Source organism: Clostridium sp. YIM B02500, from assembly GCF_022324665.1.
In the GTDB taxonomy this organism is placed as follows: Bacteria; Bacillota; Clostridia; order Clostridiales; family Clostridiaceae; genus Clostridium; species Clostridium beijerinckii.
The window spans coordinates 57,672-115,342 of record NZ_JAKGTE010000004.1 but is presented as its reverse complement, the minus strand read 5'-3'; the positions used below and the strand labels follow the sequence as shown (position 1 = coordinate 115,342).

Sequence of the window (57,671 nt, the reverse complement as noted above, 5' to 3'; positions counted from 1 at the left end):
ATTCAACTGGAAAATACGAAACAACTTTCACTCCAAGATCTATAATTGGTCCTACTCCTACAACACAAATTAAAGTTCCTATCTTTATACGCGATCTCTCAACTAAGAGTATAACAGCAAATAGTACAATCAATATAATCATATTTGCTACTCCTGGCGTTACTTGATCTGCTCCACTGATCATCTTAACTACAGAAACATTCTTTAATCCTGTTTTATCTAATGCAAACGCTAAACCTTGCGTAAATACAGTAAATGGATCAGATCCAATATTAGTCTTCAAAAATAATGCTACACCAAACTGAATTATACTCATTCCAACAAAAAATAAAATAATTCTTTTTAATAAGTTCATTGCTTTATTCATATTATTTCTTCCTTTTTTATTATAATTTATTGCTACATATAAACTGAATAAACATAAAATAGATATAATTATGTATCACTTTTTATTATATAATTTTCTATATATAATCTTAAATAATATGCACATGTACAAACATAAAACCATTTTACTATCTACTATCCATTTTGTCAAAAGAAAAATTCATTTTCATTCATTTTCCACCATATTAATTCATTGTATATAAAACAATTTAATTTACATTTGAGTATAAAAAAGGATATTTGTTCTAATGGCTTTTATTTTTAGCCATTCAAAACAAATATCCTCTTATTTTATATAAAATATTAGCTTAAGTATATATCTTATTAGTTACTGAAACCTAATGAAGATCTTATTTTCCTTGTAAATACTCATCTATTGCTTTTGCTGCTTTTTTACCAGCACCCATAGCAAGTATTACTGTTGCTGCTCCTGTAACTGCATCTCCACCAGCATAAACTGCTTCTTTAGTAGTAAGACCTGTTTCTTCTTCAGCTACAATACATCTTCTCTTATTAATTTCCAATCCTTGAGTTGTTGATGAAATTAATGGATTTGGTGATGTTCCAAGTGACATTATTACAGTGTCTACATCCATAACAAATTCTGAACCAGGAACTTCAACTGGACTTCTTCTTCCTGATGCATCTGGTTCTCCAAGTTCCATTCTTACACATTTCATTCCTTTAACCCATCCATTTTCATCTACTAAGATTTCTGTTGGGTTAGTTAATACGTCAAAGATTACTCCCTCTTCCTTAGCATGATGTACTTCTTCTACTCTTGCTGGAAGTTCTGATTCGCCTCTTCTATAAACGATATGGCTTTCAGATCCAAGTCTTAAGGCAGTTCTTGCTGCGTCCATAGCAACATTTCCTCCACCTACTACTGCAACTTTTTTACCAGATCTAACTGGAGTGTCATATCCTTCTACCGCTGCCTTCATTAAGTTTACTCTTGTTAAAAATTCATTTGCTGAACATACTCCATTTGCATTTTCTCCTGGTATTCCCATGAATCTTGGAAGTCCTGCACCTGAACCTATAAATACAGCTTTGAATCCTTCATCTTCAAACAATTGATCTATAGTTATAGTTCTGCCAACTATAACATTAGTTTCTATTTTAACACCAAGTTTCTTAATGTTTTCAACTTCATTTTTAACTACTTTTTCTTTTGGAAGTCTGAATTCTGGAATTCCATATTCTAAAACTCCGCCTGCTTTATGAAGTGCTTCAAAGATAGTTACTTCATATCCTTTTTTAGCTAAATCTCCAGCACAAGTAAGTCCTGCAGGACCACTTCCTATAACTGCAACTTTAATTCCATTTTTAGGTTCTGTTGCACTTAAATCAACATTATGTGATGCTGCCCAGTCTGCTGTAAATCTTTCAAGTTTACCAATAGATACTGAGTCACCCTTTATTCCTAAAACACATCTTCCTTCACATTGCCTTTCTTGTGGACATACTCTTCCACAAACTGCTGGAAGTGAGCTGTATTTTGAAATTTCTTTTGCAGCTTCTTCAAATTTTTCATCTTTAACATAAGAAATGAATCCAGGTATATTGATTGATACTGGACATCCTTCTACGCACTTAGGATTCTTACAGTTTAAGCATCTAGAAGCTTCTTTAGTTGCTTCTTCTTCGTTATATCCAATACAAACTTCTTCAAAGTTTGCTGCCCTAACCTTTGGATCTTGTTCTCTTACTGGTATTCTAACTAATCTCTCATTCATGTCCATTATTTATCACCTCTGCAACCACAGCCACCGTGACTATGAGTATTTCCTTCTTCAACTTCTAACTGTGCTTTTCCTTCTTCTGTTTTATACATAGCTTGTCTTCTCATTGATTCATCGTAATTTACTAAATGTCCATCAAATTCTGGTCCATCAACACAAGCAAACTTAACTTCTCCTCCAACGGTAACTCTACAAGCACCACACATACCTGTACCATCAACCATTATTGGATTTAAGCTTACTGTTGTTGGTATTCCTAATTCCTTAGTTAGCATAGAAGTAAATTTCATCATTATCATTGGTCCAATAATAATTGCATGATCGTAACTTTTACCTTGATTATTAACTAGCTCTTTAAGCATATCTGATCCAGTTCCCTTAAATTCATATGAACCATCATCAGTTGTTACATAAAGATTTCCAGCAGCATTCTTTAATTTATCTTCATATATTAATAAATCTTTGTTTCTGCTTCCTAAAATAACATCTACAGCTATTCCATGTTCATGCATCCATTTTACTTGTGGGTAAACTGGTGCTGCACCAACTCCACCTGCCACAAAGATGAAATTCTTTTTCTTTAATTCTTCTATATCCTCATGTATAAATTCACTTGGTACACCTAATGGTCCAACAAAGTCAGCTACATGATCCCCTTCATTAAAAGCAGCTAACTGTTTTGTTCCTTTTCCTACAGTTTGAAAAACTATAGTTACTGTTCCTTTTTCCTGATCATAATCTGCTATAGTTAAAGGAATTCTTTCACCTTTTTCATCATTTTTTATGATAATAAATTGTCCAGGCTTTGCAGATTTTGCTACTCTTGGAGCTTCTATATCCATTGAAAATATATTATTTGTTAGCTCCTTTTTGTTCACTATTTTATACATGCCATCGCACCCCTTTTAATTATGTTAAGTTTTATCACTTAATATATAGTTTACACCATTATTCTGAATTTTTAAAATAGTTTTTATATATTTTAAAAATTTCCATCAATAAAAAAGTTATGGTTGATGATCAAAATCTTCTACCATAACTTTTTATAATTTTATCAAACTTATATTAGGTACATAAAAACTAACAATTCAAAACATTATTATTTTCATAAGACAATCTATAATGCATATTTCAAAGCCACTACTAATCATTATAATACAAAAGTCGCTATGTACATAAAATCAATTCCTATTCGCATCCTCTTTTTTCTAAAAAATTAAGTTATCTCAATTTTTTCATTGATTCAGGCATATCTTCAACACCAAATCTGGCAAATGATGCTGGAGCTAACGTAACCATTGAATTTGACACTTTTTCTAACAACAAACCTATTAATTTTTTAATCATAAAAACATCTCCCTTTGCTTATTACTTTTAATATAGTGCCTAATTTTTAACTTTCTCTCTTATTAAACATTAGTATAGCTTGAAATAAAATTGTCCATGTTATTAAAGAATAATAAATACTGTAATTATACAAAACCACAGACAATGCTCCTAAAAATATTGAAGTGCTTAAACCTCTAATCCTATTGTTCATTAGTAATTGAGGACGCGAAATTGGCATTTTAGAATTGATTATTGGAGCTTGATTCCATATGCAGAATATACTTAAAGAAATTAAGATACAATTACTTATAAAACCAATATTACATTGTAAACTTAAAATCAAGATCCCAATTTCCAATATGAGTGTAGCTACAAAACATTTAATCTGTGTATTTTCATGATACCCTCCAATGAAAGGCTTAATAACACACATAGTCAAATCAATAATAATTATTTCTTTAAAATATCCAAATGCTGAAAAAATTGTTATCACTAATATTGTTTTTATTAATTCATTTAGAAGAACTTTTAATACATATTCCATCTGCTCAAGTTTATCTTCGTTATATTTCTCATTAGTTGATATACTATTTATAATTTTTTTCGAAATACTATCTACCATATTAATATCACTCTCATATTATTTTCAATTTAAGTATATATTTATATAATAATCCTTTTTATTACAATATTCAATATTTTCACCACTAAAAATCCTTCATCTTATATTTTTTCCAAAAATAGTCCTAATTTAGTTAATATTTAATATATGATATTAGCTCATATATTAAATAAAAAAAGTATGTTATTGTCTTGTATATAAACAATAGCATACTCTAACTTTCGATTATTTAATTGGTGAGATTATTCTAAACTAAGTATAGCCATTAGTTAAGTATACTAAATATTATACAAAATTCTTTATAGGAAATACTATTTTAAATTCAGTAACTACATCGCTACTTTTCACATATATCTTACCATTATGACTCTCTACTAAATCCTTTACAATACTTAACCCGTATCCATGACTTTGATCACTATTTTCCTTTGTAGTAAACCCAACTTTAAATATATCATTCAGATGTTGTTCTGGAATTCTAGGGCCATTATTCTCTATTCTTACTATTACATTTCCTAAATATTCATAAGCCTTTGCAATTATTATACCTTTGCCGTTCATTGCTTTTATTGCATTATTTACTATATTAGATATTATTCTATAAAACTCCATTTCAGTAATACTCACTACAGAGAAATCACAATTTTCTTCTATTATTACATGTATTCCCATATCAATAGCCGGTTTTAATGCAAGGGATAATATAGAATTTCTATTCTCGCTAACTTCTACAGCTGTTGGCGTAGAGTCATTCTTATTTATAATATCTTTTAGAGATTTTTTTAAATCATCGAATCTTTCCATTAGACAAAGTCCATATAAATACGATATCTGTGCTCCGTAGTCATGCTTAATCTTTCTAAGTTCGCTATTTTTTTCTTCTAGAGCTTCATTTAATCTAAATATTTGATCTGATTTCTTCTTTATATTTGCAAAATATTTTATGATAAACGCTAAAAATACGCACAAGATTGTGATTATCATATTTTTTAACATTTTAGATTCATCATTATAGATTATTAAATAAAAGGCCAAAACGAAATCTAGACAGAAGCTTATTGTTATAATCACGATCATATTAATCTTTTCACTAACTGCTAGCTTGTACATTTCTATAAACTTGCCCATGTATTTTATACATAAGTATAAGAATAAAATATAAGGAACATATATAATCAAAATATTAGCTATATCTGCATATTCTATTGGTATCATACCTTCTATAAAACCAAAAAATAAATTATATGATATAATTCCATATACCCCCATAAAAGAATATGTCAATGTATAGGGAATCATTGACTTTAGTTTGTTATCTTTATATGAGAAAATCATTACAACTAAACATGATATATGTATTATAAACACACAGATAGATATGTTTCCAAATATACTTGTAAAGCTACTGTTTATAATAAAAGTAACTATGGTTATTAAAACCACTTTAAGTTTGTTTAATTTATTTTCACTCTTCAAGCAGCATTCTGTTGAATACGCGAAAATTATAGCTTGAATCATAGAGACTATTATATCTGCCAATAAACGCACCAAAAATTCCTCCTTAAATTTACGTGAAAGTGACTTATCTCAATTTTTTCATAGATTCAGGCATTTCTTCAATTCCTGCTGTAGCTGCTGATGCTGGAGCAAATATAATCATTGAAAGTGATAACATCATTAATACCTTACCTAATAAATTTTTAATTTTCATAAAATCCATTCCCCTTTCAATTTTGCTTAAAATTCATCATTAATATTTCAAAACATTAAGCATCTTTTTTATTAAACATTAATATGGTGTTAAATAGGATTGTCCATGTTATAAGCGAATAATAGTTGCTAAAATTGTACAGACATATAGATGTCATACCAAGTATTGTTGCAATACTTAGACCTCTTATTCTGTTTTTATTTATTAATTCTTGGCGCGTAATTGGCATTTTAGGATTTATTATTGGAACCTGATGCCATAGGCAAAATATACTTAAGATAATTAGTATACAGTTACCTACAAATGAGAGAGTGCACTGAGAATTTAACACCAATATTCCAATTGCTAATAGCACTGTGGCTATAAAACACTTAACCTGAGTATCTTCATGGTATCCGCCTATAAAAATCTTAGTCATACTCATGACTGCTAAAATTATAATAATTTTGTCGAAATATCCAAACAATGAAAATATAACTATAACAGAAAATAGCTTTATCGTCTCAAATAAAATACTAACTAGAATATATTCCATTTGTTCTAGCTGGTCTTTACTATAGTTATCATTTGTAGATATACTATTTATAATTTTTTTTGAAATACTCTTTACCATATTTATCTCTCTTTTTATATATTTTTCTATATGTTAAATATATTATAGTCCCTTATTTGCTAATTTTCAACATATATTTATTCATCTCCAAGTCGTTAATAAGCATAATTTGTAAAAATATTTTTCCAACATTAATTAGATGATTATTATAAAAAAAGTGCCTTAATAAGTAACTATTAATAGGATGCTTTTTCTTTAATATATTATAAATATTAATTTAGTCTTAAGTATAATTTTATATACTAATGCAAAAATCGGTATTTTTCTACATTTAAAATTTAAATATGATTAAATATATATTCAAATTAATTTATAATTATATATATATCTATTTTAATTTAATGAATTGTATATATATCTTTTATTCATAGGAATATTTTCACTTCAGTCTCAGCACTGTATTCTTACTACATACTTTTCTATTACCTCTTCTCATTTTGAAATACTATGGTAAATTCTGCATGAACTTATTGTACTGAACATTGAACAATGTTAGTATAATACTGTTCAATAATTGAACTCGTTTATATGAATAAAACATTTCTTATTTTTATTCAATTTAATAAATTTCAGGAGGAGAGAATTATGGAAGATATGTCTTATTGGAAAGAAGTTTGGGAAAGAAAAGGAAATGGAAATACTACATGTTTAGAGGAATTAGACGGATACGAAGATACTACTGCTGATGTAAAAGAAATAGCTAAACAAATTGTTAAAGAATTAGACATTAAGGAAACAGATAGAATATTAGAAGTTGCCTGCGGAGCAGGTGGACTAGCTCAATATATAAAATGTGGTGAATACGTAGGAGTAGATTATTCCTCTTCTCTTGTAAAAAGGCACATAGAATTACTTAACAATTCAGTTCTTCACGGAGAAGCAAATAATCTAATCTTTAAAGATAAAACTTTTGATAAAGTATTTTGCTTTGGAGCATTTCACTATTTTCCTAATCAAGAGTATGCTAAACAAGCAATTTCAGAATTGAAAAGAGTTGCTAAGGAGGCTATATTTATTGGAGACCTACCTATGACTTCACACAGAAAAGAGCACTTACTTTATGATAAAAATGACTTTAAAGACTGGAAAATAACTGATGGATATTATAATCCATGCAGGTTCAATGTATCTCTAAAATTAGTTTAATTAATAAGTAAAGACAGGTATCTCTCAATACCTGTCCATTTACCTTGTTCCTGATGAACCAAATCCATTCTGATTTCTTTCACTTTCAGATAGTTCTTCTATTTCTATTATGTCAACTTTAACTACAGGTTTTATAACCATTTGAGCTATTTTCATTCCTGGTTCCACTTTGAAAACTTCGCTTCCATGATTAATTAGAATAACTCCTATTTCTCCTCTGTACCCTTCATCTATAGTACCAGGAGAATTTAACGTAGTTATACCATTTTTTAATGCAAGACCGCTTCTTGGTCTTATTTGAGCTTCAGTATTTTTAGGGAGTTCAATTTGTATTCCTGTATGTACTAATCCTCTTTCTCCCGGCTTTAAAGTTAATTCTTTAACTGCATATAGGTCTAATCCAGCATCACCTTCATGAGCATAATTAGGTATCACAGCTTTATCATCGATTTTTTTTATTTTTAAAATATAATTATCCATTCTAACACCTACTTAAAGATTATATAATATTATGATTATATAATTTTCCAATACAAAAATCCACTTCTTTTCTTTAAATTAAAGTATTCTATAATTTTTATTACTTAATTAAACATATGCAAAAGGTTATATTTACGAATAAATTAATTTATTTTTTAAATATAACCTTCATTCTTTATTTAATTCTTATATTTGTTTTGTGCCATAAATTTTTTAAATTTATTAACTACTACTATTTTTTGTTTCTTATTAGTATTGTCTATTATTATTTCGTTCCAATTTATATACTTAGGTTTTTCAAAGTATCTTTTATCAATAATCTCAATTATCCTATAACAGCCTTCCTCAACTCCAGAAAAAATAACTTTTCCTTCCTCATCTGTAACTTTCGATTTAACAAGAACAGGAGATAATCCATTTATTTTATATAAATTAATTTTTACACCTTTTAAATATTCGTGTTCTTCACATTCCAAAATTGATGTAACAATAATTTCCCCTCCATTACAATCTTTTTCTTCTACTCTTTGGGGACTTGCAGATTTCTCATTTAATATGAACTCTTTATTATCTCTTTTCTCCTTATTATCATCGGATATTTCAAATTTATAATTGGTATTATTTTCTACAGATACTATATCATTAATATTTTCTTTTTCATAATTTCTAGGAACAGTATCACTCATAAAAAGCTCCTCTTAAAAATTGGTTCTCTTTATATAATATGATAAATAAACTTTTATGTGATTATGAATTGAAAACATTCTAAAATGTATTGTTAGTTTAACCAAGAAAAATGGAACTACCTATTTCTATTAAAAAATTCAGCACATTATAGTCATTACAAATAAATTCTTTCTCATTTACTGAAATTGAAAGGTATATAACTGCTAATAGCTCTCCGTTACAAATTATTGGAGCTATACAGACTGATTTCCAGTCAGGAAGCCCATAACTATTGTGACTGTCCATGCTCTCCCAATCTACTAAATATAAACCTTTTTCTTCTTCAATGACTTGATTTACTAATTTAAAATTAAACCTATCATCTAAATTCCAATTATCCTTATTTCTTCTCTTACTATACGTATTAACTATTTTCTTCTCTTTTACAATAAAAATTGTAGCTACATCGCACTCAATCGTCTGCATAATCTTTAAAATAAGATTATAAATCTTTTCTTCCTTACTACATCTACGTTTGGCAATACCAGCTATTTCTTTGAGCATTAACATAAAATTATAATCTTTAGCCGCATTTCCTGATAATACTCCAGTTAATTCGTCATTTGTATTTCCACTTGCTCCGCACTCATTTTCCCAAACGATGCATCTATTTTTTCCATCACGTTTAGCCTTATATAGAGCCTGGTCAGCTCTCCTTATAATTTCTTCATTGTTAAGAGATTCATAAGAACTCATTGCTATTCCTATACTTACAGTCACTTTTCTTTTATCTCCTAGAATCCTTGCTTCCTCTATATTTTTTCTTATTCTCTCCCCTAAATTTATAGCTGCTTCACAATTAACATTAGGCAAGAGAATTATAAATTCCTCTCCTCCATATCTTCCAATAATATCACCTTTGCTCATACACTTTTTAACTTCATCTGCAACCTTAACTAAGACTTCATCTCCAGTTTGATGTCCATACTTGTCATTTACGCCTTTAAAATCGTCGATATCAAACATCATTACAGCAAATTCACTTTCTCTTGCCTTCGCAGAATCTAATAAAAAAAGTAACGCTTCTTCAAAATATTTTCTATTATAAACACCTGTCAGCTTGTCTAGTGTAGAGCTTATTGTAAGATTATACTTTTCTAATAAAAAGGTTAAGAAAGGTTTAAATTTCTCTATTGTTTTCTTTGATTCATTATTTATATAATTTAATGCGTTGTTAGTAATAAATATTAATCTTGCATTAATTCCTGCACTACTATTTATGTGTTTTTCTCTATTTATTATTTTCATATACATACAAGATCTTATTCCATCTTTCAGTACCTTATCATCTAACTGATAGAATCTAGGGTCATTACTGCAAATTGCGAATGTATCTTCATCTGAATCAACTTTTAGTGAGAGGTATCTATTTATTTCATTTTTGTCGCTAATTCTATATGTGCATATAACATCATTTTCTCCCTGCTCGTTCTCTGTAACAATCATAGCCTTATCTGCTAAAATTAATCTAGCCATATACTTCATCACATTTTTTATATCATCAATAGTATTATTAGAAAACTTCTCAAAGACTTTAAATATATCTCTAAAATCATTGTAATAGCATTTTTCATATAAATATTGAACCAATTTAAATGTATCTTCATTATCTAGTATATTCATTAAATCTAATTCTTTTAATATTTGCTCTAAATCCTCAATTGTTTTTATAAATTGTGTTGATTTAAAACTCATATTTATACCCAAATCTTCATTTAAGCATTTTACAAATAACTTACGTGTTTCCAAAAACCTACTATTATTTGCATATGATAACTTATCATTTTGTGGTAATAAATTTATTGTATCTATATATAAAGCTATAGATTCATAATAATAATTCAATGCCAATACATTACATTCAAGTTCATTATACTTCTCACCAATCGCAGAATATATATCAGCTTTAATTTCCTGATTATCCACAAAAGAGCATACTCTTAGTGCCTTATTTATCAGAAAATTATATTGATTTCTATTTCTAAAATTGAGTTCTAGATATACATAAATTCCTTCAACATTATAATTTTTAGGATATCCATTGAGATCAAAGAATAATTCTTTAGCCAATCCCTTATATCCAAGTGCTAAAATTCTTCTAATAGCACTTATCCTTATTTCAAGACATGTATCTACATCCTGTAATAGCTTAATTTTTTTCTCTAACTTATTGTATACATTTCTTATATCACTCTCATTTTTACATTTATATAAAATAAGCTCAAAGTAATTGCAAACAACTATTTTATACTTAGAACTATTGCTATTAAATATTAGAGCATATATTTTTTTCAAGTGGTCATATGCCAAATCATAATTACAAATCATCAAATTATATAAAGCATATGTATAGTTTGTATTTATAATTCTATCTTCCAATAGCTTTAATCCTTTTTGCATTTGCATTATTAAATTATGATACTTTACTACCAGACTTATCCTTCCTGATTTTATATATAACAAACAAAGTTCATTGCAAATATTAAATGAATAAGAGTCTATCCCCTCTTCTCTTTCTCTTTCTAGTGCTCTTAATAGATATTTCTCTGCTTCTAAATATCTTTTTTCCTGACTATAAATATCTGCTATGCAAATTAGACTCAATATTTCCCTCTTGTATACTTTCTGTTTATTTCCTTCTCTAGCTATTTCCAAATATTGCTCTAAAATCTCCTTGTTATCTCTTCCTTCTTCCTTACAGACAGATGCATCTAATAGTTTAATATATAATTGACCATTAATATTATTGTTATTAATAAATATACTGTTTGCATATAAACATAAATTTTTGGCCTCTTTATAATTCCCCTTCTTTATATATATATTAATAAGGATACTCACTGCCCAACCATATACATCCTCTTTTATCTTATTTTCTTCACATATAATTATTGCTTTTTGTGCATTAAGCATCGTTAATTTATTGTTATATTCTAATCTATATTTTAATGAAAGTGCATAGTAATAATAAACCTCTCCCTTAGGATAGTGTTCTTTATCTAGCAATCTTCGTACACAATTTAAAGAATAATCTATCCCTGTATCTATATCTGTAATACTATTAATTTTTATTATTATCATTTCAAGCAGCGTATATATTTCAATTTCAATTTCGTCATTCTGTATTGCTATTTGATTTGCCTTTTCAAAATGTTCAAAACTTTTTTCATGGTTAGATTTTTTTTCATAAAGCTTTGCAATCTTAATTGCCACTTCACTTCCACTTGAATCACTAGGATATGTTAATACCTTCTTATAATATGATATTGCCTTCGATATATCACCTAACAGATCCTGAGCTTCTGCGTATTTTAATGTATAAAAATATGCTTTTTCGTAACTATTACTTTTTTCTAAATGCAATAATAATTCTTCTATATAATAATCTGTATCAAGTAAAATTTTTTCCATAAAAATAGATGCCTTAGAGTGTAATTTAATTCTTTCTTCTTCACTTAGCTTTAAATACAATATATTTCTTAATAAATTATTTCTAAAACCTATAAGTATACCTTGATCACTTATTTTATCAGTCAAAATGCCTTTTGATTTTAAATTATCATAAATTTCTATATTATCAGAATCCATTATTACATATTCTAAAATTATTTTTTCTGATAAAGGAGTTTTAAATATAGCTAACTCCTTTAAAATATTAATTTCTTCTTCATTTAATGAAAAAATACTTGCCTCTAATCTTCTTTCTAGAGATTTGGGTATAAGTATATCTTGAACCTTAATATTAGTCTTCCATTCTCCATTATTGCTATCAAAATATAAGGTTCCATTACCGTATAATTCATTTATAACTCCACTTATATACTGTGGATTCCCTAGCGTTTCTGAATATATCTTTACCGCTAACTTATTAACATCAGTACCTGTATTAAGCATACTTCTAATCATCTTAGTAGTATTATATTGATTAAAATAATTTATTTTATATTCTTCGTACTTCTCCACTTGTTTTAGTTCATTTATGAACTTTATGAAATTTTCATCAACACTGCTTTCATTCATAGAAAATATTATCATAACATTTTCTAAGTTATTTCTTAAAAAGATTATATATTTAATAAACAGTTTGAAAACTTCATTTTTTTTATCTAAATCATCTATTATCATTATAAATGGCTTAGTCATTGTATACTCACTTATGAACTTCCCCATTCTATTAATCAATTGAAGCTTTTGTTTATTATTTTCACTATTTGTAGAATTTTTTTCAAATAATATAGAAATAAATTTTTTTATATAAATTTCATACTTATCTCTCAGATTCTTATCTACTTTATTTAAAATGTAATTTAGTATTGTATTATATTGCTCTTCGTTGCTTGCATTTTTATTATTAAAATCATCAATATATATAATGTCTTTGAAGTATTTATTTTCAAATCTATATTTAATTTCTTCTAAAAGTCTGGTTTTTCCACTTCCATCTTCACCATTGAAATTTATAAACTTATTTCTCTGCTTGTTTTCCAATATCCTCTGAAAATTTTTTTCCACTATTTTTATTTCTTCTGTCATTCCTATTATATCTAAATCCGTTTTAATCTTATTTAAAGCCTCACTAATAAACACTCTATAGTTCTTCTTCATTTTTTTGTTTATATTTTGTATAAAATATTTAAGTTTAAACGATTTATTTATAGTATTCACTCGATTATATATATTTTTTATATCTTCTAATCCTTTAAATCCTGTTTCAAGTTCTGATTCTGTGAATATTTGTCTGCACAGTTCTGCAACTTGTACAATATTATCTTTATTTGAATTTATATCTTCTCTTGTTTCGATGTTATATTGGTAAGGTAATGAATTTATTAAATTAAACTTTCTTAATTCATTTGCTAACAAATCTTTCATTTTGACTTTCACATTATTGTTAGAGTCGGGAATTAATATTACATCCTTCATACTAATATCATCAAATATATATCCCTGCATGTTTAGCGTATTGATGGCAGCACAAATCTCCATAAATGTATCTAATTTCTTATGAAAGTCACATTTATTAAAATAATCTTGTGTATCCAGTTTAGCCTCTACATACTCCATTAAATACCCATATTGAGGAGTATCAAGTTTTATCCCATTAATACTATAAATTATTTCAATATTTATAATGTTAGTAACGTTCTCAAAATTAAGATTTTTAATAGTCTTAAATTTACTCAATAAATATTCTCTTGTTTTCTCATATGTAAAACCATTTTTCAAAATACATAGAACATATCTTGCGTCTCTCTCTGTGTCTGTAACAATATAATTTGAAAAATTCTCTTCAATAACTATCTCATGCTCTATTAGATATTTATTATTTACATTTCTCAATTCTAATTCATCCCTTTTCTTCACTAACTTGAAGTTTACCAATCTATCTAAAATTATACCATATTTTAGCATAATCCTGAACACTATTATATCTAATTCAATTAATTATCTACTTTTTACATAAATTCATATTTTTATAATTATATCTTCTTAATTATCATTGGAACCAAAAGTATATAAAGGCTTATAATATAAATTTAATTTTAGGACATAATACTTTTTGTAAAAACATTTAGGAAGGTGATAATATGAATCTAAAATCGCTAAAGAAATACATTCCTTTTGTTTTGATTATAATAACTATAATTAATTATCAAAATCTTCTTATGCATACGGTTCTTGCTGATGAAAAAAAAATAATATATCTAACTTTCGATGATGGCCCAGCTGGAAAGGTGACCACTAATGTTTTGGACATATTAAAACAAGAATCTGTTCCTGCAACCTTTTTCTTAATAGGAAGTCAAATCAAAGGACAAGAAGATTTAGTTAAAAGAATGTATAATGAAGGGCATGCCCTTGGTCTTCATAGTATGAGTCATAATCGAAATATCCTTTATCACTCTAATGAAGAATTTCTAAAAGAGATGTTGGATACCCAGCAAATAATTAATTCCATAGTTGGTATTAAGCCAACTATACTAAGATTCCCTTTTGGTTGTAATAATAACTGTTATAAAATTTCGCAGTCTATGGTGGATTTACTTCATCAAAATAACCTAAAAATTTACGATTGGAATACAGATAGTGGTGATGGTGCTCACCCTAATGCTAGTCCAAGTACATTTATTAAAAATTCCAAAAGTGACAAAGAGCGTGTAGTACTATTAATGCATTGTGCATATATGAGTAAAAATTCAGTAACGGCTTTACCTAGTGTAATTAAATATTATAAAGATAATGGCTATGAATTTAAAGCAATCGATGAAAATACTGATGAAGAATATCATTTCATGAAAAAATAATAATGGATAAAATAAAGAAGCTATCTCAAAATTAATCCTTTTGAAATAGCCTCTTTAAATTATACAAAATATCTATTCTACCGCATAGCTTCCATTTACCGATGTAATCTTTTCAACAATTTTAAACATTATAATTCCTGATATTGTATTCACTATTATTGTTGGCACAACTACTGATATGAAAAGTACATTAAACGATAATCCTCCAGGTAATCCTACTATATTCGCTAGTAAAGTTAAAAATACTGTTCCGCTCACTAAAGTTCCTAAAGGTAATAATATTGATACTTGCACTAACTTATTAACTTTATTTCTTAAAGGCATTAATATCAAATACATAACATTACAAGTTATAAATTTATCTATAATATTTGGTAATTGTCCTCCTGGTGTTTTAGTTGTTAGTGCTGCAAACACTCCCATAATAATCCCACATAGTAATGTTGTTTTATAATCTTTATTAAACACTATTATTATAAATAACATTGCCAATGAGAAATCTGCCTGCATACCGAATGGTGGTGTAACCTGGTGTAATATTGCTCCTATTGCTATTAAAATTGCATTTGTTGCCATTTTCTTTGTATTCATAATAAAAATCCCCCTTGTTAATCTTTGCTTATTTTATTTTTAAGTCGAAACCACTTTCTTTCACAACATACTTATCACGCCCCAATATTTAAATATATTTCTTTGTTATGCTTCCAAATATAGAGTCTTTTGGTTAACAACTACTAAAAAAGAATAAAAAAAAACCGTCCTATAATTAATAGGACGGATATTATCCGCGTTGCCACCTAGATTGCATAAAATGCCTCTCATTTCAGATACAAACATATCTTATTCGCTATAACGTGCGACTTACGGCTAAACTACTCTCAAAAGATTTCATCTCGCTCCTCAAAGGCCCATTCATCATTAACTACCGTACTGAAATCTCACCACCTTCAGCTCTCTTTAACATTGTTATATGATTACTATCCCTCTTCGTAGGATTTATTTTATAATCTTATATTATATCCTCAAATAGTGTTTGTCAACACTTTTATAAAATTTCCTTACCGATTATATTCTTAATTGCGTCAAACATTCTTGGTTTACTGAAATAGTATCCTTGAACAACATCACATAATATTGTTCTTAAATATTCAACTTGCGATTTTTCTTCAACACCTTCTGCCACTACTTCTATCCCCAATTGATGTGATAAGTTTATTATATTCTCTACAATACATTTACTCTTAGGATTGTTCATCAAATCAATTACAAAACTCCTATCTATCTTTAGCACATCTATAGGTAATTTTGTCAAATAGTTAAGTGAAGAGTATCCCGTCCCAAAGTCATCTAAAGCAATGCTTACTCCTAATTTTTTTATCTCCTGAAGGATCTTAACGTTTCTATCAAATGATTTCATTAGCATACTTTCTGTTATTTCTACTTCTATATACTTTGGATGAATTTTATATTTCTTTATTAGTTTTTTAAAATCTGATAAAACAACATCCTCTCTGAGCTGCATTTCAGACAAATTAACTGCTATCTTAAAATTATCATTTCCCTCGTTTAAAAGACATTTCGTCTTTTTGAATACTTCTTCCAAAACAAAACTTCCAATTGGAATTATCATTTTTGAACTTTCTGCGATCGGAATAAACTCCGCCGGGCTTACCATTCCAAATTCACGACTTTCCCATCTTGCTAAAGCTTCAAATCCGTTTACCAAAGAATCATCGAGTGATACTTTAGGTTGAAACATAACATATAATTCATTATTATTCAGTGCAGTTCTCAACCCTTTCTGCAAGCTATAAACTCTGTTTAGCTCATCAGAAAGGCTATCATCAAAAAAATCACACTCATTTTTACCATTTTTCTTTGCTTCATACATTGCTGCATCTGCATTTTTGAGTAATGTATTATAATCTATTCCGTGATCTGGAGATAGAGAAACACCAATACTTGCTGTTAAGTATATTTTTCTTCCATTCACTATATTAGGTTTTTCAAAAGACTTTGCTATAGCATTACCCAAAGTTATAATTTCTTGTATATCAATTATATTTGGCTTAAATAGCAGAAAAGTATTGCCGCTATATCTTGATACTAATATATCTTCTGTAACAGATTCGACTATATTATAGCCCACTTCTTTTAACACTAAGTCTCCAAAATCATGCCCGTAGGAGTCGTTTACATATTTAAAATTATCTAAATCTATTATCAGCATCGCGGCTCTAGTATTACTATTAACAACATTTTGTAACATTTTGGCTACCGTGTTCTTGAAAAAATATTTATTAGGTAGCCCTGTAATTCTATCACTATGAATTATTGAATCTATTGTTTTATTGACCATAGATTCTTTCCAATTTTTCGTCAAAGAATCTATATCACCATATTCATTCTCTAAGTCCTTAAAGCAATAACTAGTTCCAGTAAAGTAATACTGTTCATTACTTTTAATTGACTTCCCCACAAGAATAAACTCAACAATGTTACCCCTAGGACTTTCCATCTTGTATTGTAGCTGCATTTGTTCTCTATTTATATAGTGTCTCTTTAAATCTTGAGAGAAAAAGCTTAAAACATTTTGTTTATCTTCTTCACCAACAAAATTTATAAATTGATCTAAAGTTTCATTCTTAGTATCATACTCTTCAAAAAAACTTTTCATTGTATCATCAATTATTAATTTAAGCTCTGATTGATTCCAAATTATATTAACGCCCAAAATTGGTATAGAATCAAATATTTCCTCATGATTTAATTGAAGTTCCTCCCTAATCATATATATACAATCCTTCACATAATTCTATAATTTGTACTATTCCTGTTTGTTAGAATCTTTAGATTTCTTATCATTTGCTAATGATGCTATTAAAGCTGCTGTTGCTGCTATAACAGTAATTAATTTGCCTGTCTTTTTTAAATTCATATAACATCACCTTCCTAACTTTATGAATAATTATTTATTAAGACTCTAATTCTTAAATTGATTTTCTTCTTCCTCGTATTTATATCCGATACTTATTAATATATTTATAATATCGTCTTTAGATAATTCTAAATCATCACAAAGAATATCTAATGAACCATATTGATCTCTTAATTTCATGTTTATTACACTTAACAATATGTTTGGATCACTGATCCCCATAGGATTATTTTCCATCTCTACTCTTCCTTTTCATCTATTGGTATATGGTTAATTATAGCATAACATACATTTCCAAATTAATAAATACTTTTAGTTACTTAAGTCTACTCTTCATCGTAATAATCTAGAAAAGAATGCTTTTCTTCGCCCTTTTGCCAACCTAATATTGAATCCATACTAACATTTTCAGCTGCTTTAAAGATAGACTTTTCAACTCCGCTAAAATTCTTCTTTAATTCTTTAATAAGATCTTTTATTTCATATCTCTTATTACCTATTCTTTCAGCTGCAACCATACAAGCGCAATTCAATGGCCATATACCACTATAATTTATGAATCTTTTTATATACTCTTCCTCTATAAAATACATAGGCCTAATTAATTCTAAACCTTCAAAATTTTTGGCCTTTAGTTTAGGCAACATTGTCTTAAAATTACCACCATATAAAATGTTTAGCATAGTTGTTTCAATTACATCATTATAATGATGCCCTAATGCAAGTTTGTTACATCCAAATTCTTTTGCTTTTGCATAAAGAGAGCCTCTTCTCATTCTTGCGCACAAATAACATGGGTAATCCTTAGCCATTTTATCAACAACATCAAAAATGCCTGATTCATACATGTGAATCGGAATATTTAGATGCTCACAATTTTCTATTAGTAAATTTTTTATATCTGGATGATACCCTGGATCCATAGCTAAAAATACTAATTCAAATTTAACTTGACCATGTCTTTGCAACTCCTGAAATAATTTTGCCATAAGTATACTATCTTTTCCTCCAGAAATTCCAACAGCAATTTTATCTCCTTCTTGAATTAAATTATATTCTTTAATTGCCTTAACAAATTTTGACCAAATATGCTTTCTATAGCTTTTAATTATAGCTTTTTCAATCTCTTCTAGTGGCTTTTTTTCTCCATCTGGTATAATTCTTGGACAGCCTTTTCCTGCAATTGTACTCATTATTTCATTTCTCCTTATTATCTTAATAGTATCCAGATCATAGATACTAATTGTTCTTGAATATATCTTTCTTTAAAGAGTTTATAATGAACACTTAAGATTTACAAGTGTTTTTAGGTTTTAATATTAGCTGATTTTAATTATTCGTATTCGTACTTTGATTTTCATATATCAAAGTAATATTTATTTAGAAAGAGATTTCACTAGTTCTTCAGGGTTTTTGTCTTTCATCAAACTAGACATTATAGCAATTCCACTTGCTCCAGCATCCAATACTTTCTTATAATTATCTTGATTTATTCCGCCTATTCCGATAATTGGAATGTTAATCTTCTTGGAAAGAGCCTCTATTTCCTTAATTCCTCTAGGCGGAAGACCTTTTTTACAATCAGTTTCAAACACATGGCCATAAATAACATAGTCTGCTCCTAATTTAGCCGCTTGTATACCTTCTTCGCAACTATGTATTGAAACGCCGATCATCTTATATATTTTATATTTATCCCCACTAAAGTGAAAATTATCCACCATTTCTTTAGAATTTATTGCTCTTCCTGTGCATAACCTGTTACTAATATTTATAAAATCATTAAATGATAACTGAATTCCATCAACATTGGACTTTTTAGCAATATCTATATTGGAATTTAGTATTATTCTGATATTTGTATTTTTCAGTTCCTCTTTTACTTTCAAAACTAATATCATTAGCTCTTCACTGCTTAAATCTTTTTCTCGTATAATTAAGAAATCTAGATTAGATTCTGATATTTTTTTTATTTGATCAAAAAAGTCCCTACAAAGTTTTCTATTTGTTATTCCAATTACAGACATCTTTAGTTTATACCTCTTCTCCTAATATTAATCTAAGAGCCATATTTGCTTCATGACACGCTGCGATACCAACTCTAGGTGCCATTAGCCCCTCATTTACTTTTGCCTCATTTTTAAAGTCTCCACACATATATAGCTTTGTATTTATTTTTTTGCTGATTATTAGATTGTTAGAATAATATCCTGCCATACCTGAGGCTGAAATAACCTTTGGTTTTTCTGTCTGAAGTAAAACTTCTCTAACTATCATCGCTTTATTTTCCGCCCCATCAAATGCTTCAATTACAATATCCATATCCTCAAATAAATCTTTAATGTTATCCTTATCTACATACGTATCAACAACTTCGATATTTATGAACGGATTGATTTCTAACAATATTTCTTTTAATGCATGGCATTTTTTCATTCCAATATGTCTTATAAAGTATTGTTGTCTGTTTAAATTACTAGGTTCAACCACATCAAAATCTATTATTTTTATATGTCCAACCCCAACTCTTCCCAACGCTAATGCTACTGTTGAACCAAGTCCACCAAGTCCAGCAATAGCTATCTTCGCCTTCTTAACTTTCTCATGAACCTTTGGAGTATGTCTACTTACCATTAGTGCCTCTAACTCTTCTTTTTTAGGCACCTCGCCTCTCTTAATTAAAGTAACTTTATCGCCTTCATTTAGAGAATAATCTTGTTTAATTGGAAAACCATTTAAAATAACTATATCCGCATCACTTTTTATCCTGCTTCTAACTTCAAATGCAGTAATTTCTCCCTCAATATATATTTCTCTTTCATTTACTAAAACTTTCAAACTAATATCCCCAATCTAAATAAATTTTAAAACTTAATATATCTGTTCATTATTTACTCATTATTTTCTTAGCAGTCTTTTTTCATAATTTGTACGACCAATGGGCAGAACCTCTACTTATTCGCCTTCCATCAATAAATTACTAGATAATAAAAAATCGCAGGCGACTGTGGAGCCGGAGATTTTTTTCACGCATCTGCCTTTTCGAACGCATGTGAGAAAAATTTGGCAGGCGAATAAGATTTCTTTTTATTCTTTTTAAAATAGCAAAACTATTAAATCAACCTTTTTTAAGTTATCCACAAATTTTACCAAAATATGAATTCCTAAAGAATAAAAAGACTTACCCTAAGGTAAGTCTTATAAATCTTCTAAAATATTTATTGCTTCCCTACGGTGGTATTAGCCACATCAGGTCAAAAGAGTTAAAGCAAATAAGCTTCTCTCAGCCAATTAAATTGGCACCCCTAGCCTTTTATACTATTCAATTTCTGTTATGGTTATATATTATCATTTTATTTCTTATAATTCAAATTTTTATGGATTAAATCCATAAATTAGATTTGTAAATTTATTCATATTTTGTATGGAAATCAACTTTTTTCTAAGTTCGTAGAATTAAATATAGAATCAGTAATTATTATTACTATATTTAAGTTTATATTTTTAAAATATAATTGAACATTTTTTCTAACGTGGTAAAATAATATGTGTCGGTATTCAATTAGAAGCTGAACGGAAATTCGTATATATTATATATTTTTCCGAATTATATCCATATATCAAGGAATAAGAACGGAGGTACCTTATGGAAAGAGACTATACTAAATCTAAATTTTCAGTTAGACAGATTGCAATGATCGGAATGCTTTCTGCAATTTCAATTTTCTTAGGATTAACCGGGCTTGGGTTCATACCAATTCCACCTGTAAAAGCTACTATAATGCATATCCCAGTTATTATAGGTGCGATAGTTGAAGGACCTATAGTTGGATCCCTAGTTGGATTAGTTTTTGGTTTATTCTCAATGTATCAAAATTTTACCGCTCCTGGTCCAACATCATTTATATTTTGGAATCCTATAATTGCATTAGTTCCTAGAGTCCTAATTGGAATTGTAGCATACTATGTGTATATACTTCTTAGAAAGAGATTTAAAAATCAAAGCATTAGTATTGCAATAGCATCAATCTGTGCTACATTAATTAACACTATAGGTGTTTTGGGTTTAACTTACGTATTTTACTTAGAAAGATACTCTGCTATTTTAAAGATAAATCCACAAACTGCTGGAATTGCAATTGCAACCATTGGTTTAACAAATGGAGTTCCTGAAGCTATAGTGAGTGCTGTAATATCAGTCCCTGTAATTGTAGCTATATTTAGAATTAAGAAAAAAATTTAACTAAACTCTAAACAAGTAAAATAAAATATTTTTTAAAGAATATAAATTATAAAGAGGCACTTGCTAAAAGCTGCCTCTTTTCTTGTTTTAATTATTGGTTACATATAAAACTATTATGAAGAATTAAAATATGGTATATAATACAAATATACCGATTCCTATTTACTACTTAAAAAGTTACTCACATTTTTTTGATTATAATTTTCTAGAGAATAAAAATTCCTATAGATCACATTTATCTACAGGAATTTTACAAAACTTATTTTTTACTAAAGTGGTTTTATTATTATTTCTTCATCTTTATTATCAATCACAACCTTAGATCCATAGCCTAGTTCACCCTTAATTATCATCCTAGCGAGTCTATTCTCTAAAGTGTTCTGTATATATCTTTTTAACGGCCTTGCTCCATAAACCACATCATAACCTTCTCTTGCCATTATTGTTTTTGCTTTATCTGTAACTTCTATTTCGATATTTTTATCTTTTAGCCTTAAACTTACTTCTCTTAAGAATATATCTATAATTTTCTTAATGCCAGACTCTGTCAAAGGTTTAAACATTATAGTATCATCTACTCTATTTAAAAATTCTGGTTTAAATCTTGATTTTAAAACACTCATTACTTTTGATTTTATTTCTTCATCAACGTGATCTTCATTAGTATTTTCTAATAAATATTCACTTCCGATATTTGAAGTCATAATTATTATAGTATTTTTAAAATCTACAGTTTTACCCTTATTATCAGTTAATCTACCATCATCTAATATTTGAAGGAATATATTAAACACATCTTCATGCGCTTTTTCAATTTCATCAAATAAAATTACGCTATATGGTTTTCTTCTTACAGCTTCTGTTAGCTGACCACCTTCATCATAACCTACATATCCTGGAGGCGCTCCAACTAATCTAGACACTGAATGCTTCTCCATATATTCCGACATATCAATTCTAATAATATTTTCTTCTGAATCAAATAAATTTCTAGCTAGTGTTTTTGCAAGCTCCGTTTTACCAACTCCTGTTGGCCCTAAGAATATAAATGATCCTATTGGTCTATTGATATCTTTAAGCCCAGCTCTTGCCCTGAGTATTGCATTAGTTACAGCTTCTATTGCCTCACCCTGGCCTATAACTCTATTACTCATATCATCTTCTAGTCTTAAAAGTTTTTCCCTTTCTCCTTCAAGTAAGTTAGTTACAGGAATTCCAGTCCATTTAGAAAGTACAGCGGATACTTCCTGCTCAGTTACTTCCTCTTTTAATAGAGCTCCCTCATAATTTTCTCTTAGTTCAATTTCTTTTTGCTTAATTTTTTCTTCTATAGCAGGAATCCTACTATATTGAATCTCAGCAACTTTATTATAATCAAAGTTTCTTTGCGCTACTTCTATTTCTCCTCTAGCATCATCTAGCTCACTTTTTAAGGTTTTAATAGCTGTGATTTGCTCTTTTTCTTTGGTATATTTTGCAGTCATCTCATCATTCTTTTCTTTTAATCCTGCAAGCTCTTTCTCTAAGTCATCTAACCTATTTTTTGAACCCTCATCTTTCTCTTTTGATAAGGCTTCTTTTTCTATTTCTAACTTAAATATTTTTCTTCTTATAACATCAAGTTCTGTTGGGAGGGAATCTATTTCAGATCTTATCATAGCTCCAGCTTCATCAATTAAATCAATTGCCTTATCAGGCATATATCTATCTTGAATATATCTGTCAGAAAGCTTTGCAGCAGCTACTATTGCTGAATCATGAATTCTAATCCCGTGATGGATTTCAAACCTTTCTTTTAATCCTCTTAGTATTGCAATTGTATCCTCTACTGTAGGTTCATCTATAATTACTGGTTGGAATCTTCTTTCTAAGGCTTTATCTTTCTCAATATATTTTCTATATTCATCAAAAGTTGTAGCACCTATACAATGTAACTCTCCTCTTGCTAATAATGGTTTAATTAAATTACCAGCATCCATTGCTCCATCAGTCTTACCAGCTCCAACTATTGTATGAATTTCATCTATGAATAATAATATTCTACCCTCACTGCTTTGAACTTCTTTTAATACTGCTTTTAATCTTTCTTCAAATTCACCTCTATACTTAGCTCCGGCAATCAAAGATCCCATATCCAAAGCAAATATAATTTTATCCTTAAGGCCTTCCGGAACATCTCCTCTAACTATTCTTTCAGCTAATCCTTCAATAATTGCTGTTTTACCAACACCAGGTTCACCTATTAATACTGGATTATTCTTGGTTCTCCTTGATAAAATCCTTATTGTCCTTCTTATTTCTTCATCTCTTCCTATAACAGGATCTAACTTATGCTTTTTAGCAAGGTCAACTAAATTAGTTCCATACTTTGCTAATGCGTCATATGTCCCTTCTGGATCTTGCGTTTCAACTCTTTGGCTTCCTCTAACTTCAGAAAGAACTTTTAAGAAATTATCCTTGGTTATATTATATTGCTTTAATATTTTAGAAACTTGATTGTTATCTATTTCTATAATAGCAAGCATTAAATGTTCAACACTAACATATGAATCTTCAAACTGTTTCGAAAATTCTTCAGCTTTAATTAACACTTCCTCTACTTTTCTAGTTATATATACATTGCCAACTCCTTCTCCTAAAACCTTTGGCATTGCATCTAATTCCTTATTTACTGACGCTTTTAAATTCTTTACTGATATACCCATTTTAGTAAGAATATTAGGAACTAACCCGTCCTCCTGCTCTACAAGAGCTGAAAAAAGATGAATTAAATCTATTTGCTGATGATTAAATTTAACAGCTGTAACATTGGCATCATTCAATGCTTGTTGAACTCTCAACGTCATTTTATCAATATTCATACTTATTCCTCCTAAATCTCTATGTTAAATTTCGAAATTATTATTAAAACTAGTTTATCACTATACCTAAATAATTCCTCTTTATCTATATAATAATACATAGGTCAAAGAAAGTCAAAGTTTATTTAGTCTTTTTTTAATTTTTTTATCATCTAAAGATTTATTTTAAATTTTGTTGTTTTATAGTAAAATAGTAATATAAATATTATTAGCCTGTTATTTTACAGCTTAACGATATTAAACTTTTTTAAAAGAGGTGATGTTATGAAAATAAGTTCTATCATTAAACCAAATTTCCATACAATTAATGTAAACGATACTATAGATAAAGCTTTAGATTTTATGGACAAACTTAATATTAATGGAATGCCAGTAGTAGATGATAAAGAAATTGTAGTAGGAATGATAGTAAAAGCTGATATATATAGATTCATGATACATCCAGGACATTATGTTAGCTGTCCAGTTGAGTGGGTTATGTCAAAATCAGTTATCTCTGCGCAATCTGACGAAGATCTACTCACTGTAGCTAAGCGTCTAAGAGAAAATGATATTATAACAATGCCTGTTATTGAAGACGAAAAAATTGTAGGAGTTATTAATATAGATGATTTATTAGATTACTTCATTGACTCTTGTTCAAAAAATTAGTAACAATAATATCTATATGAATTTAATAGCTTAAATATATCATTACTGATCTTAAAGGCTTAATTGTGAATATAAAAAAATAGAAGTGGCGATATTTTGTTAATCCATTATAATCGAATTAACAAAATATCGCCCTTCTATATATATTTACGAGAAATTAGATTTTTTTATCAACAGCTAATGCAAGATTAAAGTATTTTAGCGAATCCGCTGTAAGTCCAAGCTTATAATAAAGCTTACCCATATCTACATATCTATCTCTTCTTTCTTCTCTGGTACCAAATTTAAACAACGAATCTAATGATAGATTCATATATTTTTCGGCTTCCAAATGTTTGTCCATTTTCTGAAGAATTATACCCTTAAAATAATATGACTTCTCAATTAACTTTATATTATCAGTCATAATAGCTAAATTTAATGATTCTTCTGTAATCCTATAAGCTATCTCATACTCTGAATTATCAATTAATATTCTTGTACAATAATTCAAAAACTCCACATATTTTTCTACATTATCTTGTGGAAATATCTTTATTCCATCTTCTATTTCAGAGATTGCTTTTTCCTTTTCTTCTACTTCAAAATAATACTTTCCATAATTTCCATGAGATGCTGCCAGAGAAATAGGATTATATTTTTGATATTGAAATGCTTTCATTTTATATTCATCAACATAATCTTTTTTAAGCTTAATGCATACTGTAGCATATATATGATATATTTTCCCCTTGCTTTCATCTGTTTTAAGGTCATCAACATATCCTATGATTTCTGATAAAATGCTATATGCTTCTTCAGATTTTCTTAAATTCTGATAACACAGAGCCTCATTGTAGCCTATTAAACAGTACTCTGAACTATCAAATCCATCTTCTTTCAATCTAAACATTTCTCTAAGCTTGCTGTAGTAAGAAATAGCCTCAATATATTCACCATTTTGAGATAAATAACGTGCCATATCTTTAAAGTAGATAGCTGTATTTTCTTCCGTATTATTTCTTTGATATAAATCATAATATTGAGAAACTATAAGCTGAATATTTTCAACCTTATTTTCTTCTACATAATACGAGAATAATATGTGTATTAATTCAAAAGCTAAATCATAATATTTATATTTTAGTGCATAGCTTAGGTTATCTTTCAACTTACTTTCAGAATCAGTATCGGAAGATACATTCCTCTTTATTATATTTAGATTATTTGAAATTTGTTCATATACGTCTTCTATTAAATAATCTACATCTATTTCTATCTTCTCAGCTATATAATTCAGTAATTCGGTATCTGCCTTAATCTTTCCATTTTCTATACAGCTCATCTTGGCAATTGAAATCTTATTTCCGCATAATTCTTTCAATGTTATACCTTTAAATACTCTAGCTCTTTTTATCTTTTCGCCAGTAGATAGTATTTCCAAATATCTCACCCACTTACTTATAATTTGTAATTTTCTAACTTTTCTGCTTCATCAAATAACTTTATTCCTTGATTTAAGTAATATGAAGCCTCTTCCTCTTCTTTTTTATCTATGAAATATTTTCCGACTCTCATAGCTAATTCAGCAGCCTTCGACAATTTTCCGCTATTTTTTGCTAGCACATATGTATCAATCAATACACTTTCTGCTTGTTCTGGTTTATCGTCAATATTGAACATAGTATATTTTATTAGTTTACATTCGATTTTTCTATCTATATCATGCTCTTCAATTCTATTTTCTATATCTTTTAGTATTTTGCTACATTGTTCAGTATTCTTTAACTTCAGATAACTTTTACAAATATCTATTAGTATATCATTTATACATCCTACACGATTTTGTGTACTAATACTTTTTGATATATCATAATGCTTAAGAGATTCATCTAAATTTCCTAGTTCATAAAATAACTTTCCTAAATTATGTTCTATATTAACTATGCTCTTGTTATACTGTATCTTTTTATATACTTCTAATGTTTTCTTTGAATACTTTATTGCATTCGGCAAGTCACCTTTTTTATTAAATTCTTCTGCTAAAGAGAATAGATTTCTCGCATAATCTTCATCATTATAGACTTGTTCAAATCTATTTCTTGCTAGACAAGAATATTCTAAGGCTAAATCCAATTCTTCTACATCATAATATGTTCTAGCCATATTGTAGTATATTTCTCCCATTAAAAATTCATCTACAACCTTATTGTCTATATATACCTTTTCAGCCTGTTTTAAGTAACTACTAGAAGAATGATATGCCTTTAATTCTAAAGCAATATTAGCTAAATGTAGGAAAGTTTTTATTATCTGCTCATAATTATTATTTTTTACAAAAATTACATTTGCTGATAAAAAAAACTTCTGAGCCATAGGAAAATCTCTTTTATACATGTAGGATTTTGCTGTTATAAAATATATCATTGCTTTTCTATATTCTAGATTATATTTTTCACAGTAGTATAGAGCATTATCAATATATCTTTGACCTTTTTCGTAATCTCCCTGGAGTATGCATGATTCCCCTACCTGTTCGTAATATAAACTAATCTTTTCAGCTTGGCTTTCTTCTGATTCCATTAAATATTCTACATTTGTGTTCAATGCATCAGCTAAATATTCTAGCAAATCTACTGATGGATTCGAACGGCCAGATTCTACCAAACTTATTTGTCCTGGAGTTATTCTGTCTTTTGCCAAATCCTTCAACGTCATATTCAATTGTTTTCTTCTTCTCTTGATCTTTTCTCCCAATGATAGAATTTCCATCTTTTTAATCCTTCTCTATTCAACAAATTATTTAGTTATTTTAATATAATTTCCTTAATTATAACATAAATTTATAAAAAACTGCATAAAAATATAAATGTGCCCCAAATTTTATATAATTTAATTTTATTATCCATATTTATGTACAAAAGTATAAATACAATAAATAAAAATAAAAAGGCATGAAAGAAATTCATGCCCTTCTATTTTTGTTATACCTAATTTTTACATATTATACTTTCTTTTTGTAATTCTATCTCATCCAATCATAAACTTCATGACCTACTGATTCAGCCATATTCCTCATTCTTCTGCCTGCTCTTCTCATTGTTTTTTGACTCCTTCTATCCATACGTGGCATTAGAGACATTTCGACAGCAACTCCAATTAAAAATCCAGTCATCATTCCCTTAGAAAATCTTTCCATAATAAACACCTCTTTAACATCAATTTATTTTCTATAAATATATTGTGTATTAATCAAAAAGTTATCCAAGTTAATTTATTCCATGATTATATACAGTTTTAAAAATATTCTAAAAAGTAACTATGCATATTACAATCAGCTTTCTATATTCCAGTCCTAATTAAGCACTTTTCTTATTTGCATTTTAAATGCAAATCTATTATTCCAACATATATACTGGTTTAATTATTATCAACGTACTCTTTAAGAAGATAAAAAATTAATTTTTCTTTTTCTTTGCTTAATAGCTTAGAAATTATCTTTTTGCCTTCGATAGCGTTATTTCTATATAAACCAATAATTTGTTCAAATCTAATTTCATTATCATCTTTCTTATCTACATTCAATATATTTTCCATTTGTAGATTTTCATCTTCGCCAATTAAAATTATATTATTTGAATGACTTGGAGCTATGCTTAAGATTTCTTCTTTAACCTTAGTACCAGAAACTCTTATAACATTTTTACTTAACCATTTTTCAACGGTTCTATCAGAAGTTATCCCTAAGCACTCTTTACATTTCTCATCAACAAGCTCGTTAAATAAATCTCCAGTATGACTATCAACTTTTACAAATATAATTTCCATTCCAGAATTTATTAACTCTTGCATCTTTTTATAATATTGCATAGATGATTCTTCTTTTCGTTCCCATGCTCCAGTTGCATGATGAGCTATCCCCTCGTAATCATGAAATAGAACTACTTTTTTTTGTCCATGTTCTAAAGCATATTCAACAGCTCTAACAGCTCCCTTAAGTTCGCCTGCTATTTGTCTTATATTTTTAGAAGAGCTATCTTTTTCAGCTCCGCTTTCTATATATTCTACAACATCATCATTAACACAAACTACCCCATAAGAATATCTTCCGTCAGAAGAATTATAACTTCCATCAACATATGCATGAAGACAGTCTTTTGGATAACTTTCATCACTCTTTTTTAGCATTCTATTTCCTTCGTTTAGATATGATTTTGCCTCTTCTATGTCTTCGAAACTCTTATACTTTGCTCCCTTTACCCCTTTTACATATGCTAAGCATTCATTCCAAGTATTGACTATTACATTTTCAACCTTTTTGTTATTTTTAATATCAAAACCATATTGTATTGCATAAACTTTTTTCGCCATATATTATTCCTTTCTCCGACCGTCTAACTTATTATTATACTTTTCATGGAATATTTATAAACTTATAATCTATATGTTATTAAATTTATAAATAATATTTTCTATAGTGATGATAATTCTTCTACAGCACTATATAATTTTTCAATATTTGCAGCATTTGTAAAGTTAGTTAGATATTCTATTCCTTTTTTTAATACTAAAAGTATATCATTTTTACCTTCCCAATTCTCTACTATTATCGATAATGGTATATCTTTAATAATCTTATTTAAAACAAAAAATATAACTCCAATATCATCAATCACACCTATAAATGGTATACTATTAGGTATTATGTTAACTGGTACAGTTACATATGCTATTCCTGCCGACATTATAAGCTTAGTCTTTATAGATACTCTTTTATCCTTAAGTAATCTATATATTAAAGAAGCTATATCTGGCAATACAAATATATACTCTTTATAATTTCTCACATTTTCAGATAATTTATTTGTAATTTTATTTCTTCCGACAGAATAGCAATCTTTAGTTTTATCTATAAGATCCAATGATGCTACGTCAATCTCTTCTTCTTCACTTGTTTCTTCAATATCACTTTCCTTTATTAATTCTCCTAGTATTGAAACCTCAACATTAGAAATTTCAGCCCATACCTCTGATTTTTTCATGAAGACCTCACTAATATTTAGATTTATGTATGGTACATATTGAAGTATTGTATTTATATCAATTATTACTTTATCCCTATCACTATCTATTCCATACTTTTTAAAAGCTTTTGCTAATTGCTTTATCACAAAACTTCTTAATATTCTAAGAAAACCAACATTTAATACTTTAACTTTAACTATCTTTACAGTAATTTTGTTATGAACACACCCAACTAATTGAACCTTTATATTAAAGTCTATATTTATTCCCTTTTTCAAAGTTCCTTCTAATATTATTCCATCATTAATAGTTACTGTTCTTAAATCCAACCCATCAACCTTAACAAATTCATTGATTATACTTAATATATCATTACCAGTTAATTTAACTTTTACTTCTGATATGTTCATTTTTTATTCCCCTTTAGAGTAAATTCTTACTTTTATATAAATTAAATCAAATTATTTTCCTAAATATACTTAAAAGTATACATTATTCCAGAAAATTATTAAAGATATGTTATATATAGAATCTACAATTTTTCTTAATAGCAAAAGCCCCCATTTAACTTTCTGATAAAAAAAGAAGGCATGCCTTAATGTCATTTTGTTGCCTAAATGACATTTGGCATAGCCTCTCTTCTTGTAATACAGCATATTCATGCTGCAAATACTAGTTATTATTCAATTTCTTTTTTCAATCTATATGTTCAAAATGAACTATTAAAATACTGGAATTACTGAACCATTGTATTCTTTTTCTATAAATTCTTTAACTTCTGGTGATGTCATAGCTTTTACTAAAGCTTTGATTTTTTCTTGATTTTCATTACCTTGTTTTACAACAACTATGTTTGCATAAGGTTTAGCAGCTTCTGAAGCCTTATCTTCAATAATAATTGCATCTTTTGCTGGATTAAATTTAGCTTCTATAGCATAGTTTCCATTGATTACTGCAGCATCAACGTCATCTATTGCTCTTGGAACTGCTGCTGCTTCTAATTCATTAAACTTTAAGTTTTTAGGGTTTTCAGTAATATCCTTTGATGTAACTAGTTCTCCATCTTTAATTTTTATTAAGCCTTTTCCTGCTAATAATTTTAATGCTCTAGCTTCATTTGATGGATCATTAGGAACGGCAATTGTAGCTCCATCTTTAAGTTCATCTAAACTTTTTACCTTCTTAGAATATAATCCCATTGGTTCTAAATGTATTGCACCAACTGAAACTAGGTGATATCCCTTAGATGAATTTTGTTCATTTAAGTATGGAGTATGTTGGAAGAAGTTTGCATCTAATGAACCTTCTTCTACAGCAGTGTTAGGTTGATTGTAATCATTAAATTCTGTTATTTCTACTGTATATCCTTCTTTTTCAAGTAATGGTTTAGCTATATTTACTATTTCTTCATGTGGCTTTGGTGTTACCCCAATCTTTATTACCTTGTCATTTTTAGAATCTTTACTTCCTGAAGTAGCTGTGCCCCCGCAACCTACTAATCCTAGTGTCACTACTCCTGCTAAAACTACTGATAAAATTGATTTCTTTTTCATATTTATTCCCCCTATTTTGATAATTTATTGTAAAAATAATTGCCTATAAGCTGTAGTCCTTGTACTACTATGATTAACACAATACATGTTACTACCATATAATCAGTTTGGAATCTTTGATATCCATAGCTTATAGCTACTTGACCAAGTCCTCCACCCCCAATAGTTCCTGCCATTGCAGAATATCCAACAATGCTTATTATTGTAAGAGTAATTCCTGATGCTATTGAAGGAATTGCTTCTTTAAGCATTACCTTAAAGATAATTTGAGTGTTTGATGCTCCAAAAGATCTTGCCGCCTCTATTATTCCTTTATCGACTTCTCTAAGTGATGATTCTATAATTCTTGCTACAAATGGTGCTGCTGCAATTGTAAGTGGAACAATAGCTGCTTCTGTACCTATAGATTTACCAGCAATAAATCTAGTTAATGGTATTATTGCTACCATTAATATGATAACTGGAAAACTTCTTAATATATTAATTATTAAATCTAAAACTGTATAAACTATTTTATTTGGTTTTAATCCGTCTTTTGCAGTAACTGTTAATATTATTGCAGGTATGAATCCTAAAATAAGTGAACCTATAGTCGATGCAAAAACCATCTCTAGAGTTTCTATTAAAGCTTTTACTATTACCTGATTCATTATTCGATCACCTCCAATAAGATATCCTTATTTTCAAGGTACTTTATAACCTTGTCCTTATCCTCTTCGTTGATGTTTATTACAAGCCCACCTAATACTTCGCTCCTAAATTTTTCAAGTTTTCCCCAAACTATAGAAAAATCTATCTCTAATTCCCTTGCCATCTTTGTAATTAGTGCATTTTCAGAAGAATCACTTGGGAAGAATATCTTGATATTAACACCTTCTTCTGGTAATATTCCTTCATCTTCTTCTCCTAAGAATTTCTTTAATGATTTTCCTGGTTGTAAGAATAAATCTTCTGATCTTCCTTCTGCTTTTATTTTTCCACCATCTAGCAATGCAACTTTTTCACAAACTTCTTTTATTACTTCCATTTGATGAGTTACCATTACTATTGTAATCCCTAATTCTTTGTTTATTTTAGAAAGTAATGCTAAAATGTCTTTTGTAATTTTAGGATCTAATGCAGAAGTTGCTTCATCACAAAGTAGTATTTTAGGGTCTAACGCTAATGCCCTTGCTATTGCTACTCTTTGTTTTTGTCCACCACTAAGCTCTGACGGTTTGCTTAGCTTTTTGTCTGTTAATCCAACTAAATCTAATAATCTTAATACTTTGTCCTTAATTTCACTTTTGTTGTACCCCCACACTTCAAGAGGAAGAGCAACATTATCAAAAACATTTTTTCTTTGCATAAGATTGAAATTTTGAAAAATCATCCCCAAATCTTTTCTAAATTCCCTAAGACTTTTTCCTTCTAATGATGAAACCTCTTTCCCCATTACATTTATTGAACCTCCATCATAAGATTCAAGTCCATTAATGCATCTTAATAGTGTTGACTTTCCTGCTCCGCTGTGTCCTATTATTCCATAAATTTCGCCCTCTTTAATGCTTATTGATACATCTTTTATAACTTGTGTTTCCCCAAAATTCTTTACCACATTTTTGATTTCTATCAAACACATTTCCTCCTTTGACTTTGTTTTGTTAGTTTCCGGATAACTAAGGTGATGTAATAATTAACTTAATTATTAACGTTCACCTCAAAACAAAAGCGCTAGAGAATAAATCTCTAGCGCATAAAACACCATACAAATTTATCCTCTCATCTATCAGCTAAAAGCTGCTGGAATTAGCACCATATAAATATCATTTAGTAAAAAATAATATTTCGGTTGCCGGGTTTCAAAGGGCCAGTCCCTCCACCGCTCTCGATAAGATATTCAGATTATTTAATTTAGCTTTGACCTAATTATATACAACTTTTTTTAATTTGTCAAAATCTATAGAATAACCTTTTGCTCTTTCAAATCCAAGTATTGTAATCGGATTGGTTTTATTATATATACTTTCTGTATATATTGCAAGATTTTTTTATGAAATTAATTAATAAATTTAAGTTTATAGTATAAATATTAAATTATTTTATATTTATATTGTTAAATCTGTTGTATATGCTATATATTTCTATCAAATATTCAAAATCAATATCTAGGCTAATAAAAATATCAGTATAAGAAATAATAAATATTCTTCAATAGAATTTGAAACCATACACATGTAGATAAATCTATCTATGTGCATGGCTTCATTTTTACTAGAATCACTTATATATATATTTATTTATGCCTGAAAATAATTGCTTCAGATCTTACGCTGCTTTTTTCTGTTTATCTACATTCAGTATCTCCCAATTATTTGAGCAATCTGGAGATATCTCTCCATGTTTTTTAATGTAGCTAGTCATTAGACTTCTCACTTGACCATCATCACCAAGTGCTTTTCCTGAATCATAGACAATAATACTTGAATCAGTATTACTTAATCCAGCGGCCTTCATAAAACCTCCACCACCATTAAATCTATAATTGTTTATAGCAACTGTAAATTCATCTGAATCTTTTACTTCGACACCATTAACCTTTAAATTCTTTATTCTATTTCCTGATATTACTCTTCCTGTTTCCTTGTCGATAGTACATGCAGGTTGTGTTAAATCAATATCATATGTTGCACCATATAATTGATCCAAGTTATAATCTGGAATATTTAATATTGGATCTTTTATTACTGCTGCATTATCCCCTGTTGTTTGATCATAATATCTAACTGAATATTCCATCCAGTCTTTCAATTGCTTTCCTGTCATTTTTACTCCATACAAAAAGTTTTCAAATACATATACTGCCATCATATCTTTTATTGTAACATCGCCTTGAGGTATATATGCTCCAGAACTTAATGGTGCCGCAATTGATAATTGAGTCCCAGCACTTTCTTTTTGTACTTTATTAATGAGCTCCATAATTGCAGTAGGCTCTGTTAACTGTCCACTTCCTGTAAATTCTCCAGTTGAAGTTCCTATTTTTGTATCTACATATTTTAATGTTGTATCTTCATAAGGTTTAATTAAATCGACAATCTCCTGATCATCTACTATGCTATTATCAATAACAATGTTTTTTGTTGAAATTCCTATAAGCTTTGCATTTCCATCAAAGTTCATATCAACTTGTGCCAAACCTGTAGCTCCCTTAGTTGACTCAACTATTGGAACAACTTTACCTTCTGGATTCTTCTTAGTTAGATCATTTACTTTCAAATGTGTATGACCTGCTATAATTGCATCTATACCATCAACTTGTGTTGCTATTGCGTTAATTTCATTTTCTGGTATAACATCTGCATCAGTCTCTTGACCACTATGTGCTGAAATTATAACAACATCTGCGCCCTTGGCTTTTACTTCTTTAACCCACTTTTTAGATTCATTTACAAGGTCATTAAATACCAATCCATCGTAATGTTTTTTATCTTCCCAACTTGGTATGCATTTATTTTCTAAACCTATAACCGCTACTTTTACTTCTTTACCATTAACATAAAAACTTTTCATTATATATGGATCTACAAAATTTGTTGAATCGTTCTTATATATATTGGCTCCAAGTACTTCTATTCCTTCTGACTTATAGTCTTTAATCACTCTATTTAATACATCTAATCCATAATTGAATTCATGATTTCCTAGTGTCCACGAATCATACTTCATAGCTCCCATAACCTTTGCCATAGGGTGCTCTAAAGTAGTGTCTAAAATATCATAGTAATATGATAGTGGTGTTCCTTGAATTGTGTCTCCATTATCAATTAGCATCACATTATTATTATTTTCTCTTACACTTTTAACATATGATGAAACTTTAGCTAATCCCTGTGCTTTAGATGGTGCTTTTCCTGTTCCATAATCATAATTTAAAACTGTACCATGAACATCTGTTGTTGCTAATAAAGTTATTGAACTAGACATATTAACCATTCTTGGTATATCAGTATTAGGTATTGTATTTTTATCATTTTTATCTTTATTTTCTTTACACCAATCTATAAATGCATCTCTTACTAAAACATGAGTATCATTTTTAACATCTAATCCACCGTACTTTGTAAATGCAGTAAACGAATCTCCTCCTTGAGCCACAAAATCTGGAACTGCAACAGATAAACTTTCGTTATCACTAATAGGAGTTCCATCTTCTTTTGTGATAGATTTAACTCTTTGACCTGATGGAAGATTTGAATCATAGCCGAATTTAATTCCCGATACCTGTAACCCCTTACTGTTATCCGCAACAGCCTGCTCTAGAACTTCTTTTAATTGAGATTTTGTCATGCTTAATTTATAAATTGTGTTATCAAAAGGCATAAACTGCCACATAGTTCCGACTGTAATATTTCCTTGTGGAATATCTATTCTAAGACCTCCATTATTTTGAAATCCAACATCAGCTTTAATAGAATTTCTTGTAACGTCAGATGCCCAATTTCCTAAAACTGATGATCCATATGGAGAAGCATCTAATTTTCTTGTTAAATCCTTTGCTGTATTATACCCAATAACTTCACTCGTCATTGGCTCTATCTGTTTATTGGCATTATCTACAATTTTATCAACATCACTGTCTGTTTGTGGTGTTCCAGTTTTATATCCTTTGTCATTATCTAGCGCCACATAACTTGTTTCAAGATTTGGCTGATCAAATACGATTTTATTATCACTAGTCACCTTGAATTTAGCATCTATATATCCTTTACCGTTTGATCCCCCAATATATACTGGGATATTGGTATTCTTAGCAATTGCAGCAGTTTTAGTATGGCTATGTCCACCAAATACAGCATCTACATTCTGAACATTATTAGCTAAATCAAATACTGGCCCTGTTGCATTATCACCCTTATCACCTTCATGCACCAATACAATTACTACATCCGCCAATTTATCTTTCTTTATTTGTAGTGCAATAGGATTTATTTCACTTGCAAGGTCTGTAAATTTATAGTCACTCACAAATTTAGGTGATACACTCGTCTCTGTTTCTCTTGTTATTCCTCCTATAACGGCGATTTTTATGCCATCTTTAGTTATAATTTTATATGGATCAAATACACGCTTGCCAGTCTTCTTATCGTAAAGATTGCTGCAAACTATTGAATACGCTGCACCCTTCATTGTTGTATTTGTAGTTGTATCCAATCCCCAATCAAACTCATGATTTCCAAGAGTTGTTATCTCCATTCCAATCTTAGACATAGTCTCCTGAACAGGAACCCCTTTCATGATATTAGATGTTGCAGATCCTTGATACAAATCACCTCCACCTAAAATCAATGTCCTATCTTTATTAGACTCTTTCACTTTTTCTATTCTATCTGCTAAAACCCCTGCAACTTGATTTCCTGATGAATCATTAAGTGTTCCATGAAAATCAGTGATTTCGATAACGTCAAACATTTTTTCATTCTCAGTTGCATAAACTCTTATAGAAAACGAGCTAAATAAAGTAATTATGAAGAATAAGCTAGTAAAAATTGATATAACTTTTCTGAACTTTAGAAGTTTTTTCACAATTATTTCCCCCTTAATACTAATCTCATTTACATATTATTACTTACAAAAAATTATATGACACATATTTTTTTAATAGTATATTTATTGTAAATGTCACCCATTTATTATTCAGATTATTTCTATAATAATTTTATCTAAAAACCCCATATTATCTTGTATTTTAACCAAATAAAAAACTACCAAAAATATTTTTATACTTTCGGTAGCATGCTTAATTAATATTTATTCTTTTCCTTAATTGCTCTATCCATGTCCCTCTTATGAGCTTTTTCTAACATCGAGTCTCTCTTATCATAATTTTTCTTACCTTTACAAACTCCAAGCGCAACTTTAACTTTTCCGTCCTTCAAATACAATGATAGAGGTATTAAGGTATATCCATCTCTAGACACTAAACCATCAAGTCTTCTTATTTCATCTCTATGAAGAAGTAATTTTCTCTCTCTTAATGGATCTACATTAAATATATTTCCTTGTTCATAAGGAGATATGTGCATATTCTTTACAAATATTTCACCATTATATATATCTGCATAACAGTCTTTAAGATTCACTCTTCCATTTCTTATTGATTTAACCTCTGTCCCAACTAAAACCAATCCTGCTTCCATTGCCTCTTCTACAAAATAGTCATGCCTTGCTTTTCTATTTTCTGCTAATGAATTCTCATTTCTTTTTCTTGCCATCATAATCACCCGCTATGGTTATATTTCTACTAAAATTATATTATACCCATTTCTGTAAATCAACTTATTTTGAACATTGCTGATATGAACGCTCAAAATAAGTTTATATGCACAAATTTTTACTCTTTCAGAACATTAAAATCATATCTTATACTTCAACTAACTTTTTTTCTACTTCGCTAATTTTTCCTTCTGATTCAAAATCTTTATCTGTTTCTTCTCTCTTTGGCTCTTGTGTAATCTTAAAAAATATCTCTCTATTTGTTATATCTACATTAACGCATTCTACTTTTACTTTATCTCCAAGTTTATATAACTTTTTAGTTCTTTCACCAATCAAGCTTAAATTTGCTTCATTGAATATATAATAATCATCATCTAGATCTGTTATATGAACTAAACCTTCAATTGTGTTTGGTAACTCAACGAATATTCCAAAAGATGTAACTGAAGATATAATTCCTTCGAATTCTTGACCAATTCTCTCTTGCATATACTCAGCTTTTTTAAGATCATCAACTTCTCTTTCTGCATCTTGAGCCTTTCTTTCCATTTCTGATGATTGTTTAGCTGCATAACCTACTATATTTTTTAATTTATTTATTCTAGTTCCATCTACTTCTCCATGCAAATATTCTTTTATGATTCTATGAATTTGTAAATCAGGATATCTTCTTATTGGTGAAGTGAAGTGGCAGTAGTACTCAGCTGCAAGCCCAAAATGTCCGCTACATTCTGGTGCATATCTTGCCTGCATCATAGATCTTAATAAAAGTGTACTTACAACTGTTTCTTCGTTTTTTCCCTTAACCTTTTCTAGAATCTCTTGAAAACTTTTTGGTCTTATTTCTTCTGTCCATTGAATAGCATATCCCAAATTATAAACAAATTCTTTAAATTTAGCTAATTTTTCTTCATCTGGACTCTCATGTATTCTGTATACAAAAGGTAGATGAGTACCAAACATATGCTCTGCAACTGTCTCATTTGCTGCTAACATAAATTCTTCTATCATCCTATTTGATATTTCACGATCATACGGTTTAATCTCAATTGGTTTTCCTAACTCGTTAAGTGTTATCTTAGCTTCTGCTATTTCAAAATCAATGGCACCTCTTTTGGTTCTCTTATTTCTTAATATACCACATAACTCTTCCATCATTTTAAAGTCATCAACAAGATAGTCATATCTTTTTATAAGTTCCTCATCATTATCTCTTAATATCTTTGTGACATCTTTATATGTCATTCTCTCATTAGTTTTTATTACAGATTCTACAATTTCATGGTCTACAACTTTTCCTTTATGATCTATCTCCATGAAGCAAGTTAATGTTAATCTATCTACTCTAGGGTTTAATGAACATATTCCATTAGATAATTTTCTAGGTAACATCGGAACAACTCTATCTATTAAATAAACTGATGTTGCTCTTTTTAATGCTTCCTTATCTAATGGACTATTTTCTTTTACATAGTGTGTTACATCGGCAATATGAACTCCTAGTTTAAAGTTGCCATTACTTAATTTTTCGATAGATACAGCATCATCTAAATCCTTAGCATCTTCACCATCTATTGTGACCATTCTCAAATCTCTTAAATCTCTTCTGCCTTTATATTCTTCTTCATCAATTTCATCAGAAATACCTTCAGCATACTTTTGAACTTTTTCACTAAATTCTTCTGGAAGTCCAAGTTTTTTAATTATCATTAGAATGTCTATTCCTCTGTCACCTTTTCTTCCTAAAACCTCTGTTACAACTCCTTCAGCTTTTCTATTTTCCTCAGGCCATTTTGTTATCTTAACTGTAACAACATCTCCATCATTGGCACCATTCCTATCCTTCTTTGAGATGAATACATCTTTAGATATCCTTGGATCCTCAGAAACTACAAAACCAAAATTTTTAGAATCTTCATATACTCCTACTATTCTAGTAGTGTTTCTTTCAATAATTTCTACTACTTCTCCTTCTCTTTTCTTGGTCTTTGTATCTTCTCTTGTTACTCTAACAGATATTTTATCACCATTCATAGCTCCATTTATACAATTGCTTGGTATAAATACGTCTTTTTGTCCCTCTTCTTCTGGAATTAAAAATCCAAAACCTTTTGAATGTGATTGAAGCGATCCTATAATAAGACCTTCTTCTTCATGATTCGCATTAGCTATCATATACTTGTCTTTTTTAGTTCTTATAATAAGTCCTTCATTTTCCATAGTTCTTAAAGTCTTTTTAAACGCATTATATTCATTTTTCTTTATATCAAATACAGCAATTAATTCTTCAATGTCCATTGGCCTATATGCAGGTTCTTTCATAAAACTTGCTAATGTTTGTTTTATTCCCATAATTTCTTCCTCCATTATACTATTACTATATTTTATTCCTATATACCTATATACTACCACAATAACCTTGTACAATATAGATTTTATCTTATTTTAATATTAGTATTGACATATATATTCTAATTTATTTATATACTATAGTTTAGTTAATTAAAAAATGGCAATATTTGAATTGTTTATATTATGTTTCAATAATAAATTTAATTTAAAATTCTGTTACTCCAAATGCTAAAATAAGTCTAGTAATAAAAAATTCAATTAAAATATACATATTTAGGCATTACTTAACAAAAATAGATATCCTCTTTTATCAAAAGGATATCTATAAATGACTTCATAATTAAACTATTTAAATTTTAAATATACTTAATAATTCGTATTATTTTCTTAAATTTTTTTACTTACTTTATGTTTAAAGATTTATGCACTAGCGCTAATTGCAGTAGTATAAATCTTCTCTAATAAATTAAGCGCTCCTTTATATCCAATATAAGTTCTTGATAGTACTACTTCATAAGAGGCTGGAAAACCGACTTCAATAATTGCTCCCTTTAATTCTTTAGCTGTATCTCTTTCCCATGTAGTACCAAATATAATAGGCGGCTTATGCCCGAAGTCTGTCTGTCTTAGCAATTGTCCTATTACATATCCATCCTCTGCAAAATCAACATCTGCAGATACATCTTCTGCTAATTTACTATACTCACTCGCAATTGCTCTTCTATACTGCTCTGGAGGATTTTCAGTAATAATTTGTTTAGCCGGAATTAATCCCAACTGATTTACTAAAAATTTATTTAGAGCTAAATTATAAGCGCTATCTCCCACTACTGCATATTTAGCCGGTAAGCCCCACCAATATTCAGCATAGAAATCTGAAAAGTGTTCTAAATAATAGTAGTAATTTTTTTCTTCATCTTTTATAAAATCTTCACTTTTTTGTTTATCTATTCCGGAGAAATCAACTACTTTACGCAAAAATGCACTTGTTTCCTTTGCTCCAATAGGAACAGTAGGGATGTGTAGAAATGGTTGTTCATATTTATTTTCTAGATGCTTAGCAGTGTCTAAGCCAAGCCAAGGAGAAAGCACTAAATTAAACTGTGCTTTAGGTATATCTCTCCATTCGCTTACTCCTTTTGATTCTGGTCCAAATAGAATGTTTGCTTTAAGCCCTGCTCCTTCAAGTACACGTTTTATTTCTGTGAGATCTCCACGCCAAAATGTATTTTGATATGGCAAAAGTGACCATACATTAACTAACCCTTTTTCTTTTTCTCCATCATATTCTCCAACATATTGATCTATAATAGCCTTTGTAACTAATTCGTGGCCTATAAAATTATTTCCTTTAAATCCACCAGTTTCCGCATATACAACAGGAGCTCCTTTTTTCTGAAATTCTCCAACAACTGCTCCTACATCATCTCCAACAATTTCACCTATACATCCAGTAAGAACTACAAATAATTCTGCATCCATTATCTTTAAGGATGATTTAATCAATTCTCTAAGACGGTTTTCTCCACCAAATACAACCTCATTTTCACCTGCATTAGAACTCGGCGATACTGCTCCACCACTATATCCTCCCCCTTGAAAACCATTATAAAATGCGAGACCAGTATACTGCTTATCTGCACAACCAGGACCACAATTTACAATAGGCATTGCTCCAGGAATTGATGATACACTGTAAATAGCTCCTATAGCGCAACCATAACGCACTTGATTTATAGAATTTGTTTGAGTAATATTTACGTCTTTGTTAATCTCCATAACTTCCTCCTTTAAAAAATATCAATTATATTATTTTTTCATTTAATATTTCTGGTTTTTTTGCAAGAATATAAGGATCCTCTTGATCAAGCCACCATTGGGTATAAGGCAGCTTTACATGCTCTTTTAGGTCTTGATGAAATTTCCTATGGGCGAGTACATCCAAAACAGCTTCTCCTAAATTAACCATTCCATCATATCCAATAGCAAGATGTTCATCTCCGAGTGGAGCCGCTGGTATCCCTAATCTGGATGCCAATGGTGCGAGCCCATTATGCCTTATTAATATGAAGTCTGGATTTGTCTTTTTTAAGAGTCCATAAAATTGATATTGTTGTCTATTACTTACACTAAATGAAGGTAAATCATCATAATTATCTATTAAAAATTTAAGAGAATCCTGCTTTGGATCTCCACTATCATAAACTGGATCATGATGAAATACTAAAGAACCATTTACTTCAACTCCTAATTCTCTTAAAACAGTAATTAAACCATGAGCATAAGCTGAACCAGTTGCAACATATCCTTTTACGCCTTTAAGTTTTTCCCTAAGTTCTTTTAACTTAGGTTTTATTCTTTCATGTTCTTTTTTGATAAACTCTTCAGCAAGTTCCTCTTTATGAGTGACTCTTGCTATTTCACGAATCCAAGCATCTGTACCTGCAAAGCCATAAGGTTGAGGTGCCTTTATTTCTGGAACCCCAAATTCTTGTTCTAATGCTGCTGCCATATACGATGACAAGGTATAGCAAAACCCAACTGTTCCTGCTGCTTCTGAAAGTTGTGCAAGATCATCTACCGTTGCTAAATCTACAACATAATTTACTCTTAATCCTAGCTCTCCTAGCATTGGTGTAAATACATCAGATCCCCAAAGATTTATAACATTAATTAAATCTTCCTGCTTTTTAGGATTTTTACGTACAATTTTTCTAAGAATTCCATGTTGAGTAGCATCAAAACCTGTGCTCCAATGTTTTGATCTAAAGCCTTCACAGGCAAGTGGAATTACAGGTATGCCAATTTCATCTTCTGCTTCCGCAGCCACACTCTCCATATCTTCTCCAATGATTCCTGTCGCGCATGACGTACCTAAGAAAATCGCCTTAGGACTATACCTTTCAAAAGCATCTTTAATTGATTGTTTTAACTTTTTAATACCTCCAAATACCATGTCACTTTCATCTAAGTTAGTACAAATAATTCTTATGTTTTCTACTGGTAAATTCCGAAGTGCAAGTCCATTTCGATAAATTGAATTATAAGGTACTTGTCCCACTCCGCAACCAATAGGTGAATGTTGAATAAGCACTGCATCTCTTACGTTTCCAGCTTGACATTCAACCATCTGTTCGCTACAAACTGATCCTTGTGTAAAGGGTCCTTTCATTTCACAAAGTCTGCATTGTTTACCTCTGCCCTCGCATCCTCTGCGTTCATAAGAAGATTGCTCTGATAGTTCTGATGCCTTTCCATCCCATGCAATAATAGTTCCAAGTCTTTGTTCACGACTTTCAACCTCTGGAATATCCAGATTGATCTTTTTATATGCCATATCTTTTATCCCTCCTAAAATTTTATTTTATGGACAATAAAACTGAGTCTCTTGCATACTAAATAATGTATAATCAAGAAACTCAGTCTCTAGTTTTCTAGTCAACTTCGTTAATAAAGTTATCATAGTTAAGTTTTTTCCCATCCAAAATCAAAATCTTGTCCTTATATCTCTTATTTCCATAGCTTATTAATTTATTTATATTACTTAGTCATCAAACAATGTTGTACTTAGATATCTATCTCCCCTATCAGGAAAAACAACAACTATATTTCCACTATCGATTTCCTCAGATAACTTCAATGCTGCTGCAAGTATTGCTCCAGATGATGATCCAACTATTAAACCTTCCTTTTTAGCCAGTAACTTTACATTCTTAAAAGCCTCATCATCATTAACCTTTATAACTTTATCAACTAAAGATATATCCATTGTTTTAGGAACAAAATCATTTCCTATACCCTCTATTTTGTAACTCTTATGCTCTCCACCGACCATTGTTGACCCTTCTGGATCTGCGAGTACTCCTTTAATATCCTTATCCTTTTCTTTTAGATATTTTATGATCCCCGTAAATGTGCCTCCACTTCCTGCACCTGCCACAAAATAATTTATATTACCATCTAATGCTTTATATATTTCAGGGCCTGTTGTTTCATAATGAGCTAAAGGATTATCTTCATTTTCAAATTGACCTAGACTAATGCTATTGGGAATCTCTTTTAATAACTCATTAGCTTTATTTATGGCTCCAAGCATACCTTCTTCATCCGGAGTATTAATGATTTTAGCCCCCAAAGCTTTCATTAGCTTTTGCTTTTCTATTGAAAATTTGGTTGGTACTACAAAGATTATATTATAGCCTCTATTTATTGCCGCTAGAGCTATACCAAGACCAGTATTTCCTGCTGTTGCATCAACTATTGTATACCCCCTCTTTAAGCTTCCATTTCTCTCAGCCCCCTCAATCATTGTTACTCCAATTCTATCTTTTATACTTCCACCAGGATTAAAACATTCAAGTTTAGCAAATATATTAACATTTTTTTTAACATTGATATGTGTGAGTTTTATAAGCGGAGTATTTCCAATAAGTTCTTTTACATCACTTACATAATTCATATCAAACTCTCCTTAAATGCATTGTTTAAGTCCTCAATTAGATCATCAATATTTTCTATCCCTACTGACAACCTAACTAGATTATCGACAATTCCAACCTCCTGCCTTATTTTATATGGAATTGCTGCATGTGTCATGCTAGCTGGGTGACATATTAAAGATTCCACCCCACCTAGACTTTCTCCTAAAGTTATAAATCTTAGTGAACTTAGAAACTTTTTGTAATCTATTTTTTCATTTATAACAAAAGACAATACTCCCCCAAAGCCAGATGCTTGTTTCTTATGAATTTCATATCCTTTCGAATCCTTTATTCCTGGATAATAAATTTTAGTTATATATTCACTTTGAGATAAAAATTGTGCTATTTTCTCTGCATTTTCATTGTGCCTATCTAATCTAACACCTAAAGTTTTTATGCCTTGAAGCAATATAAATGAATCAAATGGTCCAAGTACTCCTCCCGTTGAATTTTGTATAAAGTGTAACTTGTCCCAAAGCTCATCATTATTTACAGCTATTAATCCAGCTACTACATTACTATGACCGCCTAAATACTTAGTAGCACTATGAACAACAATATCCGCTCCAAATTCTAAAGGTCTTTGCAAATATGGTGACATAAACGTATTATCCACAACAGTAAGTGCTCCGTATTCCTTTGCAAGCTTACTAACCTCTTCTATATCAGTAATATCCATGAGCGGATTTGTTGGAGTTTCAATAAAAACGGCCTTTATACTTGCATTGTCCTTTCCATTTTCTAAAATTCTTTTTACATCATTTAGTCTAGAAAAGTCAACTATCTCATATTGAAGATTAAAATTCTTAAATACTTTATCAATTACTCTAAAAGTTCCTCCATAAAGATTACTTGGAATTATCACTTTGTCACCGCTATGAAATAAAGATAAAACAGCCGTAATAGCAGCCATTCCGCTGCTAAATGCAAGTCCACCGCTTCCACTTTCCAACAAGGCAATAGTTTTCTCTAATGCTTCCCTTGTCGGATTTCCAGTCCTTGAATATTCATATCCTTTATTTTTACCTAACTGTTCTTGCTTATATGTGGACGTTTGATAGATTGGAACATTCACCGATCCTGTTGTCTCATCCCCATCAATTGCACCATGAACTAATAATGATTCTATTTTCATTTCTCTCTCCTCCTCAAGGTTTCGCTAGTGCAAAGTTTTCTACACTATTCTTTATTTCTTATATATAAAGGTTGCTACTATTTCTAAATATAAATTACTATATATTACTCATATTATTCTTATTTGTTTACTGTGTTTTAGGATAAATAAAATATTTATATTTTATTTATCCTAACGATTGTCATTATGAATACTTAATAATTTTTTAATACTTGTTTCTATTCATATTAATCAACTAATTTCCTATCCATGAGAGAAAGTTTCAACAACTTCTTTATCATATAATTGACCATGTATATCTTGATTTTTACCTGGAACTCCACAGGCATCAGCTCTGCAATGTTTGCAGTGCCTAAATACATCAAGATACTCACCTGCTTCTCCTCTACATTTATCAAGCATTAGGCATGATGGCGCTTCAAGATGAGAAAGTTCGTTTTGTGGTATTAGTGGAATTATATTTAATATTGATGCTCCTAACCCCTTAGTTACTTTAGCTATCTCCTTGATATGTCTATCATTAATTCCTGGTATTAAGACACTATTTATTTTTACTATAACTCCTAATTCGCTAATCTTTTTAATACCTCTAAGTTGTGCATTTATTAACTTCTTTGCACCTTCTTCCCCTTCTAGTCTTTTACCATCTTCATCAATTACAAAAGAACATATATCTTTTTGAATCTTTGGATCAATGGCATTAACAGTAACAGTTATTGTCTCAACCCCAGCTTCAACAATCTTTTCAGCCTTTTCTTCCAATCTTAATCCATTGGTACTTAAGCAGTTAATAAGATGAGGAAATTCTTTTTTTACTAATTTAAAAGTCTCAAGAGCATGATCAGTTGCAAGCGTATCTCCTGGACCTGCAATCCCTACAACACTAATTTCTGGACATAACATTAATGCTTTCCTAACAGTTTTTACAGCCTCTTCTGGAGTAAGTAGTAATGAACTTACACCTGGACGCACTTCTGATTTATTAAATCCCCTTCTGCAAAACTTACATTGTATGTTACATGAGGGACTCACTGGTAAGTGTATCCTCCCATATTTAAAATGCGCCTCCCCACCTAGGCACGGATGAGTTTTTACAAGGTGGTTAAAATTCCCCATATAGTTCACTTCCTTTATTCTAACTTTGATCAAAATTTATTCACTATCCAAAGTTTATTTTTATAATCTAAGTCCTAATTTAATTGAATTCTTTAAATACTATTTACTTACTTGAATCATACTTATAACTTAGATTATTAATATAAATCTAAAATATTTACTTTTGAATTTAGCACTTTTTTTAGTATATCTTCTATAAAATAAGGTGCCTCAATTCCTTTTATTCCTTTCGACTCAACCTCAGCTAAGGCTCCTTGTCCAATTCTCGCTACAAAGACTGCTTTACAATCAGATATTAATTCAATAGATTTACTTAAAGCATCCTCAGTGTGCTGAAATTCTTGGCACGATGGCTCATTAAATCTTGTCTCTACATACTTATATTCTTTATCATCCACTTCAACAATTAAGAATTGCTTTGTTCTTCCAAAATGTTGATTTACAACTTTTCCATCACTGCTTGCAAATGCTATTTTGTATGACATATCTTCCTCCTCTTTAAAATGCTGGAACTACCGCAGACCCATATTTTTCTTTAATAAAGTTTTTAACATCATCTGTAGTTAGGGCTGAAACAAGTGCCTTGATTTCTTTTCTATCTTTATCTCCTTTTCTAATCGTAATTACATTTGCGTAAGGAGAATCTCCATCTTCCCTAAGAATTGCTGTATTTGGATCAATTTTAGCATCTAAAATTATATTAGTATTTATTACTGCTCCCGCTAAATCTCCAAGAGACCTAGGTAATTGTGCTACATCTGCCTCTACAAATTGAAGATGTTTAGGATTTTCAGCTATATCATTTGGTGTCGCAGAATAATTTTCTAATCCACTTTTTAGTTTAATTAGTCCATTTTTTTCAAGAAGAACTAAAGCTCTATATTCATTGGAAGGGTTGTTAGGTATACCTATCTTATCCCCATCTTGTAAATCATTTATTGATTTAAGTTTATTAGAATATAATCCTATGGGCTCAACGTGTATTTTTCCTGCCACTTCAAAGTCGTATCCTTTTTCTTTTGATACAGACTCTAAGTAAGGAACATGTTGAAAATAATTTGCATCAATTTGCTTTTCATCCAATGCCGGATTTAGCTGGCCTTCATCATCAAGGGTCACTATTTCTAAGTTAATACCTTGTTCCTTCAGTTTTGGCTTAATATGCTCTAATATCTCAGCATGCGGTGTTAATGCTGCACCTACTTTTAAAGTCACTTCGCTCTTTTCAGTTGTTGTTGATGCACTTGTAGCTTTGCTTGTATCTTCTTTGTTAGCTGAGCATCCAGCAAATACTCCTACTAAAAGTAATCCACTTGTAATTATTGATAATAATTTTTTCTTCAATTTAATCCCTCCATATTTATTCAAACTTAAATCTCTTCTTATTAATTGACTTTGCGATGAGATCTCCAATAAGCTGTATAGCTTGTACTATAATAACTAGAATAACCACAGTCCCTATAAGTACATCTGTACGAAATCTTTGGTAGCCAAATCTTATAGCTAAACTTCCAAGTCCGCCAGCACCAATTGCACCTGCTATAGCTGTAAAGCCTATTATTCCTATAATTGCTATAGTTATTCCTCTTACAATTGAAGGAAGAGCTTCTGGAAGCAGAACTTTTTTTATTATATCAATAGGAGTTGCGCCCATTGATTCTGCAGCTTCTATTTTTCCAAATCCAACTTCCTTTAAGCTGTTTTCAATTATTCTCGCAATAAATGGAGCTGAACCTATTGAAATAGATACTATTGCTGCATTTGCACCTAATGTTGTCCCAACAATAAATTTTGATAATGGCAATAATATAATTATTAATATTATTTCAGGCGTGGATCTTATTACATTAATTAAGAAACCAGCGATTTTGTTAACTTTATATAAAGGAAAAATTCCGCCTTTATCCGTAACAACCAATAATACTCCAATTGGCACACCTATCAAAAAGGCTACTATGGATGAAAGCAATACCATATATAAAGTTTCCTCTGTTCCAACTAAAAGCAATTTAACTAAATCATTGCTCATATTCCTTCCCCCCCTGAAAATTTCCTATTATTTTGAAATCCTTCTGTTATTGTTATAAATTTCTTTAAAGTATCACTTTTAGGATTTAAAAATAAGTTTTCTGTATTTCCCTCTTCTACTATATGACCATCTTCTAAAACTACCATATTATTAGTGCAATACCTTAACACATCTAGTTCGTGTGTTATTATCACTATTGTTAAGCTTAACCTTTGGTTTATATTTTTCAAAAGTTCTAAAATTGAAAAGGTGGTTTGTGGATCTAAAGCAGAAGTTGCTTCATCACTTAAAAGTACATCCGGATCATTAGCCAAAGCTCTTGCAATACCAACCCTTTGTTTTTGCCCTCCACTTAGTTGAAGTGGATATGAATCCCTTTTTTCTGACAATTCAACTAATTCCAATATCTCTTCAACTCTTCTCTTTATTGCCTCTTTCTTATATCCTGAAATTTCTAATGGAAATGCAATATTTTCATAAACAGTTTTTGAATCAAATAAATTAAATTGTTGAAATATCATACCTATTTTTTTTCTAGCACTTCTTAATTCTTTTCCATTTAACTTAGTTATCTCATTTTCTCCAATGATTATATTACCAGAATCGGGTTTTTCAAGGCCATTTAAACAACGTATTAATGTCGATTTACCTGCGCCGCTAAAACCAATTACTCCAAATATATCCCCTCGCGCTATTTCTAGGCTTATATCTCTCAATACCTCAACTTTTCCTGTTGGAGTATTAAATGTTTTACTTATATTCTTAACAGTTATCATAAAATTACCTCCCATTACCTCGAATAGTGATGTTTTAAGTCTTCCTATTCCTTATAGTATGTCTAAAGGATTTTAAACTAAATTATATAATCCTCATCTAAATCCACTAATCCATATTCTATTAAAATTTCTTCGAGTCTGTCTTGAGTCATTGGTTTTGGAATTACAAATAAATCATTTTCTTCTATCTTTCTAGCTAATTCTCTGTATTCATCAGCCTGTTTATCTTCTGGGTTAAACTCTATGACAGTCTTTTTTCTTATTTCAGCTCTCTGAACAACATTATTTCTTGGTACAAAATGAATTAATTGTGTTCCAAGTTCCTTTGCAAAAGCTTTTAACAGGTCAAGCTCTCTATCAACATTTCTGCTATTACATATTATTCCTCCAAGTCTAACTCCACCTTTTAGCGCATACTTTTGAATTCCTTTGGAGATGTTATTTGCAGCATATAATGCCATCATTTCACCGCTTGCAACTATATATATCTCTTTTGCTTTACCTTCTCTTATAGGCATTGCAAAACCTCCACATACAACATCCCCAAGAACGTCGTAAAATACATAATCTAAATCTTCAGTGTAGGCTCCTAACCTTTCAAGCATTCCAATAGAGGTTATAATTCCTCTTCCTGCGCATCCAACTCCAGGCTCTGGGCCTCCAGATTCAACGCATTTTATACCTTTAAAGCCTGTCTTCATAATGGCTTCAAGCTCTATATCTTCTCCTTCTTCTCTCAAAGTATCTAAAACAGTTCTTTGAGCTAGTCCCCCCAATAATAATCTTGTTGAATCTGCTTTAGGATCGCAACCAACTACCATTACATTTTTCCCAAGCTCTGCAAGCCCTGCTGTTAAATTTTGAGTAGTTGTTGATTTTCCTATTCCCCCCTTACCGTAAATTGCCACTTGTCTTAAAGTTTTTTCTGCCATTGCTATATTCTCCTTTTTTATAAATTATTAAAACTTATCGGCATATAAAAATATGAATTCTTTTAATTGGTCATTTCTCTATTTTAATATACCTAAAGTATTTTTAAACTTTCCCTATAATTAGCTTAAAGCTTCCTTAAAAGCTTGTCTTAAATCATTAATTAAATCTTCAGAATCCTCAAGGCCAATTGAATTTACCACTATCAACTATCACTCCTGCAATCACGTTTCCATGGCCACTTAGGACTTTTGTTGCTGAGTATATTACTATATCTGCTCCATATTTAATAGGATTAAATAGATATGGTGTTGCATATATCGGTACTGATGCAGCATCATTATGTTCCTTTGGATTGTATCCTCCTCTAACTTTAATAGTATCGAACTTGTAATTACTCATCTTTCTCCCTCCAAATTTATCAATTATTGATGTTAATTTGCATTAATAATTCTTATAAAAACGCTCATATTTAAAACCTCTATAAATCCATATAATCCCTTTTATCTTTTATATTTAGTTGGCTTAAATCCATCTCAAACCCGCTATTTATCTATAAATATTTATATATTTTTATATTTAAATTCTTATCTAGATACATATTTAAATAGTTAAATTTTTTTCTATTTAACTATATACATATTTAAACTCTTACATATTTTCATATTTATCTATAGGTGTTTAGCACTCTATCATATATATCCTCAATTGCTCTAAGCCCCCCATTGTATCCTGCGTAACCACAATTTAATATAAGTCTATATGTTACTGGCACACTAGTGATAAGCAAATCTGCATTTAATTTTGCCGCTAAATCTCTATCCCAGCCGCTTCCAAGTATTAAAGCCCTGCCTTCTTGAAAATCTTTTTCCTTTTCTATTTCCAATTGAACTGCGCCAGCATCTACATTAAATTCAACTTCTGCTGATCTATACTCAGATATGCTTTCAAATTCTTTTATTATAGATTCTTTATATTGCTCTGGGGTATCATCAATAATAAATTGCTTTCCTGGAAGTATTCCAAGTTCATTTAATAGGAATTTAGAAAATCCTAATGAATACGATGCATCTAAAATGCTGTAGAATTTTCTAGGCAAACCATATCTAAACTCAAGCATAAAGTCCGCAGTTTTTTCTATATGAAAATAAAATTTTTCTTCTTCTTTCTTTATAAAATTCTCAACCTTATTCTTATCTAAATCTGCAAATTCACCAACTTGCCTTAAAAATTTCGATGTAGCAATTGCTCCTATTGGTAAGTATGGAAAATGCACGTATGGTGTTTTATATTTATTTTTTAGATGTTCTGCAATATTTAATCCTACCCATGAACTTGCAACTATATTAAACTCTGCATTAGGTATTGTCTTCCATTCTTCAATACCATTAGATTCATTTCCAAAAAGTATATTTACTTCTAAACCAATACCTTCAAGAACTCTTTTTATTTCTTCTAAATTTCCACTCCAATATGGATCTTGATAAGGTACTGTTACAAATACATTTACGAGCCCCTTTTTTACTCCATTGCTATTTTTGAATTTATCTACATATTGATCTATTATTGCATTGACAACTTCACTATGACTTACGTAATTATTGCTTTTAAATCCACCTGTCTCTACATATACAATAGGTTTGTTTCCTTCTTGATATTTTGACGTAACACTTCCTACATCATCTCCAACAATATCTGATGTGCAGCCAGTAAGTACCACATACAAATCAGCATCAATTACTTGAAAGGCTCCATTAATAACATCTTTAAGTTTTCGTTCCCCTCCAAACACTACATCAGCTTCCGAAGCATTAGTACATGGAATCGTGTTACCTCCAGCATAGCCTTCACCTTGTCCTATCAAAGAACTAATTTTATTACTGCATCCTGGTCCAGAATGTAGTATAGGAACTCCTCGTTTTATGGCTATTACTGTTTGCTGTGCTCCTAAAGCACAGGAAAATCTAGGTTGTTCAATAATTTTCGACACTACTATTACCTCCTAAGAAAGTAAATGGATCTTGATCTAGCCACCATTTTGTATAAGGCATAGTACTATGCTTGGCTAAATTACTTACAAATTCTCTATTATCAAGGGTTTCAACTATTCTTGAAGCATAATTTAAAACTCCCTGATATCCAAAACCAAATTGCTCATCCCCAATTAATAAAGTTGGTATTCCAAGCTTTGCCCCCCACATAGTCATTCCACCATGTCTTGCAATCATAAGATCTGGTTTTACTCTGTTTAATATATTAACCAATTCATAGGCTTGTTTATTACAAACATTGTAGTGCTTGATATCACCATAAATATTGACTGTTTGAGCTAAAGCATCCGAAGTTTTATCTTTATTGTCATATAGAGGATCATGATGAAATATTGCTGCCCCTTGAACATTTAACCCAAGCTCTCTAAGCATTGCTATTATTGCATGGCCATGAGCCGCTCCCGCTGTTACATATGCTGTCTTCCCTTTTAGTTTGTATCTATATTCTTCAAGTTTAGGTAGTACCCTTTCATGCTCTTCTTTTATAATTTCTTCAATTTCTTCCTCTTTGCCTAATACTCTACCAATCTCTCTCATCCATATATCTGTTCCTTCTATACCATAGGCTGGTGGAGACTTTATTTCTTTGACTCCATATTCTTGTTCTAAAGCTGCCCCTAAATAAGTGCTAAGGGATGGGCATATATGGATTGTTGCTGCTGCCTCTGAAATATACTCAAGTTCTGCAACCGTTGAAAATGGTACAATATATTGTGCTTCATAACCCAATCTATTTAAAAATTCATCAAAAATATGACTTCCCCAGAAATTAGCTACATTGATTTTATTTGTTTTCTTTCTAGGCGGCTTTACTAACTTTCTTAAAATTGAGTGATAAGCAGCATCAAAGCCTGTTGTCCATATTTTAGATCTAAACCCTTCACAAGAACATGATATAACTGGTATACCTAGCTCTTTTGACAAATTTTCAGTTATCGCATCTACATCCTCACCTATGATCCCAGATGCACAAGAAGTTGTAACAAAGATTGCATTAGGTTTGGTTCTTTTATATGCTTCTCTTACGGTATCCTCTAATTTCTTAGCTGCACCGAAAACAGTATCTTTTTCTTCAATGCAGGTACTAAAATATCTTCCTATTGTAGCCGGAAGCTCTCTTTTCATCTGTTCGACTCTATAAGTAAAATTAAATCCAAAGAAATCACCTGCGCATCCTATAGGTGCATGATTAACAACAACTGCATCTCTTATCATAGATAATTGACAAAAAGCATGACCTGCGTTACATCCCATACATTGAGAAAATTTTCTTGAACTATCTTTCAATTTTCCCGCATGAGCACATGTGACAAGTTCCTTGGCTGATCCATTAAAGCCAGTAATTGAACCTAACCTTGTCTCCCTTATAGTCACTGAACATTCTTTTAAATTAATTGTTCCCATAATTACGACTTTCCTCCTTAAATTATTTAGAATAATATTTTTCTTAAAAAAGAAAAGAGGACATACTTCTATTAATTAGAAGTATGTCCTCTAGCTTTCCAGTCAGACTTACTTAAATATTATTCTTTTCCATATCCTCTTATTCATATAAGATTGCTGTGTTTTTATATAATATATTCCCTAAATTCAAATTTGTCAATCTCTTTTTTGAGTTTATTATGCTTAAAGCTCTCATTAATATTTATACTCATAATATATAATCATACTTCTCTAGATGCTAACTAAAATACTATCTCATTCTTATTTTTTCGTTCTTGTCCACCTGTATTACTACTCCATCCTGTATTATTAACGTTATTGATCCAAATCTTATTTTTTCAACCATCTTTAGTATTTCCTCTAGTTTTTTATTTTCCATAATTTCTTTACTATTAATATCCATATAATCCCCTCCACAATTTGATATATACAAATTATCTATATATAATTATTTACAAATCATATATTTCCCCAGAAATTTGGCATATAAATTTCTCCTAAAAAAATAAACTACCTCTGCAAAAAACAGAGGCAGAAAATTTCCGCGGTTCCACTCTGATTGTTATTCTTAATGCTTAAATGCATTTTTATTCAACAACATCTTTATGTGCTATATCAGGCACACCTGCTAAGCCTACTTTTAACTTCAACTTAGTGCTCCAGGATGCATTCAACTAGGTTCAATTTAGAATTCCTCACAGCCTTTTGAGAATTCCTCTCTAAAAACTTCCACTAACTTACTTGTTCCCTTCATAGCATTAATCTTTTATAATTATATTAATATTTATTCATATTATTCCTATTAAATTACTACGATTTATTTTTATTTAATTATATTCCATATAGTTGCAATTAGTCAATACGTTTTATATACCACTTTATTAACCATTTGACTAAATTTATTATTTTATGATGATAATAAGTTTCTATGATTATATGGACATCCTAAAATTTAAAAATAAAAAAAAGCTACCTAAGTAAAGTAGCTTATAGTTATTATTTTATTAAATTTAATAAAACTGTATTAATTGCAAACAACGCCATAAAAATAACTGTTAATCTCACAAGAATTACTTCTTTAGTTCTCGATTTATTTTTTGCAAAGAATGTATCTTTTGTGCTTCCTTGTATTAAACCACTTAACGCATCAGCTTTACTAGGTTGCATATAAACAGTTATAATAGTAGCTAAGCCTAATATTCCTTCAAAAATTAATAATATATTTTGCATAGGTAACACCTCCTATAATGATCAATAACATACGTTTAATAATATCACATTTATTTACTTATTACAACTTATGTAATAAAAATTACATTAAGATCAAATTATTTAGAATTTAGAAAAAAGTTATAAGAACTATATTCCTATAACTTTTCCTAATAAACTTTATTATGATTTATCCTTAAGCAAAATTACTTCTTACTTAAAAATTATCTTTAATAATAATTTATTTTATATTAAAGAAAGCTTTTCTGCCTCTGTACTCAGCAACATCATTTAACTCTTCTTCAATTCTTAACAATTGATTATACTTAGCAACTCTTTCTGATCTAGCTGGTGCTCCAGTCTTTATTTGACCTGCATTTACAGCTACAACTAAGTCAGCTATAGTTGTATCTTCTGTTTCTCCTGATCTATGAGAAACAACTGCTGTATATCCAGCTCTATTTGCCATTTCTATAGCATTTAATGTCTCTGTTAATGTACCTATTTGATTTAGCTTAATAAGAATTGAATTAGCTACACCAAGATCAATACCTTTTTCAAGTCTTTCTGTATTAGTAACAAATAAATCATCACCAACTAATTGAACTTTCTTTCCTAATCTTTCAGTTATAAGCTTCCAACCTTCCCAATCTTCTTCTGCCATACCATCTTCAATTGAGATAATTGGATATTTATTAACCCAATCTTCAAAGAAATCAACCATCTCTGCTGATGTTAATGTTCTTCCTTCATGTTCTAATACGTATTTACCATCTTTATAATATTCTGATGAAGCAGCATCAATTGCTATAAAGATTTCTTCTCCAGCCTTATATCCAGCTTTTCCTATTGCTTCAATTATTACATCAAGAGCTTCTTGATTTGATTTTAAGTTTGGTGCAAATCCACCTTCATCACCAATACCTGTTGAATAACCTTTATCATTTAAAATTTTCTTTAATGTGTGATAAACTTCAGCACACATTCTTAACGCTTCACTAAATGTAGGTGCTCCTGCTGGCATGATCATAAATTCTTGTAAATCTACAGAGTTATCAGCATGTGATCCACCATTTAATATGTTCATCATAGGGACTGGCAATACTTTTGAATTAACTCCACCGATATATCTATATAAAGGCATATCTAATGAATTTGCAGCTGCATTTGCAACAGCTAATGAAACTCCTAATATAGCATTAGCACCAAGCTTACTCTTATTGTTTGTTCCATCTAATTCAATTAGCATTTTATCAATGTAAGTTTGTTCAAACACATTGCATCCAATTAATTCTTCTGCAATAATTTCATTTACATTTCTAATTGCATTTAAAACACCTTTTCCTAAAAATTTATCTTTATCACCATCTCTTAATTCTACTGCTTCATACATTCCTGTTGAAGCTCCTGATGGAACTGCTGCTCTTCCAATTGTTCCATCTTCTAAATATATTTCTACCTCTACTGTTGGGAAACATCTTGAGTCTAAAATTTGTCTTGCAACTACATCTACAATTTCTAAATAATCTTTCATTTAATATTACCTCCTCATTTTTATAATTGTATTGAGAATTCTT

47 protein-coding genes, 1 pseudogene, 2 riboswitches and 2 other annotated features (1 of these 52 only partly in view) are annotated in these 57,671 nt (G+C 29.7%); of the genes and pseudogenes, 4 read left to right on the top strand and 44 right to left on the bottom strand.

All coding sequences use genetic code 11. From position 1 onward, the window contains the following. The 7 genes from L1S46_RS04530 to L1S46_RS04505 all read right to left on the bottom strand — a co-directional run. A protein-coding gene (locus L1S46_RS04530; protein WP_238899310.1) for a hypothetical protein crosses the window boundary here: on the bottom strand, nt 1–367 show its 5' portion. The gene continues 353 nt to the left of window position 1, outside the view; only the first 367 of its 720 coding nucleotides appear in the window; it begins with the start codon at nt 365–367; its stop codon lies beyond the left edge, outside the window. A 370-nt stretch (nt 368–737) separates the two neighbouring features. Further along, complete coding sequence (gene gltA / locus L1S46_RS04525; protein WP_077869483.1) at nt 738–2,132, bottom strand: NADPH-dependent glutamate synthase; 1,395 nt, start codon at nt 2,130–2,132, stop codon at nt 738–740. Then, complete coding sequence (locus L1S46_RS04520) at nt 2,132–3,022, bottom strand: sulfide/dihydroorotate dehydrogenase-like FAD/NAD-binding protein (RefSeq protein ID WP_236895027.1); 891 nt, start codon at nt 3,020–3,022, stop codon at nt 2,132–2,134. The genes gltA and L1S46_RS04520 overlap by 1 nt, the downstream gene beginning before the upstream one ends. A 503-nt stretch (nt 3,023–3,525) precedes the next feature. Further along, nucleotides 3,526–4,083: an accessory gene regulator B family protein gene (locus L1S46_RS04515; RefSeq protein ID WP_011968008.1), complete on the bottom strand. Its 558-nt coding sequence runs from the start codon at nt 4,081–4,083 to the stop codon at nt 3,526–3,528. A 285-nt stretch (nt 4,084–4,368) separates the two neighbouring features. Continuing rightward, nucleotides 4,369–5,631 (bottom strand): ATP-binding protein, encoded by a 1,263-nt coding sequence (locus tag L1S46_RS04510; RefSeq protein WP_238899418.1) that lies wholly within the window; start codon nt 5,629–5,631, stop codon nt 4,369–4,371. Between the two features lie 34 nt (nt 5,632–5,665). Then, a complete protein-coding gene (locus L1S46_RS26275) occupies nt 5,666–5,794 on the bottom strand; it encodes a hypothetical protein (RefSeq protein ID WP_017212455.1) in 129 nt (42 codons plus the stop codon). A 55-nt stretch (nt 5,795–5,849) separates the two neighbouring features. Then, nucleotides 5,850–6,407, bottom strand: a complete 558-nt coding sequence (locus L1S46_RS04505; RefSeq protein ID WP_238899309.1) for an accessory gene regulator B family protein — start codon at nt 6,405–6,407, stop codon at nt 5,850–5,852. A 585-nt stretch (nt 6,408–6,992) separates the two neighbouring features. On the opposite strand from L1S46_RS04505, the gene L1S46_RS04500 reads away from it, so the two are divergent. After that, nucleotides 6,993–7,553 (top strand): class I SAM-dependent methyltransferase, encoded by a 561-nt coding sequence (locus tag L1S46_RS04500; protein ID WP_023973628.1) that lies wholly within the window; start codon nt 6,993–6,995, stop codon nt 7,551–7,553. A 39-nt stretch (nt 7,554–7,592) separates the two neighbouring features. Here the strand turns inward: L1S46_RS04500 and dut are convergent, their stop codons facing one another. The 3 genes from dut to L1S46_RS04485 form a co-directional block, all read right to left on the bottom strand. Next, entirely contained in the window at nt 7,593–8,033 is a 441-nt protein-coding gene (gene dut / locus L1S46_RS04495) for a dUTP diphosphatase (RefSeq protein WP_011968004.1), read from the bottom strand. Nucleotides 8,034–8,212: 179 nt separating this feature from the next. Beyond that, on the bottom strand, nt 8,213–8,719 hold the full coding sequence (locus L1S46_RS04490) for a prealbumin-like fold domain-containing protein (protein ID WP_011968003.1): 507 nt from the start codon (nt 8,717–8,719) through the stop codon (nt 8,213–8,215). A 97-nt stretch (nt 8,720–8,816) separates the two neighbouring features. Continuing rightward, nucleotides 8,817–14,171 (bottom strand): diguanylate cyclase, encoded by a 5,355-nt coding sequence (locus L1S46_RS04485; protein WP_238899308.1) that lies wholly within the window; start codon nt 14,169–14,171, stop codon nt 8,817–8,819. Between the two features lie 176 nt (nt 14,172–14,347). Between L1S46_RS04485 and L1S46_RS04480 the strand changes: the two genes are divergently transcribed. Next, a complete protein-coding gene (locus L1S46_RS04480; RefSeq protein ID WP_017212459.1) occupies nt 14,348–15,064 on the top strand; it encodes a polysaccharide deacetylase family protein in 717 nt (238 codons plus the stop codon). A 72-nt stretch (nt 15,065–15,136) separates the two neighbouring features. On the opposite strand, the gene L1S46_RS04475 is transcribed toward L1S46_RS04480, so the two are convergent. From L1S46_RS04475 to thiF, 6 genes are all read right to left on the bottom strand, one after another. After that, nucleotides 15,137–15,655, bottom strand: a complete 519-nt coding sequence (locus tag L1S46_RS04475; RefSeq protein ID WP_011968000.1) for a tryptophan transporter — start codon at nt 15,653–15,655, stop codon at nt 15,137–15,139. Between the two features lie 176 nt (nt 15,656–15,831). Then, nucleotides 15,832–16,064, bottom strand: a binding site (T-box leader). A 45-nt stretch (nt 16,065–16,109) separates the two neighbouring features. Further along, on the bottom strand, nt 16,110–17,855 hold the full coding sequence (locus L1S46_RS04470; RefSeq protein WP_011967999.1) for a bifunctional diguanylate cyclase/phosphodiesterase: 1,746 nt from the start codon (nt 17,853–17,855) through the stop codon (nt 16,110–16,112). 192 nt (nt 17,856–18,047) lie between these two features. After that, nucleotides 18,048–18,239, bottom strand: a complete 192-nt coding sequence (locus L1S46_RS04465; protein WP_011967998.1) for a DUF4250 domain-containing protein — start codon at nt 18,237–18,239, stop codon at nt 18,048–18,050. An 89-nt stretch (nt 18,240–18,328) separates the two neighbouring features. Then, nucleotides 18,329–19,195 (bottom strand): tRNA 2-thiocytidine(32) synthetase TtcA, encoded by an 867-nt coding sequence (locus tag L1S46_RS04460; protein WP_011967997.1) that lies wholly within the window; start codon nt 19,193–19,195, stop codon nt 18,329–18,331. A 183-nt stretch (nt 19,196–19,378) separates the two neighbouring features. Then, the gene (locus L1S46_RS04455) at nt 19,379–20,029 is read right to left on the bottom strand and encodes a thiamine phosphate synthase (RefSeq protein ID WP_171787270.1); all 651 of its coding nucleotides are present in this window, start codon (nt 20,027–20,029) and stop codon (nt 19,379–19,381) included. 7 nt (nt 20,030–20,036) lie between these two features. After that, nucleotides 20,037–20,840, bottom strand: a complete 804-nt coding sequence (thiF, locus tag L1S46_RS04450; protein WP_238899307.1) for a sulfur carrier protein ThiS adenylyltransferase ThiF — start codon at nt 20,838–20,840, stop codon at nt 20,037–20,039. A 371-nt stretch (nt 20,841–21,211) separates the two neighbouring features. Continuing rightward, a riboswitch (TPP riboswitch) is annotated at nt 21,212–21,319 on the bottom strand. 329 nt (nt 21,320–21,648) lie between these two features. Here thiF and L1S46_RS04445 point away from each other — a divergent pair. Next, nucleotides 21,649–22,245 (top strand): ECF transporter S component, encoded by a 597-nt coding sequence (locus L1S46_RS04445; protein ID WP_238899306.1) that lies wholly within the window; start codon nt 21,649–21,651, stop codon nt 22,243–22,245. A 269-nt stretch (nt 22,246–22,514) separates the two neighbouring features. On the opposite strand, the gene clpB is transcribed toward L1S46_RS04445, so the two are convergent. Next, nucleotides 22,515–25,106, bottom strand: coding sequence for an ATP-dependent chaperone ClpB (gene clpB / locus L1S46_RS04440; RefSeq protein WP_023973636.1), 2,592 nt, complete (start codon nt 25,104–25,106; stop codon nt 22,515–22,517). A gap of 264 nt (nt 25,107–25,370) precedes the next feature. Here clpB and L1S46_RS04435 point away from each other — a divergent pair, with 264 nt between their 5' ends. Then, complete coding sequence (locus L1S46_RS04435; protein WP_011967992.1) at nt 25,371–25,757, top strand: CBS domain-containing protein; 387 nt, start codon at nt 25,371–25,373, stop codon at nt 25,755–25,757. A 157-nt stretch (nt 25,758–25,914) separates the two neighbouring features. Here L1S46_RS04435 and L1S46_RS04430 read toward each other — a convergent pair whose 3' ends face one another. The 27 genes and pseudogenes from L1S46_RS04430 to eno form a co-directional block, all read right to left on the bottom strand. Then, nucleotides 25,915–27,180, bottom strand: a complete 1,266-nt coding sequence (locus L1S46_RS04430; RefSeq protein ID WP_238899305.1) for a transcriptional regulator — start codon at nt 27,178–27,180, stop codon at nt 25,915–25,917. A 17-nt stretch (nt 27,181–27,197) separates the two neighbouring features. Further along, nucleotides 27,198–28,508 (bottom strand): tetratricopeptide repeat protein, encoded by a 1,311-nt coding sequence (locus L1S46_RS04425; RefSeq protein WP_011967990.1) that lies wholly within the window; start codon nt 28,506–28,508, stop codon nt 27,198–27,200. Between the two features lie 253 nt (nt 28,509–28,761). Further along, a complete protein-coding gene (locus tag L1S46_RS04420) occupies nt 28,762–28,935 on the bottom strand; it encodes a hypothetical protein (protein ID WP_011967989.1) in 174 nt (57 codons plus the stop codon). A 221-nt stretch (nt 28,936–29,156) separates the two neighbouring features. After that, the gene (locus tag L1S46_RS04415) at nt 29,157–30,107 is read right to left on the bottom strand and encodes a ribonuclease H family protein (RefSeq protein WP_011967988.1); all 951 of its coding nucleotides are present in this window, start codon (nt 30,105–30,107) and stop codon (nt 29,157–29,159) included. Nucleotides 30,108–30,208: 101 nt separating this feature from the next. Next, nucleotides 30,209–31,171 carry a DUF1232 domain-containing protein gene (locus L1S46_RS04410; protein WP_238899304.1) on the bottom strand — a complete coding sequence of 321 codons (963 nt, stop codon included), beginning with the start codon at nt 31,169–31,171 and terminating at the stop codon, nt 30,209–30,211. Between the two features lie 312 nt (nt 31,172–31,483). Beyond that, nucleotides 31,484–32,314: a MetQ/NlpA family ABC transporter substrate-binding protein gene (locus L1S46_RS04405; protein ID WP_011967986.1), complete on the bottom strand. Its 831-nt coding sequence runs from the start codon at nt 32,312–32,314 to the stop codon at nt 31,484–31,486. 11 nt (nt 32,315–32,325) lie between these two features. Further along, complete coding sequence (locus L1S46_RS04400; protein ID WP_017212473.1) at nt 32,326–32,964, bottom strand: methionine ABC transporter permease; 639 nt, start codon at nt 32,962–32,964, stop codon at nt 32,326–32,328. Next, entirely contained in the window at nt 32,964–33,929 is a 966-nt protein-coding gene (locus tag L1S46_RS04395) for a methionine ABC transporter ATP-binding protein (RefSeq protein ID WP_011967984.1), read from the bottom strand. Before L1S46_RS04395 ends, L1S46_RS04400 begins: the two co-directional genes overlap by 1 nt. A gap of 143 nt (nt 33,930–34,072) precedes the next feature. Next, nucleotides 34,073–34,191: riboswitch (SAM riboswitch) on the bottom strand. A gap of 430 nt (nt 34,192–34,621) precedes the next feature. Continuing rightward, nucleotides 34,622–37,879, bottom strand: coding sequence for a 5'-nucleotidase C-terminal domain-containing protein (locus tag L1S46_RS04390; protein WP_238899303.1), 3,258 nt, complete (start codon nt 37,877–37,879; stop codon nt 34,622–34,624). A gap of 218 nt (nt 37,880–38,097) precedes the next feature. Continuing rightward, the gene (gene smpB, locus L1S46_RS04385; RefSeq protein WP_011967982.1) at nt 38,098–38,568 is read right to left on the bottom strand and encodes an SsrA-binding protein SmpB; all 471 of its coding nucleotides are present in this window, start codon (nt 38,566–38,568) and stop codon (nt 38,098–38,100) included. Nucleotides 38,569–38,716: 148 nt separating this feature from the next. Next, nucleotides 38,717–40,924, bottom strand: a complete 2,208-nt coding sequence (gene rnr / locus L1S46_RS04380) for a ribonuclease R (RefSeq protein WP_038457150.1) — start codon at nt 40,922–40,924, stop codon at nt 38,717–38,719. Nucleotides 40,925–41,344: 420 nt separating this feature from the next. Next, the gene (locus L1S46_RS04375) at nt 41,345–42,703 is read right to left on the bottom strand and encodes a nitrogenase component 1 (protein ID WP_238899302.1); all 1,359 of its coding nucleotides are present in this window, start codon (nt 42,701–42,703) and stop codon (nt 41,345–41,347) included. A gap of 25 nt (nt 42,704–42,728) precedes the next feature. Then, a complete protein-coding gene (locus L1S46_RS04370; protein ID WP_238899301.1) occupies nt 42,729–44,261 on the bottom strand; it encodes a nitrogenase component 1 in 1,533 nt (510 codons plus the stop codon). A 207-nt stretch (nt 44,262–44,468) separates the two neighbouring features. Continuing rightward, a complete protein-coding gene (locus L1S46_RS04365; RefSeq protein WP_238899300.1) occupies nt 44,469–45,383 on the bottom strand; it encodes a cysteine synthase family protein in 915 nt (304 codons plus the stop codon). Further along, on the bottom strand, nt 45,380–46,540 hold the full coding sequence (locus L1S46_RS04360; protein WP_238899299.1) for a PLP-dependent aspartate aminotransferase family protein: 1,161 nt from the start codon (nt 46,538–46,540) through the stop codon (nt 45,380–45,382). Before L1S46_RS04360 ends, L1S46_RS04365 begins: the two co-directional genes overlap by 4 nt. 243 nt (nt 46,541–46,783) lie before the next feature. Beyond that, complete coding sequence (locus tag L1S46_RS04355; protein WP_238899298.1) at nt 46,784–47,656, bottom strand: radical SAM protein; 873 nt, start codon at nt 47,654–47,656, stop codon at nt 46,784–46,786. Nucleotides 47,657–47,793: 137 nt separating this feature from the next. After that, a complete protein-coding gene (locus tag L1S46_RS04350; RefSeq protein ID WP_017212482.1) occupies nt 47,794–48,141 on the bottom strand; it encodes a NifB/NifX family molybdenum-iron cluster-binding protein in 348 nt (115 codons plus the stop codon). A 13-nt stretch (nt 48,142–48,154) separates the two neighbouring features. Then, entirely contained in the window at nt 48,155–49,000 is an 846-nt protein-coding gene (locus tag L1S46_RS04345) for a MetQ/NlpA family ABC transporter substrate-binding protein (RefSeq protein ID WP_238899297.1), read from the bottom strand. Between the two features lie 16 nt (nt 49,001–49,016). Further along, a complete protein-coding gene (locus tag L1S46_RS04340) occupies nt 49,017–49,685 on the bottom strand; it encodes a methionine ABC transporter permease (RefSeq protein ID WP_041894100.1) in 669 nt (222 codons plus the stop codon). Continuing rightward, complete coding sequence (locus tag L1S46_RS04335) at nt 49,682–50,461, bottom strand: ATP-binding cassette domain-containing protein (protein ID WP_039773286.1); 780 nt, start codon at nt 50,459–50,461, stop codon at nt 49,682–49,684. The genes L1S46_RS04340 and L1S46_RS04335 overlap by 4 nt, the downstream gene beginning before the upstream one ends. 77 nt (nt 50,462–50,538) lie before the next feature. Continuing rightward, nucleotides 50,539–51,393 (bottom strand): nitrogenase iron protein, encoded by an 855-nt coding sequence (gene nifH, locus L1S46_RS04330; RefSeq protein ID WP_238899296.1) that lies wholly within the window; start codon nt 51,391–51,393, stop codon nt 50,539–50,541. Nucleotides 51,394–51,577: 184 nt separating this feature from the next. After that, a pseudogene (locus tag L1S46_RS04325) lies at nt 51,578–51,709 on the bottom strand (PLP-dependent transferase); the annotation flags it as partial. A gap of 349 nt (nt 51,710–52,058) precedes the next feature. Beyond that, on the bottom strand, nt 52,059–53,381 hold the full coding sequence (locus L1S46_RS04320; RefSeq protein WP_238899295.1) for a nitrogenase component 1: 1,323 nt from the start codon (nt 53,379–53,381) through the stop codon (nt 52,059–52,061). Further along, complete coding sequence (locus tag L1S46_RS04315) at nt 53,365–54,846, bottom strand: nitrogenase component 1 (protein WP_238899294.1); 1,482 nt, start codon at nt 54,844–54,846, stop codon at nt 53,365–53,367. Before L1S46_RS04315 ends, L1S46_RS04320 begins: the two co-directional genes overlap by 17 nt. A gap of 289 nt (nt 54,847–55,135) precedes the next feature. Continuing rightward, on the bottom strand, nt 55,136–55,288 hold the full coding sequence (locus L1S46_RS04310) for a YezD family protein (protein ID WP_023973655.1): 153 nt from the start codon (nt 55,286–55,288) through the stop codon (nt 55,136–55,138). A 121-nt stretch (nt 55,289–55,409) separates the two neighbouring features. Next, nucleotides 55,410–55,648: a binding site (T-box leader), on the bottom strand. A 233-nt stretch (nt 55,649–55,881) separates the two neighbouring features. Then, entirely contained in the window at nt 55,882–56,115 is a 234-nt protein-coding gene (secG, locus tag L1S46_RS04305; protein ID WP_017212495.1) for a preprotein translocase subunit SecG, read from the bottom strand. A gap of 220 nt (nt 56,116–56,335) precedes the next feature. Then, complete coding sequence (gene eno / locus L1S46_RS04300; protein ID WP_011967950.1) at nt 56,336–57,628, bottom strand: phosphopyruvate hydratase; 1,293 nt, start codon at nt 57,626–57,628, stop codon at nt 56,336–56,338. Nucleotides 57,629–57,671: the final 43 nt, after the last annotated feature.

Excerpts from the sequence above, each read along its gene's own strand:
- L1S46_RS04420 (WP_011967989.1), bottom strand. The coding sequence starts at position 28,935 with ATGGAAAGATTTTCTAAGGGAATGATGACTGGATTTTTAATTGGAGTT.
- L1S46_RS04470 (WP_011967999.1), bottom strand. The coding sequence starts at position 17,855 with ATGATTAGGGAGGAACTTCAATTAAATCATGAGGAAATATTTGATTCT.
- L1S46_RS04315 (WP_238899294.1), bottom strand. The coding sequence starts at position 54,846 with ATGGGAACAATTAATTTAAAAGAATGTTCAGTGACTATAAGGGAGACA.
- gltA (WP_077869483.1), bottom strand. The coding sequence starts at position 2,132 with ATGGACATGAATGAGAGATTAGTTAGAATACCAGTAAGAGAACAAGAT.
- L1S46_RS04500 (WP_023973628.1), top strand. The coding sequence starts at position 6,993 with ATGGAAGATATGTCTTATTGGAAAGAAGTTTGGGAAAGAAAAGGAAAT.
- nifH (WP_238899296.1), bottom strand. The coding sequence starts at position 51,393 with ATGGCAGAAAAAACTTTAAGACAAGTGGCAATTTACGGTAAGGGGGGA.
- L1S46_RS04485 (WP_238899308.1), bottom strand. The coding sequence starts at position 14,171 with ATGCTAAAATATGGTATAATTTTAGATAGATTGGTAAACTTCAAGTTA.
- L1S46_RS04445 (WP_238899306.1), top strand. The coding sequence starts at position 21,649 with ATGGAAAGAGACTATACTAAATCTAAATTTTCAGTTAGACAGATTGCA.
- L1S46_RS04360 (WP_238899299.1), bottom strand. The coding sequence starts at position 46,540 with ATGAAAATAGAATCATTATTAGTTCATGGTGCAATTGATGGGGATGAG.
- L1S46_RS04455 (WP_171787270.1), bottom strand. The coding sequence starts at position 20,029 with ATGTCTGTAATTGGAATAACAAATAGAAAACTTTGTAGGGACTTTTTT.
- clpB (WP_023973636.1), bottom strand. The coding sequence starts at position 25,106 with ATGAATATTGATAAAATGACGTTGAGAGTTCAACAAGCATTGAATGAT.
- L1S46_RS26275 (WP_017212455.1), bottom strand. The coding sequence starts at position 5,794 with ATGAAAATTAAAAATTTATTAGGTAAGGTATTAATGATGTTATCACTT.
- L1S46_RS04520 (WP_236895027.1), bottom strand. The coding sequence starts at position 3,022 with ATGTATAAAATAGTGAACAAAAAGGAGCTAACAAATAATATATTTTCA.
- L1S46_RS04435 (WP_011967992.1), top strand. The coding sequence starts at position 25,371 with ATGAAAATAAGTTCTATCATTAAACCAAATTTCCATACAATTAATGTA.
- L1S46_RS04365 (WP_238899300.1), bottom strand. The coding sequence starts at position 45,383 with ATGAATTATGTAAGTGATGTAAAAGAACTTATTGGAAATACTCCGCTT.
- L1S46_RS04375 (WP_238899302.1), bottom strand. The coding sequence starts at position 42,703 with ATGGAGATTAACAAAGACGTAAATATTACTCAAACAAATTCTATAAAT.
- L1S46_RS04355 (WP_238899298.1), bottom strand. The coding sequence starts at position 47,656 with ATGGGGAATTTTAACCACCTTGTAAAAACTCATCCGTGCCTAGGTGGG.
- L1S46_RS04480 (WP_017212459.1), top strand. The coding sequence starts at position 14,348 with ATGAATCTAAAATCGCTAAAGAAATACATTCCTTTTGTTTTGATTATA.
- dut (WP_011968004.1), bottom strand. The coding sequence starts at position 8,033 with ATGGATAATTATATTTTAAAAATAAAAAAAATCGATGATAAAGCTGTG.
- L1S46_RS04370 (WP_238899301.1), bottom strand. The coding sequence starts at position 44,261 with ATGGCATATAAAAAGATCAATCTGGATATTCCAGAGGTTGAAAGTCGT.
- L1S46_RS04460 (WP_011967997.1), bottom strand. The coding sequence starts at position 19,195 with ATGAGTACAATTGCAGGAAAAGGCTGTCCAAGAATTATACCAGATGGA.
- secG (WP_017212495.1), bottom strand. The coding sequence starts at position 56,115 with ATGCAAAATATATTATTAATTTTTGAAGGAATATTAGGCTTAGCTACT.
- L1S46_RS04335 (WP_039773286.1), bottom strand. The coding sequence starts at position 50,461 with ATGATAACTGTTAAGAATATAAGTAAAACATTTAATACTCCAACAGGA.
- L1S46_RS04405 (WP_011967986.1), bottom strand. The coding sequence starts at position 32,314 with ATGAAAAAGAAATCAATTTTATCAGTAGTTTTAGCAGGAGTAGTGACA.
- eno (WP_011967950.1), bottom strand. The coding sequence starts at position 57,628 with ATGAAAGATTATTTAGAAATTGTAGATGTAGTTGCAAGACAAATTTTA.
- L1S46_RS04310 (WP_023973655.1), bottom strand. The coding sequence starts at position 55,288 with ATGGATATTAATAGTAAAGAAATTATGGAAAATAAAAAACTAGAGGAA.
- L1S46_RS04340 (WP_041894100.1), bottom strand. The coding sequence starts at position 49,685 with ATGAGCAATGATTTAGTTAAATTGCTTTTAGTTGGAACAGAGGAAACT.
- L1S46_RS04400 (WP_017212473.1), bottom strand. The coding sequence starts at position 32,964 with ATGAATCAGGTAATAGTAAAAGCTTTAATAGAAACTCTAGAGATGGTT.
- L1S46_RS04425 (WP_011967990.1), bottom strand. The coding sequence starts at position 28,508 with ATGGAAATTCTATCATTGGGAGAAAAGATCAAGAGAAGAAGAAAACAA.
- L1S46_RS04465 (WP_011967998.1), bottom strand. The coding sequence starts at position 18,239 with ATGGAAAATAATCCTATGGGGATCAGTGATCCAAACATATTGTTAAGT.
- L1S46_RS04515 (WP_011968008.1), bottom strand. The coding sequence starts at position 4,083 with ATGGTAGATAGTATTTCGAAAAAAATTATAAATAGTATATCAACTAAT.
- L1S46_RS04410 (WP_238899304.1), bottom strand. The coding sequence starts at position 31,171 with ATGAACATATCAGAAGTAAAAGTTAAATTAACTGGTAATGATATATTA.
- L1S46_RS04415 (WP_011967988.1), bottom strand. The coding sequence starts at position 30,107 with ATGGCGAAAAAAGTTTATGCAATACAATATGGTTTTGATATTAAAAAT.
- L1S46_RS04505 (WP_238899309.1), bottom strand. The coding sequence starts at position 6,407 with ATGGTAAAGAGTATTTCAAAAAAAATTATAAATAGTATATCTACAAAT.
- smpB (WP_011967982.1), bottom strand. The coding sequence starts at position 38,568 with ATGGCAAGAAAAAGAAATGAGAATTCATTAGCAGAAAATAGAAAAGCA.
- L1S46_RS04475 (WP_011968000.1), bottom strand. The coding sequence starts at position 15,655 with ATGAATACAAAGAAAATGGCAACAAATGCAATTTTAATAGCAATAGGA.
- L1S46_RS04490 (WP_011968003.1), bottom strand. The coding sequence starts at position 8,719 with ATGAGTGATACTGTTCCTAGAAATTATGAAAAAGAAAATATTAATGAT.
- L1S46_RS04350 (WP_017212482.1), bottom strand. The coding sequence starts at position 48,141 with ATGTCATACAAAATAGCATTTGCAAGCAGTGATGGAAAAGTTGTAAAT.
- rnr (WP_038457150.1), bottom strand. The coding sequence starts at position 40,924 with ATGGGAATAAAACAAACATTAGCAAGTTTTATGAAAGAACCTGCATAT.